Below are 54,091 nucleotides of genomic sequence, written 5' to 3' on the forward strand. Positions count from 1 at the left end.
CTTGTTGTCGCTGGCCAACAATCATGTGCTCGATCAGGGCGTCGCCGGTTTCGACGAGACGGTGGCAGCGTTTCAGCGGCTCGGCATCCGCACGATCGGCCTGGTGGCCAATGGTCCGGTGATGCCTGTCCGGGTCGGACCGCTTGATATCGGCTTTGCCGCCTTCACGCTGTGGCGCAACGCCGATGAAAACCTGTTCACCGGGCGCGTTTCGATGGACAGCGATCCGGCGGGCTGGCCGCGCGCTGGCTTGGATCTTCTCTGCGCCGTGCCGCATTGGGACTGGGAGTTCCGGCATTTTCCGCGCGCCGAGACGCGGGCGCTGGCCAGGCGGCTGGCCGGGCAGGGCGTCGGACTGATCGCCGGCCATCACGCCCATGTCGTGCAGCCGGTGGAAAGGATCGACAAGACGGTGGTCGCTTATGGACTCGGCGATTTCCTCGGCACCGCCTTCGCCCGCCAGCCATGGCCGGGTCGCATCGGTTCTATCCTCACTGTCGATGTCAGTGCCGATGCCGGTACGCGCGGCACGATTGCATCTTACCGGCTGCATCCCTTCATGCGCCTGCGCGCCGGCGACCATGAGCGGCTGGTGTTGGTGGAGGCTTTGGAGGGCCGAGTGCGTGACAAGGTCGAGGGGCGACTGAAAGCGATCTTCCCTTCTCCACCAACCGATCAAGGCGTACCCGCTTAAACGTCTGGCGGCCCCTGCAAAACCGACTATCATGCTCCCGCAGAGGCAGGATTGCGGGGGATAGCGGTGGAAACAGCGGATTTCATGCCGAGCGAAACGGTCATCGCCGGCATCCGGAAAGACATCGCGGCCTATGAAGCGGCGAGGGCGTCGGCGGTCAGGCAGGTGCGCTGGCGGGTGCCGGTGTTCGTCGGCCTGGTGCTGGTGGCCGTGGTGCTGGTCGCCTGGCTGTTCAACAAGGTCGCCGACCCCAACGAGCAATGGGTCTCGACGCCGCATGTGTTCCTGTATGTCATCGGCTTCGCGGCTTCGATCCTGCTCTATTTCCAGGCCAGGAAACCGGCGACGCGGCTGCAGCAATCGTTCCGCGAGACGCTGTTGCCGATCATCTTCGGCTTCATCGCCGACATGCGCTACCAGCTTGGCGTGACGCCGAATTCATTCGACCGGTTGCCGCGCACGGCGGTTGGTCCGTTCAACCGGCAGGCGTTCGACGACATCGTCGCGGGCCGCTACGAAGGGTTTCCGTTCGAGCTCTACGAGGCGCATCTGCGGGAAGGGTCGGGCAAGGGCTCGTCGACGGCCTTTCAGGGCGTCATCGTCGCCTTCGAGACCATCGCGCCGTTCCCCGGCATATTGGTGGCGACGCGCCGGACCAACGCGGTCATCAGTTTCTTTCGCGGCATATTCGCCAGCAAGCTGCAGGAGCTGTCCAGTGGCGACGTGGCGCTCGACGCCGCGTACGAGTTCCGCACCGACAATCTCGGGGCGGCACAGCCACTGGTGAGCGGCCGGCTGGCGCAGGCGCTGAAATGGCTTGGCGAAACCTGGCCGGACGATCCGGCCCGTGTCGCGCTCAACGGCAGCGATGGGTTCCTGCTGTTGCCGCAGACGAAGAATTTCTTCGAGCTGCCGGATATTTCGGTGCCGCTCGATTACACCACGCATGTCGCGCCGATGATATCGGACATGGGCGCGATGCTGGCGACGGCGGCACTTGTGCGCAAGATCGGCGCGAAGGACGAGATCGATTAGTTGGGCCTCGCTGTCAGCAGTCAAAGCCGTATTGGTCGCGCATGGTGTCCGCCTCCTCTTTCGACATTTTGTTGAACATAACGCAGACGGTGAAGCTGCCGACCTGATGGCCGGCGCGCATATAGCCCCAGTCGGAAATATCGTTTCGGGTGAATTCTATATTCTGCCCGAGGACCACATTACGCACTTGCTCCGGCTGGTTCGCCAATATGCCGACAAAGCCTATTTCAGTGCGGCGGAACGGGATGACCCAGAAGTGCTCGCTGACGTTGCCGTCGCGCACCTTGACCTTCAATTTGAACCTGTCGGTGTCGGAGGAAGGAGCCTCGGACAGTGCCAGGAATTCATCCAGGCTGGCGAGCGCCTGCGCTGTCGCTGCCGCCATCTCGGGATCGTCCTCGGTAAACATAATCGTCTTGTCATCGCCCGGATCCGCGCCTTGCGCACAGGCGGACCCCGGCGCAAGCGCCAGCATCAGGGACATCGCGGTCCGGACTGCAAGTTTCATGGAAGGCCCCCTTTCATCGTAACGGCGCACCATCCCGCATCCGTTCCCGATTTGCAACCGGAGCGCGAGTTTCATCCACTTCGGAGCGGCGAGTTGAGCTGATCCATGAAACAAAATGTGTATCGATGACCGGTCGGCAGTCTGTTTCGTGATGCCGCTTGAGACGGATTGCGGCGGCCGCGCCGTGATCGAAACCGCCCGCCACAATCCGGCTAAACGACTCTTTTCGCGGACAGAAGTCCGCTCATTGGGGGAGCCGAAGCGGCCTGAAATGATCTCGGTCGCAGACAATGTGTCGGAATTAAGCCTATGATATTGTTTGCAAAAATTCACCCAACGTGATTTGCGGAGCGAGCGCTTCCGTTCCAGTTTAAGGCCGTCCGGTGCTGTCGTTTCCCAAGGCGGCCCGGAAAAGTGAAACAGCACGGAGTGCACCCCATGAAGAAGACCCTCGCAACCACCGCCGCTCTGCTCGCCTTCCTCGGCACGGCCTATGCCGCGACCGTTCAGGGCACGATCCAGGCCGTCGACCCGACGACCAAGTCGATCACCCTCGACGACGGCAAGATCTACCAGCTGTCACCGGAAGCGACGATCGGGAAATTGAAGGTCGGCGCCAAGGTGGCGGTGACTGTCGATGACAAGACCGGCATCGTGACGTCGATCAAGAAGGCCTCGTAACGCGAGAGCATCGTGCGTCGGCAGACCTGCTGACCGGATTTTTCAAACCCTGTTCCACTCATGGCCGGTCCCTCCGGGGATCGGCCATTTTCATGCCTCGCCCCTCGATGCCGGGCGACCTGGATGAGGTCTTCCGGCTGGACCCCAGGGCCGGCCGGCGGAACGCTGTCCGGCGGCACCGCTATGGTTTTTGCCAAAAAGCCGCGCTATCCCTTGACCAACGGGGGATATTCATGGCCGACGAACAAAAAGGGTTTCGCCTGTCGCGGCGATTGCTGCTGGGTGCGGCTGTCCTAGGTGGCGCGGTGCTGTGGGGCGGCAACACCGTGGCGCGGCTGGCGCGCGCGCCTTCGGGGCCGAAGAACGCCGGACGGATAGCCGATATCGACGGCTTCGCGTTGCCTTTGAAGCCGCTGGACAATGCGCCGGCCTTCGATGCGTCGCTGCCCTGGTCGGCAAAAGGCGGCGAGATCAACGATGCCAGCGGCCTGTCGATGACGCCGGTCTACGGCGTGGTCGAGGTCAGCGAGGACGAGCACATCGCCAATGCGCTGGCCTTCGCGCGTGCCAATGGCCTGAAAGTCTCACTGGCCGCCATCCGCCATTCGATGGGCGGGCATGCCTTCGACGACAACGCGCTGGTACTCGACCTCAGAAAGTTCAACAAGGTGACCGTGGATGCGGCGGCGAAGACCATGACCTTGCAGCCGGGCGCGCGCTGGCACGACATCCAGAACCTTCTGCATCCGCGCTTTGCGGTGAAGGCGATGCAGTCGACCGACATCTTCTCGGTCGGCGGCTCGCTGTCGGTCAATGCGCACGGTATGGACCACCAGGCAGGGTCGGTGGCGGGCTCGATCCGCTCGATGCGAGTGATGCTGGCCGACGGCTCGGTGACGACCTGCTCGCCCACCGAGAACACCGATCTGTTCCGCCACGTCGTCGGCGGCTATGGCCTGTTCGGCGTGGTGCTGGAGGCGACGCTCGATATCGTCGAAAACGCCGTCTACCGGACCTCGCGCGAAATCATCAGATCGGACGATTTTCCGAAATTCTTCGCCGAGGTGCTGGAGCCGAACAAGAATATCGGCCTGTTCTACGGCCATCTGTCGACGGCGCCCGGCAATTTCCTCGAGGATATGATCGTCTACCGTTACGACAAGGTGGCGGAGCAGCCGCCGGCGGATCAGCCTGAGATCGGCGAGCCGGGTTCAGTCGGGCTGAAACGGGTGATCATCAACCTGGCGAAATGGGGCAGCCTGTTCCAGGAGTTGAAGTGGTTCACCGAAAAGACGCTGGAGCCGAAATTCGAAAGCTGCACGGTGGCGCGTACTTCGGCCATGGCCGAGGGCGAGGCCTGTCTCGTCACCCGCAACAACCCGATGCACGATTCGGTGCCCTATCTCTTCAATGATCAAATAGAAGAGACCGACATCCTGCACGAATATTTTATTCCACGTGCCGCCTATGTCGAATTCATCGCGGAAACGCGCGAGATCCTGCGCAACCAGACGCTGCCGGTGCTCAATGCTTCGGTGCGCATCGTCCACAAGGAGGATGTGGCGCTGACCTACGCGCCGGAGCCAGCCTATTCGCTGGTGCTCTACATCAACCAGCCGACCGATGCCGACGGCAATGCCAGGATGCGCGCGCTGACGCGGGCGCTGATCGACGTGACGATCAAGCATGGCGGGCGCTTCTTCCTGCCTTACCAGCTGCATTATACGGCCAGGGAATTGCTCGCCTCCTATCCCGAACTGCCGGCCTTCCTGGCGGCGAAGCGGCAGTATGACCCGACGGAACTGTTTTCCTCGACCTTCTACCGTGCCATCAAGGCGCTGAGCGGGGTGGCGTAGACGTTAGGAGACTTCATGCGCAAGGTATCAGCCGCGGCACTCATCCTCATCGCGCTGTGCGCTGGCCCCGCCGGAGCCGAGGATCTCAAGGCCTTCAAGCTGACCATCGACGGTGTGACGGTCGATATCGATCCCGGCGAGAGCACTGATGTGACGCTACCCGGCGGTAAGCACAGCAAGGTGACGCTCGAGCGCAACGACTTCGCGACCTTCTCCGGCAGCGATTTCTCCTTCGTCCATCCGAGCAATATTTCGGTGACCAAGACCGATCTCGGCGATGATATCACGCAGTATCTAATGGCGTCGGCGCTGGGCACGATCGTCGTCGTGCAGGAATATGGCACGATGAACCCGGTGTCGCTCAACCAGTTGATGCTGCAGGAGATGACCAAGGAATCGGTGCAGGCCGGCGCCAAGCTGACGCAGGAGCCGATGACGCGCAAGCTCGCCGACGGCAAGGAATTGACCGGTATCCGCGCCGAGGTGAAGACACGCACCGACACCGCCGATTTCGAGATCGTCGGCTTCGGCCTGGCCGATCGGGGGCTGCTGTTCATCACCCGCGTTGCCGGCGAGGATGCAGCGACCGAACAGCCGCTTATCGACAAGTTCTGGCAGAGCCTGAAGGTCAAGTTCAGGCCGGACTAGGGTCGTGTCTCAGTTGGGTTTCGGGGGGGAATCCATACTTTTGCATAACGGCGGCTCAAGTTATTCTGACGACCCTGAATTGGAGGTCCTGCAGCATGGCGAAGCTCATTTTCAGAATGAACCAGTCACTCGACGGCTATGTCGACCACCAGAAAATGCCGTCGGGCCCGACAATCTTTCGTCACTGGATAGAGCAAGTGCGCAATGTGAGCGGCAGTGTTTACGGTCGCGGCATGTACGAGGTCATGCGTTATTGGGACGAAGACAGTCCTGAATGGAGCGCGGAGGCGCACGAATTCGCGGCGGCGTGGCGGAGCCAACCGAAGTGGGTTGTGTCGCGCTCGCTGAAGTCGGTCGGCCCCAACGCCACACTTGTCGGGGACAACGTCGAGGCGGTGATAGGTGGGCTTAAGGCTGAGCTCGTCGGGGAGATTTCAGTTTCCGGACCAAACCTGGCACGAAGCCTGACCGATCTTGGTCTTATCGATGAATATCAACTTTACCTCCATCCGTTCGTGCTCGGTCAGGGCAAGCCATTTTTCGCCGGCCCCCGGCCGCCGCTTCGCTTTGTGGCCAGCGATTTGATCGGTGATGACGTAATCAGGTTGACCTATGTTCCTGCCTGATTAAGCGGTCGTCAAACCGAGACGCCAGCAGGACTACAGCCCCTTCGGCACCAAGCCGGCCAGCCAGTTCACGGAGCGTTTCGCGGCATCGGCGGTCGCCGAGGCGGCGCGGCCGAGATCGGTCTTGACCACTGCGTAGCCGTTTTTGGTGCGATAGAGCACGCCGGTTCCGCCATCGACCACCTGTTCATAGGCGACCGGCCGGGCGGCATCCGCTTCCATGGCGGTCGTCGGTGAACCGACCGAAACGCTCGGCCGGTGGCTCAATTCAGGCGGTAGCGGGCTTTCGGTCCTGACAACGCGGCTGGCGGGCTTCAGTTCCGGGCGCGATGCGGTCGCGGCCAGCTGCGAGGAGGACGACGAACCCTTCGTGCGGCAAATGCCGGAGACGAGCGGATAGTTGAAATTGCGCTCGTGCAGCATCTGGCTCTTCATCGCCGCTTCGCACTCGGCGACGGTCGACCACTTGGCCGGCGTCTCGCCGATATATTCGCAAAGCTTGGCGTCGCAGTCGCAGCCGACAATGGTCATGGCGACAAGGGCGGTCTTGATCACGGTCTTGTCCCTTCGAGATGCCCCCCGGCAACCCATCCATTTCTTCCCATTCCTTCGCGCGCGAACAAGGCGGGATTTGGCCGCGATTGTGGAATGGGCGTGGCGGAGCGCAGGAAATGCATAATCCTGGCCGGGCGTGGCCGAAAGGCCTCAGTAGTCGTAGACGTGTTCAAGCCTGGCGCCGGCCTTGATCAGCGCCGGCAGCACGAGATGCAGCTTGCGCACGGCGACGATCATGCCGGTGCGGCGCGTGGATTGATCGGCCGGGAGCGGATAGCTGAACAGGATGCGCATGCCTTCAGGGATGGCGATCGTATCGGTGGAGAGCACCGTGACCATGATCTCGTCATTGCCGCCGATCTCGACGAAGGAGACGCCCTTGTCGATCAGGCGCGGGATCATTTCGGTGAAGACCTGATAGCGCCTGGTGACGAAGATGGTGCCGTCAGCGCCCATGTCGCGTTCGAGCAAGGTGTCGGGCTCGTTGCGGGTGGCTTCGCCGACGGGTCCCTTGGCCCAGACATGGACGTCGAGCAAGGCAGGGTCCATCGTCGCGGCGAGCGCCTTGGTGATCAGGTCGGCATAGCCCTGCTTGATGGTGTCGGCGAGGCCGAACGCCAGCTTGCGTTCGCTGGTCCGGATCGAGCTGTCTCCCGGCGCCGGCTGCACGGCAAACAGGCCGGCGCGCTTCTCGGCATAGGGGAACTGATACCAGGGCACCTGGTCGAGAAACCCTGCATAGTCCGCCGCCAGCTTGGCCTGATAGATGTCGGCGGCGGTGCGCTTGGCCGTCGTCGCCTCGGTGATGCGGCCGACCGTGTTCTCATAGGCCCACTGCAATATATGCTCGATCGAGTGGCTGGTGCCGATGATGACCAGCATCTGGTGGTTGGCGTAGTTGAACTTGTAGGCAGAACTGGCGCGGATGACCATGGCGTAGTCCTGCCAGAAGCGGCCGACATAGGACCAGTAGGGAAAGCCGCTCGGCTGGTCCTTGTCGACGAAGCCGGCATATTCGCGCGCGGCGTAGACGATCGCCCATTCCGGATAGGTGAGGAAGGTCGATTCCTCCGGCCGCTGGTAGCCGAGGATCTCGGCGCGGACCTTGTCGGCCAGCGCCTTGGGCGGGGCGCCGTCGGCAATGCCGGGCAGCGGCGTCTTGTCGAGCGACGACGTCGTCAGGAAGCCGTAGCTCAGCCCGGCGATCGGGATGAGGATGACGATGACGATCACCCACAGGATCGTCTTGATGATGCGCTTCAGCCAGCGGAACAGGAACATGCCAGATCAGGCCGTGGCGAAGTGTTCGTGTATGCGCCTGGCCAGCCGGAAACCGACATAGACGGCGAAGCCACCGATGACCAGGTGCGGCAGGTTGGCGAAGAAGCGGGCCGGGAATTCGATATCGTTGAGGGAGCGGAAGCCGTTGATGAAGATGCCGGCATCGAGGCAGCCGGAACCGGTGACCAGACCGAGCACGCCGTCGAACAGGTAGACCGAACCGAACAACTTGAAATAGAACACCGCCTGGCGGTGCGAGATGAAGGCGGCGGCCAGCGCCCAGACGCCGGAGAAGGCGTGCAGCAGGTCGTCATACCATTGCAGCGAAAACAGACCGAACAGATTGCCGCCAGCGTCATTGAACGCGGGTATGTAGCCAATGGCGACGACGCCGAAAAACAGGAAAGCATAGGCGACGGCAAGCTTCTGGATCAGCGTCATGAAGTATCCCCCCTCTACGAGTCCGCTTTGCAAACAGACTCTGACGACGCAGCGATACTAACCGATTTTAGGGCGCGGTGAAGCGGCGCCCGCGAGATCGCCGGCGAAGGATATCGAGGGGCAAAAAGACAGTCGGCGCCGGGATTTCTCCCAGCGCCTCCCTGTCAGATCAGGACACGGTCGCGGCAGCAACTTCCGTAAAGTCGTCGCGCCTTGCCGGCCTTGATTTTGACGGTCCTGCCAGTCCGCCGCCCGAGAGCAGCGTCCGTTCGGGACCACGCTGGTTTCCACCCTTGCGGGCTTTGCCCTGCGCACCATCGAAGGTTTCTGCCGTCCTTCATGGCAGCATCGGTCCGCCGTCGGCGTTGGCACGCTTTCCGCGGCCCCGTAGGTCTCGGCTCCGTCCCTCGAAACAGGCAAGCCTGCTCTCGCTTCGGGCCGTACGGGCCTCAGGAAATCCGCCTTTCACTTCGCCTTTCGGCTTGATGATCGGTAGCCGCCTGAGATGGGTTTAACCTACGCCGGGTAAGGGTCCTGGGGAATGGCCGGAGGCCTGTGGATAACGGGATTATCGGGGATCAAGCTGGGGTAACGAAATTTTCCTGTCCGCCACGATGGGCGTCATCGGCGGACATTCGGCCTTGCTCTGCGGGCGGGTGCAGTCTTCAATGCCGGCAAAGGATTCGAGGCGCCGAGCGCCTCGATCCTTGCGGGAGGGTTGCTTGAAAGTCGGAGTGGTTCTCAACCCGATTGCCGGTGGGGGCCGGCTGAAACGGCATTGGCCTGATGTCGCCGTGTCGCTGAAAAAGCATTTTGGCGAATTCGAGCTGCGCGAAACGCAGGCGGAAGGTGACGCCGAAAGGCTGGCAATCGATCTCGCGATGATTGGCTTCGACCTGGTGATTGCGGCCGGCGGCGACGGCACTGCCAGCGAAGTGGCCGATGGACTGCTGCAGGCGTTCCAGGAAAGCGGCCGGACCACCGAGCTCGGCCTCTTGCCGTGCGGCACCGGCATCGATTTCGCGCGCGGGCTCGGCCTGCCGAAAGAGGTGGATGCCGTGCTGAAGCGGTTGGCCGAAGCCAAGGGTCGCAAGGTCGATGCCGGGCGCATCTGCTACATCGACGATCACGGCGCGCTGGCCAGCCGGCATTTCATCAACATCGCCAGCCTGGGGCTTTCCGGCGCCACTGACCGCGCCGTCAATGCCGACAAGCGCAAGGGCAGGATGTCGGCCAAGGCGCTTTTCCTGTGGCGCACCGTGGTCGAGTTCATCCGCTACCGCTTCCAGGACGTCAGGATCACGGTCGACGACGGCGCGCCCGTCGAAGCGCGCATGGCGCTGGTGGCGGTCGCCAACGGAAAATTCTTCGGCGGCGGCATGATGATCGCGCCGGATGCGGAACTGACCGACGGGCAGTTCGACATCGTCATCCTGCGCGCCGCCGGCAAGCTGAAGCTAATCTGGGACATCCGGCTGCTCTATGGCGGCCGGCACCGCAACCATCCAGCGATCACCATCTTGCGCGGCAGGAAAGTCGTGGTCGAACCGCTCGGCGATGTCGAGAAGAACGGCGCGCTGGTCGACATAGACGGCGAGTCGCCGGGACGCATACCCGCGACCTTCGAGATCCTGCCGGGTGCGTTGACGCTCAGATACTGAATCAAGCCGTTGACGGATTGATTCAGATGAATCCGCCGATCCAGCCAACTCGCTGAAATCGCTTAATATCCAGCCGGCGTTAGAGTTCGAGCTTGGCCGGGAAACCAGGTGCGCGCAGGTCGGTGCCGACGGCATCTTCCAACAGTTTGACGATCTGGGTCGACCAGGCGCCGCCGCCATAGGCGGCCTTGCCTTGCTGAAAAATCGCGTTGACGCGCGACGCCAGCTCAAGCGGCACGCCTGACTGTTCGCCCATGGCGAGCGCGAAGCTGAGGTCCTTCAGCGCCAGATCCATGGTGAAGCCGATATCGTAGGAGCCGTTGAGAATGAGCTGGCTTTCGGTATCGTGGACGAAGCTGTTGCCTGAGGAGGCTGATATGGCGTGGTAGGCTTGGGCGAGGTCGAGCCCGCCTCGCTTGGCCAGCATCAGCGCTTCGCCGGCGGCGACGAGATGGATGAAGGCGAGCATGTTGGTGATCACCTTGATCACCGCCGCCGAGCCGACCGGACCCATCAGGAACGATTTCGCGCACATGGCTTCAATCGCCGGTCGATGACGCTCATAGAGTGCGGCGTCGCCACCGACCAGCGCGGTGATTTTCCCGGCCGCCGCCAGATGCACGCCGCCGGTGACCGGGCATTCCAGCGTCTCGATGCCTTTGGCCGAGGCGAAGGCCGCGAGGCGGAGAATCTCGTCGCGGCCGTTGGTCGACATCTCGATCCAGGTGCCGCCTGTGGGCAGGCCCTCCAGCAGACCATCGGCGCCCGCCAGCACGGCTTCGCTGACCTTCGGAGAGGGCAGGCAGGAGATGGCGTTGCCGGCCCGTGCGGCGGCCTCGGCGGGGCTGCTTGCCGCTGTGGCCCCGAGCGCCACCAGGCGCTCGACGGCGGTGGGATCACGGTCGAAGACGGTGACGGCAAAGCCGTTGCGGATCAGGCTGGCGGCAAGGTTGCCGCCGAGATGGCCAAGACCGATGAAGGCGTAGCTTTCGCTCACGGCATCAACGGCGTCTGCATCATCTGCAGATGCAATTCCTTGCCCGTATAGGGATGTGCGTCGCAGACCGCTTCGTTGAGCTCGACGCCGAGGCCGGGCTCCTTCGACGGGATGATTTTGCCGTCCTGCCACTCGATCTTCTTCTTCAGCAGCGTGGCGTGGAAACCGTCCCACTGCTTCAGCGATTCGAGGATGAGGAAGTTGGGCAGCGTTACCGCCAGCTGGATGTTGGCGGCACCGACGATCGGTCCGCAATAGCAATGCGGCGCGATCTGGATGTGGTAGGCCTCGGCCATGGCGGCGATCTTCTTGGTTTCGAGAATGCCGCCGGAGCGGCCGAGGTCCGGCTGAAGGATGGTCGCGGCGCGGTTTTCGATGACACGGGCGAATTCGAACTTGGTCGTCAGCCGCTCGCCGGTGGCGATCGGGATCGAGGTCGCGCGGGCCACTTGGGCCATGACCTCAGGCATGTCCGGCGGCACCGGCTCCTCGAACCACAAGGGATCGTAGGGCTCGATGGCGCGCGCCATGCGCAGCGCGCCGGACGCCGTGAACTGGCCGTGCGTGCCGAACAGGATGTCGGCGCGGGTGCCGACCGCCTCGCGGATCGCCTTGATCATGCGGGTGGACAGGTCGATATCGACGAGGCGCGGCTGATGGCCGTCGAAGGCGGTGTAGGGGCCGGCCGGGTCGAGCTTGACGGCATTGAAACCCTGCTCGACATATTCGAGCGCACAGGCAGCGGCGAGATCTGGATCGTTGTAGACGTTCTTGCCGTGCGCGTCCTCGGAGTGGACGCTGCCGCTGTGCGGATAGAGATAGGTGTAGGAGCGCAGCGTCTCGTGCACCTGTCCGCCGAGCAGTTTGTAGACCGGCTTGTCGGCTTCCTTGCCGATGATGTCCCAGCAGGCCATTTCCAGCGCCGAGAAGCAGCCCATGCCCGACACGTCGGGGCGCTGGGTGAAGCCGGAGGAATAGGCGCGGCGGAAGAAGTTCTCGATGTCGTGCGGATCGCGGCCGATGAGATAGCGCTCGGCCATGTCCTCGACCATCCGGGCGGTCACATGGGCCGAGAAGGTGGCGTTGTAGGCCTCGCCATAGCCGACCACGCCACCATCGGTGGTCAGCTTGACGAAGATGAAATACTTGCCGCCGATGCCGGGCGGCGGATTGCCGACAACCCAGGTCTTGACGTCGGTGATCTTCATTCTTGGTCCTCCAGAACCAATTCGGCGCCTTTCCAACCGGTCATGATCGAGGCGGCGTTGGTGTTGCCAGTGATGTTGTCGGGAAAGATCGAGGCATCGATGACGCGCAAACCTTCCAGACCATGCACCTTGAGGCGGGGGTCGACGACGGCGCGCGCGGGATCCGGCCCCATGCGGCAGGTCGAGACCGGGTGATAGACGGTCCCCGAGCGCTTCCTGAAATCCTGGACCAGATCGGCGTCCGAGGTGATCGACGGGCCGGGCAACACCTCTTCCTCGATGATCTCGGCCATGGCGGGCATCGAGGCGATCTTGCGCACGAATTTCACCGCCGCCAGCATCTCCTCGACATCGGCATTGGTGGAGTAGGCATTGGCCGTTATCTTGGGGTAGTCGCGTGGGTTGGCCGAGCGGATCATGATCTCTCCACGGCTCGACGGCCGGCAGTTGGACAGGCCGATGGAAAAGCCCGGCCATGGGTCGGGCGTCAGGATGGGGCGCTCGCCGCTCTTGGGAATGACGGTCGAGAAGGCCTGGAAATAGAGCTGCATGTTGGGCCGCGTTGCCGCAGGGTCGGTGCGAAAGAAGCCGCCGGCATTGTTCATCGACAGCGACAGCGGGCCGGAGCGGGTGAGGATGTACTGCATGCCGACCAGCAGCTTGCCCCACCAGGGACGCAGCGTCTGGTTGAGCGTCGGCAGCCGGCCCTTGAAGGTGTAGTTGATGCCGACATGGTCCTGCAGATGCGCGCCGACATTTTCGTTGGCATGGACGACGGGAATGCCCAGGCCCTTCAGTAGCGCGGAAGGGCCGACGCCGGACAGTTGCAGCAATTGCGGCGAGTTGATCGAACCGCCCGACAGGATGATTTCGCGGCCGGCACGCGCCGTCTTCATCTCGCCGTTCTGCTGGTATTCGACGCCGACGGCACGCTTGCCCTCGAACAGGATTTTTGTCGCCAGCGCCTTCATCTCGACGCGGACATTCCCGCGCTTCATCGCCGGGCGCAGGAAAGCGCGCGCCGCCGACATGCGGCGGCCATTTCGGGTCGAGATCTGGTAGATGCCGACGCCTTCCTGGGCGGCGCCGTTGAAATCCGGGTTGAGCGGCAGGCCTGCCTGCTGGCCGGCGGCGAGATAGCGTTTGGTCAGCGGATGGACTGCGTCCGAACAGTCGGTGACATGCAGCGGGCCGCCCGTGCCGCGCCATCGGTCGGCACCGGCCTGGTTGTCCTCGAGCGCCTTGAAGGCGGGAAGCAGATCGTCATAGCCCCAGCCGGGATTGCCGGCGGCGGCCCAGGCATCGAAATCCTCGCGGGCGCCCCTGATCCAGACCATGGCGTTGATCGAGCTTGAACCGCCGAGCAGCATGCCGCGCGGCCAGTGGTCGGTATTGCCGGCGAGGCCCGGATCCGGCTCGGCCTTGTAGTTCCAGTTGACGGCAGGATCGAAGAAGGTCTTGCCGTAGCCGAGCGGCATCTGCACGTAGAAGCGGCGGTCGCTGCCGCCGGCCTCCAGCACCAGCACCGAGAAGCGTCCCGAGGCCGAGAGTTTTTCGGCCAGGACCGAGCCGGCCGAGCCGGAGCCGACGATGATGAAATCATAGGTCTGCATGATGATGCGGGCGGCTCCGGAAAATTGGCTGCAGCCTAGACGCGACGGCATTCCGAAGTCGCCGCGCCATCCGGCATCAGTTGTGAAAAAAGCGACCGCCGAACTGGCCTAGTTTACGGGGATTCCCGACAATCGCGCTTGATATGCACCGGGGCGACAGCTTATGCGATGGGATCGGCCACTCTGCGGAAGGCAGGAAATCATATGCGGACCCTTCCTGACGCGTTCATTCCCGAACTGCCGGGCCACTACAGCGGCAAGGTCCGCGAGAACTACGACCTTGCGGATGGCCGGCGCATCATCATCGCCACCGACCGGCTCAGTGCCTTCGACACCATCCTGACGTCGATCCCCTACAAGGGCGAGATCCTTACTCAGACGGCGCGTTACTGGTTCGAGGAAACCGCCGACATCTGCCCGAACCATGTTCTCGAATACCCCGACCCGAACGTCGTCGTCGGCACAAGGCTCGACATCCTGCCGATCGAGATCGTCGTGCGCGGTTATCTGGCGGGCACCACCAGCACCTCGATCCTGACGCGCTACAAGCGCGGTGACCGCGACATGTACGGCATCCGCCTGCCGGACGGCCTGCGCGACAATGAAAAGCTGGCGGAGCCGATCATCACGCCGACCAGCAAGGCCGCGCATGGCGGCCATGACGAACCGCTGTCCAAAGCGGAGATTCTCGAGCAGGGTCTTCTCACGCAGGCGCAGTGGGATACCGTATCGGACTACGCCTTGCGGCTGTTCGCCCGCGGCCAGCAGCGCGCCGCCGAACGCGGCCTGATCCTGGCCGATACAAAATACGAATTCGGCACCGACAAGAACGGGACCATCATTCTTGCCGATGAAATCCACACCCCGGACAGCAGCCGGTACTGGATCGCATCGAGCTACGGACAGGCGCTCGCCAGCGGCAGCCGGCCGGAGAGTTTTGACAAGGATTTCATCCGCTCCTGGGTCTCGGCCAGATGCGATCCTTACAAGGACCCGATTCCAGAGATACCCGACGAGATCGTCGAACAGGCTTCGCGGGTCTATGCGCAGGCCTATGAGGCGATCACCGGCAAGGAATTTTCTCCAGACCTTTCCGGGGACAGTGTGCTCGATCGTATTCGCACGAACCTCAGGCGCTATTTCTGATCGACCTTCGCCGGGTGATGCGAATTGCCGTCTTCCACCCATCGCCATGCCAGAGCCCACCAACTCGGGTTAACGGAGCCTTCGCCGGGCGTTGGCTGACGGTTGCATCAAACGAAAAACCCGCCTGTGCGGCGGGTCACTGGCGCAAATCAGCACCATAGGCAAAAATGTACCATAGCTGAGGTCACTGAGTCAAGAAAAAATTCCTATTGTGAAAAGCTACCGGCAAAAAAGCTGCCGACACCGCGACCCGGCTGTCGCAGGTCTTTTGTCAGTTCGGAGTCTCGTGGCCATGCCGTGGCGCGTTGACCTTCAGGCGCCGTGACGATACGGGATCGAGGGCAGCCGGTCTCGAAGGATTTCTCGCATGGTGCACTACGCTGAAGGACGGCCGCTTGGCGATCTGACGCTGCGCACCCTGGCCATGCCTTCGGATGCCAATGCGGCCGGCGACATTTTCGGCGGCTGGGTGATGGCGCAGATGGACCTCGCCTGCGGCATCCGTGCCGCCGAGCGCGCCAAGGGCCGCGTGGTGACGGCTGCGGTGAAAGAGATGTCCTTCGCCAAGCCGATGAAGATCGGCGACACGCTGTGCATCTACACCCATGTCGAACGCGTCGGCCGCACCTCGATGACGCTCAAGGTCGAGGCCTGGGCGCAGCGCTACCTCTCCGACCTGATGGAAAAGGTCACCCATGCCGATTTCGTCATGGTGGCGCTGGATGGCGAGGGCAAGCCGAAAGCGGTTCCTGCCGAAGGCTGACGCGAGCCGTTTTTCCCACGCTTGGTCATTTGTAACAGTGCCCCGCCTGGAGACCCGTTTCGCGACATCCGATGGTTGCCTCCAAGCCTGATCCTGCTGCAATCGGAGGAGAGACAATGCGTCAACATCTGCTGAACGGTTGGCTCGTGGCAGCCCTGGTCGCGACGACATGCCTGCTCGGCGTGACCGCTTACGCGGAGGTGAAGGAAGATATCTCGCGCAGTGCCTGCACGCATGGGGAACAGGCTCCCGGCGAGCAGGGCGCACGGTGTGATACCTGTGCCGCCGCGCGATGCGATGTCCGCACATCAGGAGCCTGAGCGGCAGCCGTCAGGGGACTGCATGAGCGGCAATCCACCAGCCAAAACGGCCCGTGCATTCGGGCAACGACCCGCGCAGCCCAGATAGAATCTCCGATCAGACAAGCCGAAGGTGGTGTGTGCCTAATCCCTTGCGGCGCAAGGGTTTCAGGCGTGCGTGACGTCGAATTTTTCGCGCGCCGCCTTGACGCGCATGGTGTTCGCGCGCGCCCATTCGCTCAGTGCGCTGACGGGGATCAGCAGCTCGTGGCCGAGCTCGGTCAGCTCATAATCGACGCGCGGCGGAATGGTTGGAAACACGGTGCGGGTGACGAAGCCGTCACGCTCCAGGCCGCGCAAGGTGGTGGTCAGCATTTTCTGCGAGATGCCGCCGACGGCGGCGCGCAATTCATTGAAACGCATCGGTCCGTCGCCCAGCTTGCCGACGACCAGAACAGTCCATTTGTCGCCGACGCGCTGCAGGATTTCCGAGATGGCGCGGCAGTCTTCGGAGCGGTGTGGGTGCCTCGGTAACAAAAAAGTGCCTTCTTGTGCATCGCGTTTGCAGTATCTCATATAGCGCAGGTATCCAAATGATACCAGTACTTCGTGCAAGGAGAGCCCTTATGTCCAAACCCAAAATTGCCATCGTCGTCGGATCGACGCGCGCCGCTCGTTTCGCCGATGTGCCAACCCAGTGGATCGCCAAAATCGCCAAGTCGCATGCCGACATCGATGTCGAGATCGTCGACCTGCGCGACTTCCCGCTGCCGTTCTTCGACGAGGTCGCATCCTCCGCCTGGGCGCCGTCGCAGAACGAAGTGGCACAGCGCTGGCAGAAGAAGGTCGCCGAATTCGACGGCTTCATCTTCACCGCCGCCGAATACAATCATGGCCCGACGGCCGTGCTGAAGAACGCCATCGACTACGCCGCCAATGAATGGAACAAGAAGCCGGCCGGCTTCGTCGGTTATGGCAGCGTCGGCGGCTCGCGTGCCGTCGAACAGCTTAGACTGTATGCCGTCGAATTGCAGATGGCGCCGGTCAAGTCGGCCGTCCATATCGCCTGGGGCGATTTCCTCGCCGTCCGCCAGGGCGAGAAGAAGCTGGAAGACCTGGAGCATCTGAACCAGGCCGCCACGGCGCTGGTCAACGATGTTGCGTGGTGGGCCAAGGTTCTCAAGGCAGCGCGTCAGGCCGACGCCGTTGCCGAGGAAGTCAAGGCGGCCTGACCGCCAATTCGAATTATCCTCCCAAGGATCCGGGGGCGGCGTCTTGCGCCGCCCTTTTTCAATTATAGCGGCTCGAATTGAAAGCTGGCGCCGGATCGGACGACGCGGCCGACACCGGGCGAATCCAGATGCGCGCCGGCGACGAAACAATGATCGTCGGCTGCAAGCGCCAGCAACCGCAACCGGCTTTCGCGCGCCTGGTCCTGATCGGCGTCGAATTCCCATGTCACCTCAGGTCGATCGAACTGAAGCGATGGGACGTGAACGGTGTCGCCCCAGATCAAAATGCGTTCGCCGCCGGCAGAAACACGAAAGCAGCTGTGTCCCGCTTCATGGCCATGAGCGCCGACAATGTCGACATGTGTCCCGATACGGTCTCCGGCTTCGAAGGGTTCCGCCGTGCCGTGAAATCGTTCGAGCCGCGCTTCGGCGCGAAAAAAGCCGAGTTCTTCCCCGGGAACGAGCAAGCGCGCCAGACGCGGGAAAGCGTCGCGGCCGTCGGCAAGCACAAGACCATGGATGTGGTCGAGATGCGTGTGGGTGAAGCAGACGGTACGGACTCGTCCTGCATCGATGCCAGCTTCGTCCAGCGCCTCGGGAAGTCGGCCCATGGTGGGATGCCAGGCGTTCGAGGCGCCGGTATCGATCAAGATGATCCCGTTTCCATCGTCAATCGCGAAGGCGTTGACGGAAAGCCTGAGTTGACCACCAACCAACGCGACTTGTTTCGGTAATTCATCGCCAAATGGCTTGTCGCCGCGTTGCCGAAGCCGTCCGATCGGCATGTCGACATAGCCATCGCGCAAGGAGGTGATGCGCAAGTCACCAAGATCGTAGGTCTGATAAAGGTCGCCCGAAGCTATGCGGTGCATTTTCCGATCCGTTCTGTGGACAAATCGACGGTCTGGCAGCCCGCGTCGGCAACTCACCCGTCAAATTCGATTTATGCCATGTGGGCGTGCGTCGCCTGCCGTGGCCGGATGATGCAGTCGGCGAGGCGGTCCGCCTCGTTTAACTCGTCGGCATGATGCTGGCCCCATTGGCAGAGCGCCAGCAGGATCGGCTCGAGGCTGAGGCCGAGGCGCGTCGCCGAATATTCGACGCGCGATGGCACTTCGGCGAAGATTTCACGGCTGACCAGGCCGTGCTCTTCCATTTCGCGCAGCTGCTGGATCAGCACTTTCTGGGTGATGCCCGGCATCAGCGTCTTGAGCGCCGACAGGCGCCGGGGACCATCGAAGAGATGGTAGAGGATAACCGCCTTCCAGCGACCGGCGATCACTTTCAGCGCCCGTTCCGCCGGCAGCATCGGCAGTCTTTTGATCGGCATTCTCTTGGAATCTGGCATGGTCACCTCCTGGTCAGCAGGGGACAAATGAGTGTGTAGTCGAGGCTCCGCAGATAGTGGCAAACCGCTGCCGATGCCAGTGCGATCGGAGTTTGCGATGAAAGCCATTCAACTTAACCGCTTCGGTGGTCCCGAGGTGCTGGAGGTGGTCGATCTGCCGGCGCCGGTGCCGCAGTCCGGCGAGGTGCTGATCCGTGTCCACGCCGCCGGGATCAACTTCTTCGAAGTGCTGATGCGCGCGAACCGCTACGCGGTGACGCCGCAACTGCCGATGATCCCGGGCGTCGAGGCGGCGGGTGTCGTCGAGGCCGTCGGGCAAGGTGTGGATGCGCAATTGCTGGGTCGCCGCGTGGCCGCGCCTTTGTTCATGTCGCAGCGTCCCCACAGCGGCTATGCGGAGCAGGTGACGATGTCAGCCGATCTCGTCGTGCCGCTGCCGGATGCGCTGCCGTTCGAGGCTGCCACGGCGCTGATGGTGCAGGGGCTGACGGCCCTTCATCTGCTTCGGCAAAGCCCGCCCGATGACAAGGCGGTGCTGGTGCCGGCCGCATCGGGCGGTGTGGGAACGCTGCTTGTCCAACTGGCCAGGCTGAAGGGCGCACGCCAGGTGATCGCAGCCGCCGGCGGCAAGGCAAAGCTGGATTTCGTCTTGTCGCTCGGCGCCGATGCCGCAGTCGACTATACCAAGCCGGACTGGCCCGCTCGCGTCCGCGACCTCACCGGCGGGGAGGGCGCCAACATCATCTACGACACAGTCGGCGGTGCGCAGACCGCTGCCTTGCTTGAGGCCTTGGCGCCTGGCGGCGAACTGGTGTTTGCTGCGCTCGGGCGCTTTGGCCTCGCTGCCTCCGATCTGGAGCAGTTGATCGGCCGCAACCAGTCACTCAGGGGTTTCGCGCTGCTGCCGCTGCTGTCTGCCGACGTGCTGAAAGCCAGCCTGTCCGAACTGTTCCAAATGGCGGCAGGCGGCCAACTGCAGGTCACGATCGGCGGCAGATTCCGGCTCGACCAGGCCGGGGAAGCGCACCGGTTGCTGGATGAGCGCCGGTCGACCGGGAAGGTGGTACTGACACCCTGATATGGCGATAGCCGCGAACACGACGCCAATCGGGGTTGGACTGCTACATCGACGGGACTGCCATCTGGTCGCGCCCTGTGGCCTGATATATCCGGCTGCAATCCGTCACATGAGTGAAGCCGTGAAGACATCCAGCCTGACCGGCGCCGTTTCCCCGATGATCCCGGTGCTCGTTTGCGCGCTTGCGATCTTCCTGCTGTCCGGGATGGATGCGGCGATGAAGATCCTGGTCATCGCGGTCGGCGTCTACAACACCTTGCTGTGGCGCAGCATGGTCGCGACCGTGGTCGCGGGCGTGGCCTGGTTGGCGGGACCGCGCCTAACGCCAACCGTTCCGGTGCTGAGGCTGCATGCGCTGCGTGCCGCGATTGTCGGCATCGTCCTGATATCCTTCTTCTGGGGCTTGGCCAGGCTGCCGCTCGCGGAGGCGATCGGGCTCAGTTTCGTGGCGCCCTTGTTTGCCCTGTTTCTCGCCGCGCTGCTGCTGGGCGAACGGATCCGGCGCCAGGCTGTGTGGGCATCTTTGGCCGGCATTGCCGGTGTCGCCATCATCATGGCCGGCCAGTTCGGGAAGGCAGACTATTCGCAAGATGCCATGCTCGGCACGGCAGCGGTGCTCGTGTCGACGGTGTTCTACGGCTACAATCTGATCCTCGCCCGGCAACAGGCGCAGTTGGCCAAGCCCATCGAGATCATGCTGTTCCAGAACCTTTGCGTTGCCATCCTCCTCGGTCTCGCAGCACCCTGGCTTGCCGTCGCCCTACCGAGCAATCTTTGGCTTCCTTTGGCCGGGGTGACGGTGCTGTCGCTTGCCGGGCAGTTCCTGATGAGCTGGTCCTACGCCCGCGCCGAAGCGCAATATCTGATCCCGACGGAATACTCGGCCTTTATCTGGGCGGTCGCGCTCGGCTGGTTCTTCTTCGGCGAGGAGGCGACCTGGACCACCTTGACCGGAGCGTGCCTGATCGTCGCCGGCTGCCTGATCGCCGCGCGGGCCAATCCCAGGCTTGCCGAGCCCATCGAAGTGGCGGTTTGAGCGCCGACGTTCAGCGCCCGGCAGGTTCGCGAAATACCCCAGTCTCCACCTCGTGGATGAAGTGAGCGATGAGAGCCGCGCATTGACGATGATGCGTTTCGAGAAGCATGTGTCCGCTCTCAAAGACATGGATTTCGACTGCGTCGAGGTCGCGGCTGTAGGCCATGATCTCGTCCAGCGCGAAGAAGGCGTCGTGCCGTCCCCACAGCACGAGGCATGCTGGCTGTTGGTCGCGGAGATAGGCCTGGATGGCCGGGAAGCGGGCGATGTGCGAGCCATAATCGGTGAAGAGTTCGAACTGAATGTCGGTGTTGCCGGGCCTCGCCAGACGCTCCGTATCGAGATACCAACCCTCGGGCGGAAACAACACCTTCAGACGCTCGGGGAGACCGCCGATATATTGGTTCCGGGTCCCCTCGAAATTCATCCAGTCCGGCAGTTTGGCGCGGTTTTCTTCAGTCGGTTCGGCGAAGAACGCCTTCGGCGCGTCCCATTCCGGTCCCAGCCCCTCGTCATGAGCGTTGCTGTCCTGCGCGATCAGGCCGAGGATGCGATCCGGCCGCCGTGTGGCGAGATGATAGCCGACGGGCGTGCCGAAGTCAGTGATGTAGAGGAAGAATCGCTGGAGGCCGAGGGCCTCGATGAAGGCTTCTATCGTGTTGGCCAGGTTCTCGAACGTGTAGTCATAAGCATCGATGGAAGGGGCGGACGAAAAGCCGAAACCGGGCAGATCCGGCGCCACCACATAGGCTGTCTCCGCCAGCGGTTCGATGACATTGCGATAGACGTGCGACGAAGTCGGATATCCGTGCAGCAGCAGGATTGCCGGTCTGCCGGGATCGCCGGCATGACGATAGAAGATGTCGAGGCCGTCGACATTGATGGTTTCGTGGCGGGTCTTGTAACGATTGCTGCACATCCTCTCTCTCCCAGGGGTTCCGCGCCGATCTGGCGGTGTTATGGCTTTGACACCACATATCCGTATGATAGTGGTTACATCATAACCGTATAATCCGGCTAATGAGGTTATGTTCCATGGGCGATGCACACACCGAATGGGTGCCGGATCACTTCATAGGCGGGCATCCCGCTTTGGACCTGTCGAACGCCGTGTTCGACCGGCGGGTGCCAGCAGCTGATAATGAACTGTTTAAGTCCGTCCGGGATGTTGCGAACTGGTTCAACGCCTCAGGGCTTGCCGACGATCGCCAGGCGCAGGCCGTCGCCGAGATAGCGGATGGGCGGTTCGTGGAACGGGTCCGCGAAGTGCGGGAGGCGTCATTTCAGGTCTTCGAGTCAATCGCCGCGGGCAAACCGTCCGCGGTCGAACCGCTAGATCCTTTCACCGTTTCACGGAAACGGCGAGCTGCTCTAACTCTTTGTTTTGACGCAATCCCGGACGGAAAACCGCTTCACACTTTTCCTGGAATTGCTCTAGGCGTGTTATTCTCGCGCACGGCAAGCTCGCTTGCCGCCGGGTCTATAGAGCTGGATCGCACCAGGCCGGAGCTTGGCCTTGCCCGGTGGCGGGACCCGGACGCCGTCACCGCCTTGCTGGCCATGCTGTCCATCGAAGCGTTCTTCACCTTGCCGCGCGACAGGCTGCATTCCTGCCCTCGCTGTGGCTGGCTTTTCCTCGATACGTCGCGAGGCGGCAAGCGGCGCTGGTGCAGCATGCGCACCTGCGGTAACCGCGAGAAGGTCTCGCGCCACCGAGATCATGCCCATGCCTAGATCCGGGTTAGCGCACCACTTCGCCTTTGCTGCGGGCAGGCCGGATGCCGGCGCGTCACTCCGGAAGACCGGCCTTGCGAAAACCATCGACGAAATGCTCGAGCGTAGCGGCGTCGCGGAATGGCTCGGTCGTCGCCCAGTGATGGGTTGTGAAATGCGGGTTGCCGACGAGAAACAGCTCGGCCTCCGCGCGCGCCTCGTCCAGCCGGCCGAGTTGCGCCAGGCTTGCCGCCAGGAAACGGCGTGAGCTTGTGCGATAGGTCTCGTCACGGCGCAACGTCTCGATAGCGGCTTGATAGTCGCGCGCCGCATATTGCGCCTGGCCGAGCGTCAGATAGTACCAGCTCGCCGGAAACGGGTTCAGCCGGAACGCCTTGCGGATGTGCTCGAGACCCTCTTCGACCCGGCCGGCCAGGACCGCGATGTCGGACAATGCCGCCCAGGTGTCGGCCTCGTTCGGGTCGAGCTCGATCGCCTTGGCGAATTCGGCATCCGCCTCGGCGAAGCTGCGCTCATAGGCAAGCAGGTAGGCCAGGATCCAGCGACAGCCAGCATCGTTGGGATCGATCGCCACAGCCTTGCGCGCCAGCTCCAAGGCAACGCTGCGGGCAGCTTCGGTTGGTCCGCCCCAATGCACCTGTCCCATCCAGTGGTTCATGGCAAGCCAGCGATAGGGCTCGGCGTATCCGGGATCGAGCGACACCGCGCGCGTCAGCATCAGATGCGCTTCCTGCGCCATCTGCGGCGAGTCGTCGATCAGCTTGCGCGCCCGCACGCAGAGATCGTAAGCCTCGAGATTGCTGGGCCGGTTGCGCGGCGGCAGCGTGCGCAGACGGCCAAGCAATGCCTCCACGATCTTGGCCGTCACCTCGTCCTGAACGGCAAAGATGTCGTCCAGGCCGCGATCGAAGCGTTCCGCCCACAGATGATCGCCGCTCACCGCGTCAACCAGCTGTGCGTTGATGCGCACGCGCCCCGCGGCGCGTCTTGCGCTGCCTTCCAGCAGGTAGCGCACGCCAAGGTCCCCGGCGATCTCGCGCACGTCCATCGCTTTTCCCTTGTAGGCAAAGGTTGAGTTGCGGGCGATGACGAACAGGCCGGAGATCCTGGACAGGTCGGTGATCAGGTCTTCGGTCAACCCGTCCACGAAGGAATCCTGCTCGGGATCGTTGCTGAAATTGACGAAGGGCAGCACGGCTATCGATGGTTTGTCGGGCAGCGGCAAGGGTTTTCGCTTGGCCTCGCCGAGCTGCTCGACGGCCCCCGTGAAACGGTAGCCGACGCGCGGAACGGTGGATATCCATTCGCCGTTCTCGCCGACAGGACCAAGCAGCTTGCGCAACTGCGCGATCTGGACGGTGAGGTTGCCTTCCTCCACGGCCGTGCCCGGCCATGCAGCGTCCATCAACTCGGCCTTTCCCAAGATTTCACCGGGCCGCCCGACGAGTGCTGCAAGCAGGCTCAGCCCGCGATAGCCAACGGCAACGGGGACGTCGTTCCGAAGCAGCGTTCCCGCACCCGGATCAAGCACGAACGGACCAAAGGCAAAACGCGATCCCATAGGCGCATCTATAGAGCAATTCCAGGAAAAGTGTGAAGCGGTTTTCTGTTCGGAATTGCGTCAAAACAAAGGGTTAGAGTAGGTTACCGGTTCCGTGAACCGGTGAACTGCTCTAGCTCGTTTGGAAGTTTTGAGAACTATTTGGGAGGGCTTAATTACGGCGCCGTCCGTATCGCGCAGAATTCAACCTCATCGAGAGCCCTTAGGCCCTCAAACCATATGGAGGTTGCCATGACCAATACACTTGCATCAGCCCAGCGTTGTGCAGCGCGACCGGGAACGCCCGTGCGGCCGGCATCGCGCCGGCTCCTGAAGACCCTGCGAAGCATCATAGCGAGCTGGCACGATCGGACCTGGCGCGAACGGATACGCTTTCGCTGGCAACTCAGGCAGATGTCGAAGGACAATCCGCATCTGATCGACGATATCGGCCTGACGATAGAGCAGGTCGAGGGAGAGATCGCCAAGTCCTTCTGGGAACGATAGAGCGAATGCCGCAATTGCTCGGGCGTCAGCGCACCGCCTCGCGATGGGCGCCTGCCAGGCGGGATGCGGCGGCCGTCGAGATCGCCACCTCGAAGCGCCAGCCCTGCGCGTCGACGCATTCACCAGTCGCCGGCATAATGCATGTGCGCCAGCACATAGCCGGCGACGGAGCCCGGTGATGGGAGAATGCCGGCCGTTGTGGCGGTGCGAAACGGTAGTACTCGTCATGGACCAGCACCATCGGAACGCCTTGAATCTCGACAGGACATCGAGCGCGTCGCACCCCTGAAGCGTGTCCCGTACGAACGGGTTCAGGCGTTTTAGGTCCTCGTTTTTATGCATGTCGTTCTCCCCAACCGAGGTCGCTTTGGGCGACATGCATCAGAGGGCATCCATATGTACGCCATTGGCAATCTGAGGGCAGCCGGGCAGGCCGAATTGCTCGGCCCACAGACATAGTGAACCTGCTGCTGCGTTGAGCGCCGCGCCGCGTTCTGTCAGCGAATAGACTACCTTCGCTGGAACCACGGAAAAGACTTTACGGTCGACAAGGCCGTCGGCCTCCAGTTCTCGCAATTGTTGCGCCAGCATCTTTTCACTGATGCCAGAAAGCGCCTGTTTCAATCGACCAAATCTGCGCGACGCCGTTCCGAGCTCGCAAAGGATATCTACTTTCCACTTTCCTTCGACCATCCTGACGGCCGCTGCAAAGCCATTGTCCGCGGAATTGTTCATCGCGCGTTCCTTACCTTCTGGTGACCACTTACGCCTGGGTGCGTATCGCGCGCCGCTCGTTTTGACATACCTCTCAAGACGATCACAGCAAAACGCGGTCTGACGCCGCCAATTGATATGGAGTGTGGAATGAAGCTTTCAATCACGGTCATTGGAACGGGCCGTATGGGCTCGGCGCTCGCCGGCAGCCTGCTTCAGTCGGGATATCCGACGACTGTCTGGAACAGAACCAGACAGAAGACCGATCCACTCGCCAGGCTGGGCGCAATCGCCGCGTCCTCCGTGGAGGAGGCCGTGAACGCAGGCGAGATCATCATTGTGAATGTCAGCGACTATGAGGCGACAAAAGCGCTTCTCCACAGTGACGCCATCGCCTCAGCCATTCGCGGCAAGCTGATCGTGGAGTTGACTTCGGGGACGCCGAGTGGCGCACGGGAAGCCGCTGAATGGTGTACGAAGCACGGCGCAAACTACCTTGATGGCGCGATCATGGCGACGTCGGATTATATCGGCACGGACGCTGGGACCATCCTGCTTGCCGGGCCAAGGGAGGCTTTCGACACGAACCGCGATGTGTTTCGCGCTTTGGGTGGCAATGTTCAGCATGTTGGCGAAGAACCAGGGCGTGCGAACGCGCTCGATAGCGCACTACTGGCTATCATGTGGGGCGTTCTGTTCGGGACGCTCCATGCGATCGCCGTGTCGCAGGCCGAAGAGATCGAACTGGGTGAACTGGCGCGGCAGTGGTCCGCGACGGCGCCGGTCATTGACGGCCTGGTGACCGACCTCATCAAGCGGACGAGCGCTGGCCGATTTGCCAGCGATAACGAAACGCTCTCGTCGATCTCGGCGCACCACGGCGCAATGCAGCATCTGTTGGAGTTGATGCAGTTCCGCGGAATCGACCGTTCAATAGTCGATGGTTATGATGCGATATTCAAACGGGCCATAGCGGCGGGCCACTTGCACGATGATTTCGCCGCGCTCTCGCATTTTCTGGCGACAGGGAAGCAGCATGCTTTTGACGCATCTCATTGATAAGTATTGTGCATCGTGGTCCACCGAAAACGCCGAGAAGCGGCGGGCGTCGCTGCTATCGGTCTTGAGCGATGGCGCGACGTATACAGATCCAACCGTTCACGCTGTTGGTGCCGAAGAACTGCTAGCCCACATTGCAGGAATTCAGAGCAAGCATCCTGGTGCCTGCATTCTGCGGACCAGCAACGTGGATGTTCATCACGGCGTCGCGCGCTTCGCGTGGAAGTTTGTGATGCCTGACGGTTCGTCTTTACCCGAGGGCCTGGACATCGCTTTTCTAGATGAGGAGCAGAAACGGATAACGCGCATCATTGGCTTCTTCGGTTTGTTGAAACCAGTTCGACCTCTGGCAGAGGGCGGCGTCAGCTAACCGGTCAAAAGCTGACATTCGAACATGTCAGCGCACCGCCTCGCGGTGGGCGCCGGGCAGGCGGGTGGCGATCAGCTTGTCGATGCGGCGGCCGTCGAGATCGACCACCTCGAAGCGCCAGCCCTGCGCGTCGACGCATTCGCCAGTCGCCGGCAGATGGTGCATGTGCGACAGCACATAGCCGGCGACGGTTTCGTAATCGCGGTTTTCCGGCAGGTCGATGCCGAGAATGTCGGCCATCTCGTCGGCCTGCATGTAGCCGGCGAGCAGCCACGAGCCGTCCTCGCGCTTGACCGCGTTCTCCTCGTCGCCGGCGTCTGTGTCCGCGCGGAACACGCCGGTGATGGCTTCCAGAATGTCGGCCGGGGTGACGATGCCTTCGAAATGGCCGTATTCGTCATGCACCAGCGCCATCGGCACGTCGGATTCCTTCAGCTTCTGCAGCACATCCAGCGCGTCGGCCTGGTCGTAGACGATGGGGGCTGCGCGAACATGCCTGCGCGGGTCGAGCACGCGGCCGGCAAGCAACGCCGCCAGCACGTCACGCGTCTGGACGACGCCGATCATGACATCGACGCCGCCGTCACCTGCCGGCAGGCGCGAATGCTGGGTTTCCATGAGCAGCTTGCGGATGGCCGCCTCGTCGGATTGCAGATTGATCCAGTCGACCTCGGTGCGCGGCGTCATCACCGCGCGCACGGCGCGGTCGCCAAGCCGCATGACGCCGGCGATCATGCGCCGCTCGTCGGATTCGATGGTGCCGTGATGCTCGGCCTCGGCGACCAGCATCTTGATCTCCTCATCGGTGACCTTCTCCTCGCTTTCGCCGCGCTGGCCGAGCAGCCACAATATGGTGCGGCCGGAGAAGTCCAGCAGGAAGACCAGCGGCGCCGAGATGGTGGCGAGGATGGTCATTGCCGGAGCGACCCTGGCGGCGACCCGCTCTGGGTCGCGCAAGGCAATCTGCTTGGGCACCAGCTCGCCGACGATCAGCGAGAAATAGGTGATGATGGCTACGACGATGCCGACGCCGAGCGGATCGGCGACGGTCTCGCGGATGCCGGTCGAGGCCAGGAACTGCGCCAGCCGTTCGCCGAGCGTGGCGCCGGAAAAGGCGCCGGAGAGGACGCCGACCAGGGTGATGCCGATCTGCACCGAGGAGAGGAACTTGCCGGGATTCGAGCCAAGCTCGAGCGCGCGGCCGGCGCCATTGATGCCGCGGTCGATCATCGCTTTCAGCCGGGCCGGTCGCGACGAGACGATGGCAAGTTCGGACATCGACAGAAGGCCGTTCACACAGATGAGGACGACCACGATAGCGATTTCTACGTATAACATGAGCGGTCAATAGCATTGCGGCGCGGTCTTCGAAAATAGTCTGACGTGATTTTTGAGAAATGACCGGCATTTCGGTCACGCGGCATCCCAGGGCGGTGAGGAACCGTCAGGGATCCGGCATTGCTCTGAAGGGTCCGAAAAAGCCGACGACCAGCGACAGCTTTCCCTCCTTGGAAACGCGGCACATATCCATGCTTTCGGTGCCTCGAAATCCGTTTTCGCCTCTCTGCACCCAGCCAAAACGCAGGAAGTCGTGATGAACGTCGACCAAGGTCGTCCGTTCGAGCCAGAAGCCCGGACGAGCTTTCAGCACCTGATCAATGTGTTGGAGCAGTGCCTTGGCTCCGGAGATATGCACCGTCGGATCAATGTATGTGCCTTCCGGTTCGAATGAGGCCAACAACAGGCGGCGACGTTCCTCAGGCTCCGGGTCGAACCATGCCCTGCAGTAGTTATCCACTACGCTTTCCGAGTCGAACATCAGAAGCTCCTTTTGAAACCGCCGGACTGTTTCAGCCTGCAAGGCCCGCGCGACCTACTGTTTGAGTACGCCGACAATTGCCTCGCCGTCCGTGAAATAGGGATCGCCGCCGCCATTGCGCCCGGTACTGGTGGCGCCGACGCCCGATATGTCGCTGGTCGAGATCAGCGTGCCGGCGGTGGCCAGGTCGCGCATCAGGAAATCGCGCTCGGCGTCGATGTCGGGGTCGATATGGTGGGTGACAGCGCCGGTGTCGTGGCTGAGGCCGACGCCGCGATCGAAGCTGGCCGAGCCCAGCCACAGCGGCCGGCCATCGTCGCCGCTTGCATCGGTCCGCCAGAAGCGGACATGATGCCGGCGGTCGGCGCTGAGGCCCTCCGGCTTTTCGAAGGCGAGATCCTGGGCGCGGCCATCGAACAGCAGCCTGCTGACCGGCGCATCGGGGTAGGGGTGGTCGAACAGCACGCTTTCACCGATCTCGATCGCGGTCTTCAGGGTCACGGCGTCGGCGGTGTCCCAGCCGGCGACGGCGAAGGCGTGGACTACTTCCTTTCGCGTACCGACAAGACCGACATTGATGGGATCGCCCGGAATGCCTTGCGGCGTGTGCGTCACCATCTCGAAGCTGTGCTTGCGAAAGCCGCGATCGTGAAACGTCCAGAATTCCGGTGCGGCGAAATAGGCGAGCGCCAGATAGGCGGCCAGCAAGGTCGCCACCCAGATTGCAACGCGTCGCCGAAAACTTCGCTGGCTCATGAACGCCGCCCGATCCGTGCGGTATCTTTTGCCCGAGGGACCCTGGAAATCAATGGCCAGCAGCGCGCCGCCGCTTTATCGTGGGCCATCGTTTCTTCGTGGGGGCAGCAATGGAGCGGAAGCTGGCAGGCCGCAAGCCAATGGCGTTGACCGCCGAGCTTGTCGCGCAAGTTGAGCGTGTCGAGCCTGATCCCGGGCCAGAGCCCGGAACCAGCGAGCACACCGATGCGGAGTTCGATGGCCTGGTCGAAAAGCTGCTTTCGCAGCATCGTCCCGACACGCTTTGGGTCTTTGCCTACGGGTCGTTGATCTGGAACCCCGAATTCGCCCATGTCGAGCAGCGCCCGGCCACGGCGCCGGGATGGCACCGCTCGTTTTGCCTGAAGCTGACCCGCTGGCGCGGAACCCGTGATTTGCCGGCCCTGATGCTGGCGCTCGATCGAGGCGGCAGTTGCAACGGCATCGTCTATCGGCTGCCCGCGGAAGACCATTTCGGGCAACTCGGCCAGTTGATGCGCCGCGAGATCGATGCCAACCCGCCAACCAACGTGCCATGCTGGATCAAGGTCAAGACCAAGGACGGGCCGCTGCATGCCTTGGCCTTCGTCGCGGCGCCGGATGGCAGGGCCTATGCCGGCCGGTTGCCATTGGAGCAGGTTGCCGACACTCTGGCACGGGCTGCCGGTCATTGGGGCTCTTCGGCGCAGTATTTGTTCAGGACCGTGAGCAAGCTTGAAGAGAGCGGCATCCGCGACCGGAATCTCTGGCGCATCCAGGACTTGGTCGCACGGCAAATCGCCGCTTCAACCGGTGGCGCCGACTAGGCTGATCTCTTTCTAACGGCAGGCGCGATAACCGTTCTTGCGGTTCTTGATGTCGAAATGGAAATGGTTGCGGTGGTCGTAATTGTAGCCGGGGCCGAGCACGGTGGTGAAATACTGGCAGCCGTCGGCGCGTACATTGTTGAGGAAGCCCCGGGTGCGGAAGGCGAACAGGCCGGGCTTGCGCACGTCGATGTCGTCGCCATTGTTGAGTTCGATGCTCATGACGTCGAGCGCATTGCCCTTGCCGTGCTCGGACAGCACACCTTCGCCGGCAATCCTGCGGCAGGAATAGCTGGAGCCCTGGTGGATGGTCTTGACACCGGAGAAATAACGCCAGCGGGCGGAGGGGACGAGCTCGTTCTTCGTCCAGCCGGCAAAGGTGGCGGCCATGTCGCAGGTGAGGGTCGCGGCGGGTTTCATCTGGATGTTGCCGATGGCCGAAACCTTGACCGGATAATCGATGCCGCACTGGCCTTCATGGATCGGCGCCAGGTCGGTGTAGGCGACATCGAGGCGCTTCAATTGCTGCCGGCAGTCGGTTTCGCTGGCCGGCATCTGCTCGACGGGCGACATCGGCTCGTCCATGCGCGGATAAGCGGCCTGCGTCATGTACGGATTGGAAGGGACAAGCTTCTGCATGCCGGCATATTGCGGCACGGCAGCCGTCTGCGCGCCGACGTCGACGGCCGGCTCCAGCGACAGCACACTGCCGGTGTTGCAGGCGGAAAGCGCCGCCAGCGCCAGGCCGGCGGTCAGCATTGCTGGATATTTTGACTGGCGCGCGGTGGCGAAAAACACGGCCCGAAATTTGCCGGCCATTGGCGGAATCCCGTTGATGGATATCCGGCATTTTAACGATCAAGGGTAAAGGAAAACTCAGCGCCCGCGTTCATGCCTGCGGCCGAATTGCGGCACGCGGCTGGATCAGCCATGTTCACTGGCAGAACGTCCCGCCGTGCCGGCGCGGTTCGAGATCGAGATGGAAATGCAGGGAATGATCAGGATCGGCGCCCGGACCGAGCACCGTCTTGAAAGGTCCGCAGGCCGCCTTGCGCACGGCATTGAGGAATTTAGCGTCTTTCTCCGGCGGCGCTGGGCCGACCTCGATCTTCTTGCCGTCCGACAGCGTGAAGCTGGCGATGTCGAGTGCGTTGCCGAACGCGTGTTCCGACAGTTTTCGTGTGCCGTTGCGTGGCCGGCAGACGAAGGCCGACGCCTGGCCGATCGATTTCAGGTCGGCGCCGAATTCGGCTTTCGCCGCCGGCTGGATCACATCGGCCGCAAAACGTGCCGCCGCCTCGGCCATCTTGCAGTTGAGCTCGGCGCCGGGGCCGATGGCTACGGACTTTCCAAGGGTCTTCAGCACGATGGGGTAGGGGATCGAACAGCCGATTTCAGGCTGGCTTTCCGCCTTGTGTTCTTCGAACTCGACGCCGAGCGTCTTCAGCCGTTCGCGGCATGCGACTTCCTCGGCTGGCATTTTTTCATCGGGCAAGTCGGCCGAGCGCGGGTCTGGCAGCATCTTCTCGTCGTCTGCATCGGCCGGCTTTTGCGACGGCTGCGGGCCAATGTTGGGCGGCTGAGCCTCGGGCTCCGCGATGTCGGGTTTTGGTGTCGGCGTTGGCGCGACCGCGGGCGGCTCCGGTTCGCTTTCCGTATCGGCTGAGGGTTCGGGAGCCGACGGCTCGGGGAGTGCCTGCTTTTCCTGACGGGATTTTTCTTCATTGGAACGGTCGGGCGCGCCGGCGGTTTTCGCAGCGTCCGCCGGGCGTGGTTCCGGCACCGGAATGGCGGGTCCGGATCCCGAAATGCCGGGTCTGGGCATCGGAACATCGGCAGGCAAGGGCAGCGGCGGCAGCGTTTTCTGCTGTGCCTGCTTCGGCGTCACCGACCGGTGTCTTCGTGGTTTCAGGCGCTTTCCGCCTCGCGGTTTAAGGGGCTGTTCGGCTCTTGGTGTCAACGGCTGCTCTATCCTCGGTGTCAACGGCTCGTGATGCCGATGGCGATGTCTCGCCTCGGCCGGCATCACCAGCAAGACCGTGATGGTCATGACGAACGCGATCCTGCATATTCGGGAAAAGACAATCGACCCCATCGCCGTCAACGGCGCCGACGCGAGGAAAGTTGCCTTGGCCCCATCACGAACGGTAACCGCGTCGTTACGCACCGATCGCTTCCAGCCCTTCCTCCAGCCAGTCGGCGAGCAGCGGCATGCCGAGCAGGTATTTCGCGGTGCGCTTGTTGGCGCGTTCGCGCGCTGCCGCCAGCGCGTCCGCCCATTCTGTGGCGTCGTAGTCGCCGCGACCGACCCAGGCCAGCGCGATCAGCTCGGCTGCTTCATCGACATTGAGGTCGTTTATCAGCTCGCGCAGCTCTTCCTCGGTCAGATTCTCCGAGCTTTCCTCGGCAAGGCCGTCATGGTGATGGTTGACATGGGACTCGCCGTCGAGTTCGACCTCGTGCTCGGCGCCATCGGCATAGTCTTCATTGACGGCCGCACTCAGCGCCTTGGCCTTGAGGATGAACAGGCGCACCGTGTCGGGGCCGATCGAAAGCTCCCAGTCCTTTTCAAGCCGCCGCTGCAAGGGCCGTCTCCCTCAGGTCGTTTGCCGGATGATAGCGGATTCGCAGCATCCGTCACCTGATGTTCTCCCGCACGTAATTTTCCGGGATGAAACGCAAGCCGACCGGCGTTAGTGTTGCATTCTCACCCCTCCAGGAGGTTTCGATGCATAAAAGAGTGCTGATCCAGGCGGCGACTGCCCTTGTCGCGCTGCAGTTCCTTGCCGTTCCGGTGTTCGCCGCCGGCGGTGACAGTGGCGGCAGCGATCAGACCGTCACCCAATGCAAGAAGGGCGAAGTCTGGGACAAGAAGAAGAAAAAGTGCGTCGCACCCCAGGAGGGCATGCTCGACGACGACAGCATCTATGATGCTGGCCATGCGTTGGCGATGGCCGGGCGCTATGACGAGGCGATCGCCGTGCTCAGCCTTGCCGCCAACAAGCAGGATCCGCGCATCCTCAACTATCTCGGCTATTCGCACCGCCATTCCGGCCGCGTCACCGTTGGCCTCGGCTATTACGAGGAAGCGCTGCGCATCGATCCGAACTACACGCTGGTGCGTGAATATCTCGGCGAAGCGCATCTGCAGATCGGCGATCTGGCCGGCGCCCAGCAACAGCTGATGGAAATCGAGAAGCGGACCGGCAAGGGTTCGCGCGAATACGGCATGCTGGCCGAGCAGATCGACCATTTTATGCGAAGCTGAAAAGATTCCAGGGCTCTTTAAAGCGGCCGCGAGCGATCGCGGCCGCTTTTTTGTTGCCCCAGTCTCATTCACCGCCCCCGGCTGATGAATGCGGGGATGATTTTTACAAAACCGATTTTTGGGCGTGAAAAACCCGCGAAGATTGCTATATTCAGGGAAATTGCGGTGAAACGGTTCCGTTAGCCCGAGGCTGCCGGACCCGTTTTCTTTTTGTACCATCGACAAGGCTTTCCCCGAAACGCGGGGGCGGCAGCAGGAAAGGCAGGCATCATGAACAAGGTCCCGATGACAGGCGAGGGGTTCGCGTCATTGAAGGAAGAACTGCGGTGGCGCCAGCAGGAAGAGCGGCCGCGCATCATCGAGGCGATCTCCGAAGCGCGCTCGCATGGCGACCTGTCCGAAAATGCCGAATATCATGCCGCCAAAGAGGCGCAGAGCCTCAACGAGGGCCGCGTCAACGAGCTTGAAGATTATATCGCGCGGGCCGAGGTGATCGACGTCAGCAAGCTCAGCGGGGACAAGATCAAGTTCGGCGCCACCGTGGTGCTGGTCGACGAGGACACCGAGGAAAAGAAGACCTACCGGATCGTCGGCGACCAGGAGGCGGACGTGAAGTCCGGCCGCATCTCGATCTCCTCGCCGATCGCGCGTGCGCTCATCGGCAAGGAAGTCGGCGACGCCATCGAAGTCAATGCGCCTGGCGGTGCCAGGGGGTATGAGATCGTCCAGGTGCAGTTCATCTAGGGAATTCGAGGGGGGCGCGGCTGCGACTTTTAAGCTGAGGTTTGCGCCGCCCCTCATTGCCCTGCCGGGCATTTCTCCCCGTATAGTGACGGGGAGAAAGATGCTCTCATCGACGATTTCGCCAATTTTCAACGTAGCAGAATAGACGCTGGCCTTGCGTTCAGATCCTTTCTCCCCGTCGATATACGGGGAGAAGGTGCCGGCAGGCGGATGAGGGGCAGCGCCAGCCTTTCCGATTGACTTCAGTTCTTGCCAGCGTTGGCCTTGCCAAGGACCTGGAGTCCCGCCAGCCTTTCTGCCTCCGCCACCACCTCCGCCGGCATCACACGCTTCCCGGGCGGGGCCAAAAGCGTCGACGCATATTGCCCGCGAGGCCCCGTCAACCCTGGCTCGGTTGCCAGGAACACCGCAACCGTCGGCAGCCCGAAGGCGCTGGCAAGATGGGTCAGCCCGGTGTCGGCGCCGATGACCAGCTCCGAGCGGCCGATAAATGCAGCGATCTCGGCCAGCGGTGACTTTGGCACCACAACTGTTAACGGCACTGCCTTGGCAATGGCTTCGGCCACGGCCTTCTCGCGCTCGTTCGACCATGTGGTGACCGGCGTCATCCCACGTTCAGCCAGCAGGCGGGCGGTTTCAATCCAGTCTTCGGCCGGCCATTTCTTGTCTTCGCGGCTGGTGCCGTGCAGCAGGAAGGCGGTTTTTCCAGAAGGGCCCGCCAGAGTGCCGGCGGGCGGGACGATGCCGGAGTCCAGGGTCGAAAGATCGGGCTGATAGCCGAGCGCCAGCCCGAACAGCCGCCGTGTCCGTTCGATGGCGTGCAGGTCGCGCGGCACGGGATAAGTGGCATCGTAGAACAGCGTCGCAGAAGGTTCGCGCGCGCTCGAACCGTCGAAGCCGGCAATGTGGGAGCCCACCTGTCTTGCCACCAGAGCCGATTTCAGGAGGCCTTGCGCATCGATGACGAGGTCGTACCGGCAATCGCGCAAGGTCCGGCGCAGGGCGGCCGCCTCGCGCCAGGTGGCGCCGTCGAGCAGCGCCTTGCGCCAGCGCCGGATCGCCACCGTATGAATCCGGTCGATCGCCGGGTGAAGCGCGACGATACCGGCAAATGCCTCTTCGACGCACCAGTCGAAGGTCAGGTCCGGGCGGTTGCGACGGGCATCCTCGACGGCCGGAAAGGTGTGAATGACATCGCCCATCGATGACGTCTTGACGATCAGCACCTTCATGCCGCTGCCGGGATATCCAGCAGCCGCTCCGCCGCTGCCGCGACTTGGCCGACTTCCAGCGTCTTCAGGCAGTTGAGATGGCCGAGCGGGCAGACCTTCTGGTGGCAGGGCGAGCACGACAGCCTAAGCCAGACCAGTTCCCGGTGCTCGGCCAGCGGTGGCGTGTTCTCGGGCGAGGTCGAGCCGTAGACGGCGACGATCGGCGTACCGACGGCGGCCGCGACATGCATCAGCCCGCTGTCGTTGGACACGGCCAGCCTTGCGGCGGATATCAGGTCGATGGCGTCCTCCAGCCGCGTCTGTCCGGCGAGATCGACGACGCCGGGGGCCAGGGCCGCGATCTCCGCCGTCACGTCGCGGTCGTTCTTCGAGCCGAACAGAGCGACCTTCAAGCCTTTGCCCATGAAATCGCGGGCAAGCCCGGCATAGCTTTCGCTGGGCCAGCGCTTGGCCGGGCCGAATTCGGCGCCGGGCATCAGGGCCACGAATTTCTGCGGCGCTAGGCCGAACCGGCCGAGCAGGTCGACCTGGTTTTTCGTGTCCACGCTAAGCCGTGGCGCCCGGAAACCACCGCCCTGGGCAAGGCCGAAATAGGCCTGCGCGGTGCGTCGTTTGATGCTGTCGGGCAATGGCACGATGTCGGTCAACAGGCCATAGCGCATCTCGCGCAGGTTGCCGACCCGGCGCGGAATGCGGGCAAAGAACGGGATCAGCGCCGACTTCCAGCTGCCCGGCAGGACATAGGCGATGTCGTAGCGGCCGCGCAGCAGGCGGCCGAAGCGGCGCCGATGGGTGAATTCGAGCGCACCGGGTTTGAGCGGAAAGTCGATCTGCTGGCGGATTTCGGGCATGCGCTTGACCAGGGGTGCTGCCCAGGCTGGCGCCAGCACATCGATGGCGGCGTTGGGATGCAACTCCTTCAGCGCCGAAAACAGGCACTGCGCCATCACCATGTCGCCCACCCAGCGTGGGCCGATCACGAGGATCGTTGGGCTTTCAGCCATTCGACATAGTCTCTGACACCGGTTTCCACTGTCCGGAATTGGCCATTGTAACCGGCCGCGCGTAAACGGGACATATCAGCTTGCGTAAAGCTCTGGTAGCTGCCCTTGAGATGGTCGGGGAAGGTGATGAACTCGATCTGCCCTTGGCCCAGCGTGTCGATCACCGTTTCGGCGATGGCGCGGAAGGGCTGGGCGCGGCCGGTGCCGCAATTGAAGATGCCGCTTGAGCCCCGCTTCCACAGCCACAGATTGACGTGGGCGACATCGCCGACATGGATGAAGTCGCGGCTTTGTTCGCCGGGTCCGAACCCGTCATAGGCGCCGAACAGTTTCGGGTTCTCGCCTCGCTCGACCTGGTTGAACAGATGGAAAGCGACTGAGGCCATGGCGCCCTTGTGCGCTTCGCGCGGGCCATAGACGTTGAAGTAACGCAAACCCACGACCTGCGAATGGTCGGTATCGAAACCAGTGCGCCCGGCGAACACCGTTCGCCTGACGTAGTCGTCGAACAGCTTCTTGGAATAGGCGTATACGTTGAGCGGCCGCTCGAGCGCGGGATCCTCGCGGAACTCCGAGCCGCCGCCATAGACGGAAGCCGAGGAAGCGTAGAGGAAGGGCACGCGCAGCGCCTGGCTTGCATGCAGCAGCCGTTTCGAGAAGGCGTAATTCACCTCCATCATGAATTTGCCGTTCCACTCGGTGGTGGTCGAGCATGCGCCCTGGTGGAACACGGCCTCGATGCGGCCGAGCGAGCCGGCCTCCATGCGGTCCAGGAAATCGTCCTTGTCGAGATAGTCGGCGATCTTGAGATCGGCGAGATTGGCGATCTTGTGACCGTCGGTAAGGTCGTCGACGACGAGGATATTGTCATGCCCTTCGGCATTCAGCGCGGCGACGATGTTGGAGCCGATCATGCCGGCGCCGCCCGTGACGATGATCATATTGTTGGCCCTGATACGCGTTCCACTTGTCGATTCCGGCCCTTATAAGGGAGGCAGGGTGGGCTGTCGATAAAGCAGGCAGCAGGCTGGATGTCACAGTGGCGCCGCAAAGCTGCCGCTTCAGTCGGTTCGTGCCGCTCAGCATGATCGTGAGGGACCAAAAATGCCATCGACCGAACTGCTCATCGCGTTTTTCGCCACCACGGCGATCTTCGCCTACATTCCAGGCCCGGCCATGCTCTATGCCGCCGCGCAGACGATGGCGCGCGGCCGCTGGTCCGGCCTGACGGCGGCGCTCGGCATCCATCTTGGCGGTTATGTGCATGTCTTCGCCGCTGCGGCGGGCCTGTCTGTGCTGTTTCACGCCGTGCCGACGCTCTACCTGGCGGTCAAGCTGGTCGGCGCGCTCTATCTGATCTGGCTTGGCGTCGCGCTGTTTCGCAAGCGCGCGGACGGCGATGCGGCGCTGCCTGCGATCGAGCGCAAATCAGCGCGGCGCGCCTTTTTCGAGAGCATCACCGTCGAGGTGCTCAATCCAAAGACAGCGATCTTCTTCATGGCGTTCCTGCCGCAATTCATCGACGCCTCGGCGGCGTTTCCGGTCTGGCTGCAGTTCGTCGTGCTCGGCACGATCGTTAATCTGATGTTCTCCTCGGCCGATATCGTCTGTGTGTTCCTGGCGGGCGCCGTGATCGGCCGTTTGCGGCGTTCGAGCCGCGCACAGCGGCTGATGCAACGGGCGGGAGGAGCTGTGCTGGTCGGGCTGGGCGTCCATGTCGCCCTGCAAAAGAGCTGACCGCCCGAGCCTGCCGGGATCATGCCTGCCGTTGCGCTGCGTGAATTTGCGGTATATCGGCTTTCGCCATGAGCGATCCGACCAGTCGATTGATGAGCACTTATGAGATTGAAATCGGCCTTTTCCCTGTGTTGCCAGTGACATGATCAAGCACAATCCGCCTTCTCCCGAACCGTTGCACCGCGCCATTGCGCGGTTCGGCCAGGCCACTGTGCTGGTGGTCGGCGACTTCATCCTCGATCGTTTCGTCAACGGCGTCATCGAGCGGATCTCGCCGGAGGCGCCGATCCCGGTGCTGCACGGGCGCGGTGAGACCTCGACCATGGGCGGTGCCGGCAATGTCGTGGCCAACATCGTTTCGCTTGGTGCTGCCGCTGTTCCCGTCTCGGTCATCGGCACCGATGTGGCAGGCGATAGCCTGGTGCGGATGCTCGGCGAGCTTGGCGCCGATACGGCGGGCCTCGCACAGGAGCGTGGTCGCATGACCTCGTCCAAAAGCCGCTTCAGCGCGCTCAACCAGCAGGTGCTGCGCTTCGACGAGGAGGAAATCAAGCCGTTGGGCGCTGCGGAGCGAGCCGGCCTGATCCGGCATTTCCGCGCCGCACTGACGCGCGCCGACATCGTCATCCTGTCCGACTACGGCAAGGGCATCCTGCTCGACGGCGTCGCCGGCGACTTGATCGCCATCTGCCGCGAGGCTGGAAAGCCGGTGCTGGTCGACCCGAAGGGCCGCGATTACGCCCGCTATGCCGGGGCGACCGCCATCACCCCCAACCGCAAGGAACTCGGCGAGGCCGTCGGCCATGCGGTGTTCGCCGATGACGAGATCGTGGCTGCCGCACGCGAGCTGATTTCGGCACATGGTTTCGATTTCGTCGTTGCGACGCGCAGCGAAAAGGGCATGAGCGTGGTCGGTCCCGACGAGGCGCGCCACATCGCCACCCAGGCGCGCGAAGTGTTCGACGTTTCGGGCGCCGGCGACACGGTGATCGCGAGCTTCGCGCTGGCGCTGGCCGTGGGCGCCGATACGGTCATGGCCGCTTCGATCGCCAATGCCGCTGGTGGCGTCGTGGTGGGCAAGCGTGGCACCGCGCGGCTGACGGTCGAGGAACTCACCGGCGCGCTGTTCCGTTCACATGGGCCGACCGCCCACAAGGACGCCATCCTCGATGCCACATCGGCCGCCCGCATGGTGGCGGCGTGGAAGGAAGAGGGCCTGAGCGTCGGCTTCACCAATGGCTGCTTCGACATCCTGCATGCCGGCCATGTCAGCTTGCTGCACGCGGCGCGCAGCCAGTGCGACCGGCTGGTGCTCGGCCTTAACAGCGATGCCTCGGTGCGGCGACTGAAGGGCGCCGGGCGCCCGGTCAACGACCAGCACGACCGCGCCTGCGTGCTGGCAGCACTTGCCTCCGTCGATGCGGTCGTGGTGTTCGAGGAAGATACGCCGCTGGCGCTGATCGAAGCGCTGCTGCCCGACATACTGGTCAAGGGGGCCGATTACACGGTCGACACCGTGGTCGGCGCCGATGTGGTGCAGAAGGCCGGCGGACGCGTCGTGCTGGTCGATCTGGTCGCCGGAAAAAGCACCACCAACACCATTGGCAAATTGCGCGCCGGCGGCACCACAAACTGAGGGTTTCATGTCCGAGTTGAACGATTATCTTGTCCGCTCCGCGGCTGCCATATCAGCCATGGTCGAACGGGACCTGACCGGTGAGATGGGGCGGGCAGCGAGCGCGGTGGTGACGGCGCTTTCGTCGGGGAAAGCCTTGCTCATCGCCGGCAATGGCGGCTCGGCCAGCGACGCCATCCACATTGCCGGCGAACTGGTCGGCCGCTTTCTCAAGGAGCGCAAGGCCTACAATGTCATCGCGCTGCCGGCCAATGCAGCGGTGCTGACCGCCTGGGGCAACGACTATGGATTCGACACGGTTTTTTCGCGCCAGGTCGAGGCGCATGGCTCCGCCGGCGGGGTGCTCCTGGCGATCTCGACCAGCGGCAATTCGCCGAGCATCCTTGCCGCCGCCGAACAGGCGCGGAGGATGGACATGACGGTGATCGGCATGACCGGCGACACCGGCGGCAAGCTGAAGCCTCTGTCCGATATCCTGCTCAACGTGCCGTCGACCTCGACGCCGATCATCCAGCAGGGGCATCTGTGCCTTTACCATCATTTGTGCGAGGTGGTCGAAGCGCGCCTCAGCAATGGCTGATCCCCCGACCTCTTGCCGCTATCCGCTGGCGGAGCCTGGCCTATGGGTCGAGCAGGTCGGCTCAAGGGTGTTCGCCGCCGGCTCGCCGGCGCTGTTCCTCGATCGCGACGGCACCATCAATGTCGATACGGGCTATCCGGATGATCCTGCCGAAATGGTGCTGCGCGCGGACATAGCCGCGGTGATAGCCGCCGCCAACCGGGCCGGCATTCCGGTCATCATCGTCACCAACCAGTCGGGCATCGCGCGTGGCTATTTCGGCTGGGGCGATTTCGCTGCCGTCAACGGCCGCGTGCTCGAGCTGCTGCGCGCCGAAAATGCGTTCGTCGATATGGTCGTCGCCTGCGCCTATCACGAAGCTGGCACCGGTGTGCTTGCGGTCGCCGATCATCCGATGCGCAAGCCCAATCCGGGCATGCTGCTGGAGGCGGCCGGGCGCCTCGGGCTCGATCTGCGGCGTTCGCTGATCGTCGGCGACAAGGAGGCCGACATGGAGGCGGGACAACGCGCCGGCCTCGCGCAGGGCTGGCTGGTAGACGGGCAAGCAGCTGTCCGATCGGGCTTCACAATTCAGCCTTGGTGCGCCCGCGCGGATTTCGACGGCCTGCTCGCCGCAATAGCTGCGCTTGGCACCGCCTCGGGCGCGCCGTGACGGCTTACATCCGATCTTTGTCTCGCCAGGCTTCATAAAGCTTGGCCTCTGTCGCGAACGAATACAGCATCACCAGCATCGAATAGACGAACCCGTGCCGGCCGCACAGGAAGTAGCGTTTGGCCAGGTAGAACTTCAGGAAGTTGCCGAGAGGCGACAGCACCAGTCTTATCAGGCCGGGCTTCTTGGCTCGTTCGACAAGCGTGGCAACCTTGAGGCTGGAGTAGGTGTTGGCTCTTGCCAGATCCTCGGCAATGGTCATTTCGCGGCGATGCAGCAGCACGCCATTTTCTATCGTGCCGGTTTCGCCTGGCACCTCGAACGACTCATGGACCCGCAGATTAAGGTCCATCGTGGCCTTGTCGCGGCGGAAAAGACGCAGCAGCCTGTTGTGAAGCACCCAGCGGTGCGCATAGCCATAGCCCTTCAGCTTGTCGCGGCGTCTGATGTACCATCCGTCGAAGGCGTCATTCCCAAGCTGGGTCACATTCATGATTGACTGCCTGAGCACGTCGTCGATGGCCTCGTCGGCTTCAATCGAAAGGCACCATGGTTGCGTGGCCTGATCGAGCGCGAATTGCCGCTGACGAGGAAAGCCCGGCCAATCGTTGTGAAACAGCCTTATCGGGTAGCCTTTGGCGATGTACCCATTGACGACGTCCAGAGTGCTGTCCGTCGAGCCCGAATCGACGACGATGATCTCGGCGCAGAAATCGACGCTTTCCAGGCACTCGCCGATCATTTCGGCCTCGTTCATGCAGATGACCAGCGCCGAAACCGGGCTAGAAAATCGAGTCATCGTCCCACCCCACGGCACACTGTTCTCGGAATTGGGCTGCCCTGCGCCACCTGTTTACGCAATCCCGAAAGCGCTATGCGCTTTTCCCGGGAAAACCGTTACATACTTTTTCTGGAATTGCTCTAGGAAACCAACAAGACGGCTACGGCAGAAATTCCGGCTTCACAGGAGAGCTATCGAACGCCAAAGCGGCGCTGATATGGCGAGGCGTTCAAGCCGCATCGGCGAAAGCCCGCTGCGGTTCAACCGGCTCAAGGCTGTGCGAACGAGACCAGCCCTTCGTCCTTGACCCGGCGGATGGTGAGCGCTGTTCGCACCGTGTCGACATTCGGGGTCGAGGTCAGTTCCTCGATGACGAAGGTCTGGAAGGCGCCAAGGTCGCTCGCCACGCAATGCAGCAGGAAATCGGATTCGCCCGACACCATCCAGGCGTCGCGTACGATCGGCCAGCCGCGGGTGCGCTCGGCAAAGATGCGCAGCTCGGCATCGGCCTGATGATGCAGGCCGACCAGGCAGAAGGCAACGACATCGAGGCCGAGCGCTGGCGCATTGAGCAAGGCACGGTAGCCACGGATGATGCCGGCTTCCTCCAGGCGCTTGACGCGGCGCAGGCATGGCGGCGCCGAAATGCCGACGCGGTTCGACAGTTCGACATTGGTCATGCGGCCGTCGCCCTGCAATTCGCGCAGGATCTTCCAGTCGATGGCGTCGAGGTCGGCCTTGAGCGGCATGGGGGTTCTCGATCATCAGGGGCAATACGCAAGAATCTTGCGTGATTTTGTAATTAAACGACTTCGCTGTCCATTCCTCCTTCGCCCGGAATATTTCACGGGATCAGCGGGCGACAGGTGTGACAAAGCTTTCCGGGGACGAACTCCAACTTGCCTTGCTGGCGTCGTGGGCAACACTTACATTACGCGCGACAATGATCGAGTTTTCCATGCCGCAATTGCCGGCAGCCCTCCGCAGAGGCTTTAGATGACCACCAAGCACGCCCCCGTTCTCATCATCGGTTCCGGTCCGGCCGGCTATACGGCGGCGGTCTATGCCGCCCGCGCCATGCTGAAGCCGATGCTGGTCGCCGGCCTGCAGCAGGGCGGGCAGTTGATGATCACCACCGATGTCGAGAACTATCCCGGCTTCGCCGACCCGATCCAGGGTCCGTGGCTGATGGAGCAGATGCTGAAACAGGCCGAGCATGTCGGCACCGACATCATCAACGACATCATCACCGAGGTCGACCTCAACGTGCGACCGTTCCGTGCCAAGGGCGATTCCGGCACCACCTATACCGCCGACGCGCTGATCATCGCCACCGGTGCGCAAGCGAAATGGCTGGGCATCCCGACCGAGCAGGACTTCATGGGTTTTGGAGTCTCGGCCTGCGCCACCTGCGATGGTTTCTTCTACAGGGGCAAGGATGTCGCGGTGATCGGTGGCGGCAATTCCGCGGTGGAAGAGGCGCTCTATCTGTCCAATCTCGCCAAGAGCGTGACGGTCATCCACAGGCGAAGCGATTTTCGCGCTGAACGTATCCTGCGCGAGCGGCTTCTGAAGAAGGACAATGTCCGCATCATCTGGGACACGATCGTCGATGAGATCACCGGTCGACCCGGCAAGACGCCGCTGCCGCCCTCGGTCGAGGGGCTGAAGCTCAAGCATGCGGTGACCGGCGAGGTGTCGCACCTCAAGGTCGACGGCGTGTTCGTGGCCATCGGCCATGCGCCGGCGGTTGAACTGTTCGCCGGCAAGCTCAAGCAGAAGCCGAACGGCTATCTGTGGACGGCGCCGGATTCGACCCGCACCGATGTGCCGGGCGTGTTCGCGGCCGGCGATGTGACCGACGATATCTACCGCCAGGCGGTGACGGCAGCGGGGCTCGGCTGCATGGCCGCGCTCGAGGCGGAGAAGTATCTGGCCGGCATCGAAGTGCATCGCGAAGCGGCCGAGTAGAGAGTTCAGAGAGCGGCTTAGAAACGCCGTGTAAAAGCCTGATTTTTCATTCAGACGCCAAAACAGAACGAGGGGAATCATGGCGTTGGACTGGGACAAGCTACGCGTGTTTCACGCTGCGGCGGAGGCGGGGTCGTTTACCCATGCGGCCGAGACATTGCATCTGTCGCAATCGGCGATCTCGCGGCAGGTCAGCGCGCTCGAGCATGATGTCGGCGTGCCGCTGTTCAACCGCCACGCCCGCGGGCTGGTGCTGACCGAGCAGGGTGAGATGCTGTTTCGCACGGCGCATGACGTGCTGATGAAGCTGGAGACCATCAAGTCCCGGCTGACCGAGACCAAGGATCGCCCGTCGGGCGTGCTGCGGGTGACGACGACGGTGGGGCTGGGCGCCGGCTGGCTGACCGAGCGGGTACAGGAATTCATCGAACTCTATCCCGAAATCAGCCTGCAGCTGATCCTCGCCAACGAGGAACTCGATCTCACCATGCGCCAGGCCGATTGCGCCATCCGGCTGCGCCAGCCGCAGCAGCCGGACCTGATCCAGCGCCGCCTGTTCACCGTGCATTTCCACCTCTACGCGGCCCCATCCTATGTCGCCAAGCATGGCAAGCCGTCTTCCGTCGCCGAGCTGAAGGCCCATCGCATCGTCACCTTCGGCGTGCCGGTGCCGTCGCATCTGTCGGAGCTGAACTGGCTGGAAACGGTCGGTGATTTCGAAGGCGGACAAAGGGTGCCGACGCTGCAGATCAACGACATATTGTCGATCAAGCGTGCGGTGCAGGGCGGTGCCGGCATCGCCATGCTGCCCGACTATGTGATCAGCAAGGACTCCGATCTGGTGCAGCTGCTGCCGGAGACCGAGGTGCCGTCTTTCGACACCTATTTCGCCTATCCCGACGCGATGAAGAACCAGGCCAAGCTGCATGTGTTCCGGGACTTCATCATCGCCAAGGCCCGAAGCTGGTCCTTCTGAGGGCATGCCGATATTCAAGTGAGGCCGGCCCGCGAATGGCCGCTTCCTGCGCTTCCCCGTCTACCGCATCGCGGTAGAACTGTGCTCACGTACTTAAGTACGCTCCGCTCCGGTTCTCGGCAGCCACCATTCTCGACTCGGCCTGACCTGAATCTCAACGCGCCCTGCGATGGTGGCTCAACCACGCCAGGGCGACAGTCGAGGCAGCCAGCCCGGGACGTTGCGGCGGTAGGTGTCGTATTCGGCGCCGTAGCGGTGAGCCAAGGTCGGCTCCTCGTAGAACCGCACGAAAGAGCCCATGACGATCGCGCCGATGACTGCATAGGCGACAAGCGCCCAGCTCGAGAACAGCAGCGCCTGGCCGAGGATGATCGACAGCACGGCGACATACATCGGGTTGCGGACATGGCGGTAGATGCCACCGATCACCAGCCTCTCGGTCGGGGCGACCGGTGCGGGTGTGCCCAGGCCCTCAAGCGCAAAACGGCCGAAGGCATGCAGGAGTGCCGCGACCGCGGCGACGATCAGAAGCCCGCCGACAGGGACAAAGCCCGGCAGACCAGACCACGGCAAGCCCCAGCGATCGGTCAACAGCCAAGGCACCAGCCCGGCAACCACGCAGGGCGCCGCGATGAAGAAGGCCGCACTGCCCGCGATCGCCGAAAACGTCCGCATTGGCTGCTTCCTCCCCGATTGCCTTAGAAATGCACGCCTGCTGCCCGCTTCCACATCATTGCCCAGTTTTGGCATTTCGAGCCGACAGCCAGCCGAGATTGGCGATTCTGTAGTTGCAATTGCCCGATTCAGCGCTCCATTTCGACGATTTTGCTGGTCCTATTGGCTTCTGGAATGGGTTAGACCACAGCCTGCGTCTTTTTGCATGTGTGTGTTGCAAAATAGATGCTTGTTTCTTGGGCATGATGAGCACATATATAGATCATCTCCTGGGCGCGTTCTCCTCCCATTAGCGCCCTCGAGTGTTCCCCTCTGGAGGTTAGCCTTAACAGGCACTCCAATCAAACTCAGCCGGATCTTCATTGATCCGGCTTTTTTGTTGCCTGTGCCCTGCTGGGCCGGCCAAAAATTCCATCACAATTGCCACGTAACGGTGACATGTAACCTCTGGTAACATATCCCGGACGCTCGCGACCTGCTATGTAGATCATAGGACGCGGTGTGGTTCGACGGGAGATGGGGGCATCACTCGTACGGCCCGGGCTCAGGCGGCTACCGCGTCCGAACCGTTTTTCCGCCGAACACGGCGGTACCAAATGCGGCGGACCTGACGTTTTACCTCCCAAGGAAACGGTCCGCGAACAAAACGACGTCCGGCCCCGCCGGACGTCGTTTTCTCTTGTTCCCCTGAATCAGGTTCGAGAGGAACGCCACGCCATCAGGCAGCCTTGCCGTTGGTGTTCATCGCCTCGTCGGCCAGACGGCCGGTGAGTTCGGCCATGTGGTCGAAGACGGCACGATAGCTGGCAACGCCCGCGGTCGCGGAGCGCAACTCGATGATCAGGTCGCCGATCTCGGCTTGCGGCATGGTTGCCTCGACGACATCCCATCCCGGCCAGTCGGGCCGCGCGTCGTAGCCGAGGATCTGACCGCGCCGCTGCGGGATGAGAGCGATGATCTTCGAGGTGGCGTCGGAGGGGGTGACGATCTCGACCTTCATCACGGGCTCCAGGAGCACCGGCAAGCACGCGGCCATGCCTTCCTTCATCGCCAGCCTGGCCGCCATCTGGAAGGCCATGTCGGAGGAATCGACCGCATGATAGGAGCCGTCCGACAGGTTGACTGCGACATCCACGACCGGAAAGCCCAGCGGCCCGAATTTCAGATAATCGCGCACCCCGGTCTCGACCGACTGGATGTAGGTCTTGGGCACGACGCCGCCGGTAATTGTATCGGTGAACTGGAAGCCGGAACCGCGCGGCAGCGGCTTGATCTCGATCACCACGTCGCCGAACTGGCCATGGCCGCCGGACTGTTTCTTGTGACGGCCGCGCTGCTGCGCCGATTTGCGGATCGTCTCGCGATAGGGCACCGCCGGCGGATGGCCTTCGACCGGTATCTGGTTCTTGCCTTCCAGCCGCTCGCGCACCACGCGCAGATGCATCTCGCCATGGCCCGACAGCACGGTTTCGGCCGAGTCCTGATTGTGGCGCAGGCTGAGCGAGGGGTCCTCCTCGGCCAGCCGCTGGATGGCAGCCGACATCTTCACTTCGTCCTTGCGCTCCTTGGGGCGGAGCGCGAAGGCGAAGACCGGCTGCGGCGGCTCGAACTGGACGAGCGGCTTGGTGCCGCCCTTGGCCGAGCTCAGCGTCTGGCCGGTCTTGACCTCGTCCAGCTTGCCCAGTGCCACCGTGTCGCCGGCCTTGGCGATGGAGAGCTTGGACTGGTCCTTGCCGAGCATCCGGTAGATGCCGGAAACCTTGGCGGTGTCGCCGCCGGGCAGCCAGAGTTCGGAACCGTCGACGACCTGACCGGAGAGGATGCGCGACACCGACAGCTTGCCGCCATGCGAGGTGTGGATGGTCTTCATCACCTGGACCAAGGTGGCCGCGCCGTCGGGTGCGCCGAGCCGCTTGCGGGTCGCCTCGATGTCGGGCGCGTCGTGGCGGATCGCCTTCAAGAGGCGCAGCACGCCGTTGCCTTTCTCGGCGGTGCCGATCAGCACCGGCGTCACCGCGCCGTCGCGCAGATCGGCGGCAAGGTCGTCGAAGACGGCGTCCTTGGGCGGCTCGATCTCTTCGAGCAGCTGTTCCATCAACTGGTCGTCATGGTCGGCCAGCGTCTCCAGCATGGAGAAGCGTGCCTCCAATTCGCGTGCCTTGTCGTCGCCGGGAATCTGCGCCACCTCGCTTTCGGCATATTCGCGATAGATGTAGGCGCGCTCCAGCGCCAGGTCGATCGAACCAATGACGACGCCGTCCTTGCGCAGCGGAATCTGGCGCAGCAGCAACGGCACGGCACTGGCCGGCTGCAGCATCTTCAGCGTGTCGCGCACACCGATGATTGCCTTGTCGACCTTGTTGAGGAACAGAATGCGCGGCACGCCGAGATCGTCGAGCTTGCGCATGATCAGTTGCAGGGCAGGGATCTTCTTTTCGTCGGCCTCGGCTACGACCACCGCGAGGTCGCAGGCGGCCAGCACCGGCTCGGCCTCGAAGGAGAATTCGATGGAACCGGGACAGTCGACGAAGGTGATCTGCTCGCCCATGAACTCGGTCGTGGCGACCGTCGCCTCGACGCTCATGGCGTGGGCACGCGCCTCGGGCGAATGATCTGAAACGGTGTTACCTGATGAAACGGGATTTTGTCGGGGAATTGAGCCCGTACGGGCCAATATGGCTTCGAGAAGTGTCGTCTTACCGCTTGCGAAGGGACCGACTATGGCAATGCATTTCGGTCCCGTGCGTCGTCCTCCGGCGCGAGTACCCATGACTGACCTCCACTCAGGCGTTTCCCGTAGGACCGACTGGCATGTATGGTTCTGAGCGGCGGCCGGCCTGTTCGACCGTCGCGGGCGGGTTCTTTTCAAGTGCCACCTGCCCAAAGCCATCGTCCCACTTGTTTGCCGGCAGGGCAAGAAAAATAGAAACCCTTTGCTCGGCCGTGGACCGTGCGGATCATATGCTGGGCTGGCAGCCGGAAGCTGTTGCACGTCGACCGATATCGGCCGAAACTGAAAACAGGCGATCCGTCGCCCGCTGTTTGAAGGACCATCGACCCATGAAGATCATTGCCTGCGGCAGCGTGCCGACCGTCATCGCACCGGAAAAATACTTTACCGGCCGGGTGCTGCAGACGCCGATCATCGAGAAAGAGGCGCCGGCGCGGCTGCGGGCCACGCTGGTCAGCTTCGAACCGGGCGCGCGCACCCACTGGCATACGCATCCGCTTGGCCAGACGCTTTACGTGACGGTGGGCGCCGGGCTTGCCCAGACGTGGGGCGGCCCGGTCCAGGAGATCAGGGCCGGCGACGTCATCTCGTTCGCGCCTGGCGAAAAACACTGGCATGGCGCGGCGCCGAAATCGGCGATGACGCATATCGCGATGCAGGAGGCGCTCGACGATGTCCATGTCGATTGGCTGGAGGGGGTGACATCGGAACAATATGGCGGCTGAATGCTCAGTCCGCAGGAAGCCGGCTTCTCTTCCAGCCGTACATTTTTAGAAGAGGGCGACTCGCGGCGAGTCCCGTATCGTGGCGCAGGCCATGCTCAATCGCCGGATCGACAGCGCCATGCCGCCCGTTCAACTGACCGTCGGTCAGTGATGATTGCGAAACTCACGTCCGGACGTAGCCATGTCAAAGCACCGTTTGCCCCTGGTCGCCGCTGTCTATCTTGGTTCGTTCGTGGCTCTGCTCGACGTCAGCATCGTCAATGTCGCGCTGCCGACCATCCAGCAGGCGCTGCGGACCGATTTCGGCGGCCTGCAATGGGTGGTCGACGCCTACACGCTGTGCCTGTCCGCCTTCATGCTGTCGTCGGGCCTGATCGGCGACCGCTACGGCCGCAAGCGCTCGTGGCTGGCCGGCGTCGGCATCTTCGTGGCCGGCTCGCTGATCTGCGCCGTCGCGCCCAATCTGCCGGTGCTGCTGGCCGGCCGGGTCGTACAGGGCATCGCCGGCTCGCTGCTCATTCCGGGCGCGCTGTCGATCCTGACGCAGGCCTTTCCCGATGCGCGCCAGCGCGCCGGCGTCATTGGCGGCTGGGCGTCGTTCGCCGCCATCTCCCTGCTCGTTGGTCCCGTCCTCGGTGGCATCCTGGTCGAGACCGTCGGCTGGCAAAGCATCTTCCTGATCAACCTGCCGCTTGGCTTGATCACGATCGCGCTCGGTGCTGCTTCGATCAACGAGACGGCGCATCCCGAACATGCCCATCTCGATCTCGTCGGCCTGGCTCTCAGCATCCTGTGGCTGGGGGCGCTGACCTTTGGCCTGATCTCGGCCGGCGAGAATGGCTGGGGCGAGCCAAGGACGGTCGCGGCGCTCATCGCCGGCGTCGTCGGCCTGGCTGCTTTCCTCGGCTTCGAGGCGCGCACGGCACGGCCGATGCTGCCGCTTGGCCTGTTCCGTGACGTTCGCTTCGCCGTCGCCAATGTCGCTTCGTTCGCGCTCGGCTTCACCTCCTATTCCAGCGTCTTCTTCTTCTCGATGTTCCTGCAGCAGGTGCAGGGCTGGTCGCCGACGCAGACCGGCCTGCGCATGGCGCCGGCCTTCATCGTTCAGATCGTGGTGTCGCCATGGATCGGCAGGCTGAGCGCGCGCTATGGTCACTCCGCGCTGATGACCATCGGCTATGTTGCTATCGGCCTGTCCATGCTCGGCATGTGCTGGGCCGGTCCTTCGACGCCCTATGCGATGCTGTGCCTTCTGTTCGCCATTGGCGGCCTCGGCAATGCGCTTGCAATCCCGACCGGCAGCGCTGCCGCCATGTCCTATGCGCCGCGCGAACGCTCGGGCATGGTGTCGGCGGTCATCAATGCCACCCGCCAGAGCGGTCTTGCCATCGGCATCGCCTTGCTCGGCGCCTTGATGAGCATGCGGGCGACCAACCTTTTGACCGGGTATCTCGGCGACGCCGGTGTCGCCGACGCGGAAGCGGTGGCTCGTGCTGCAATTTCGCGGCATGATTTCGCAACCGATGCGGCGATGGGCGAAAGCGGCGTGCATGAACTCTATGCTGCCGCCTATGCCGGCGGCTTCCACGCCGCGATGCTGACGGCAGCGATCGGCGCGTTCCTCACCGCCGCACTGCTGGTTGCCGTGTTGGCGCCGGCCGAGGCGCGCTCTGCCAAAGAGACCAAGCACGAGGCGTGAGGCTGACGACCCATTAAAAACGGCGGTGATGAACTGACCCCCGAAAGTTGGATACAACCTTCGGGGTTTTTCGCGTTCATAGTGCGTCGGTCAGGTCAGCGAAGCCGTAAAACGCTGGATGCGTGTGCAGGCTTCTTCCAGAAGCCTCTCCGAGGTCGCGTAGGAGATGCGGAAGTTGGGCCCAAGGCCGAAGGCCGAGCCGAACACCACCGCGACGCCCTCGGCTTCGAGCAGTTCCGAGCAGAAGGTCTCGTCGGTGTCGATCAGCCTGCCAGCTTTGGTCTTCTTGCCGATCAGCTGGGCGCAGGAGGGATAGACATAGAAGGCGCCTTCCGGCGACGGACAGGTGATGCCGCGTGCCTGGTTGAGCATCGACACGACAAGGTCGCGCCTGCCTTGAAAGATCGCCTTGTTTTTGGCGATGAAATCCTGCGGGCCATTCAGCGCCTCGACGGATGCCCATTGCGCAATGGTGCAGGCGCCCGATGTCTGCTGACCCTGGATCATGTCCATCGCCTTGATCAGTTGAACCGGACCCGCCGCATAACCGATGCGCCAGCCGGTCATTGCATAGGCTTTCGACACGCCGTTCATGGTCAGCGTGCGCTCGTAGAGCTTAGGCTCGACCTCGGCGATGGTTTTGAAGACGAAATCGCCATAGGTCAGGTGCTCGTACATGTCGTCGGTCAGCGTCCAGACATGCGGATGCCTCAACAGCACGTCGGCCAGTGCGCGCAGTTCGGCCTCGGTATAGGCAGCGCCGGACGGGTTCGACGGCGAGTTCATCAGCAGCCATTTGGTCTTCGGCGTGATCGCCTTTTCCAGCACGGAAGCGGTCAGCTTGAAGCCATCGTCGATCGAGGTGTCGGCAAACACGGAGGTGCCGCCGCAGATCGCCACCATCTCGGGGTAGCTGACCCAGTAGGGGCGAGGAATGATGACCTCGTCGCCGGGGTTCAGCGTCGCCATGAAGGCGTTGAACAGGATCTGCTTGCCGCCGGTGCCGACTATGGTCTGCTCGGGCTTGTAGTCGAGATTGTTCTCGCGCTTGAACTTTTTTGCGATCGCCTCGCGCAGCGGCACGATGCCCGAAACCGGCGGATACTTGGTTTCGCCACGGTGGATTGCCTCAATCGCCGCATTCTTGATGTTGTCTGGCGTGTCGAAATCCGGTTCGCCGGCGCCAAGCCCGATAATGTCACGGCCGGCATTTTTCAGCTCGCGCGCTTTCTGCGTCACCGCGATGGTGGCGGAAGGCTTCACGCGGGAAAGGGTGTCGGCAAGAAAGGCCATGAGCTTGACGTCTCCATGGAAGATCGGCGCGGCCAGGAGCGACCGCGGCGCTTCTCATGTCGCATGATTTCGCGCAACGCAAGCATTGTCGGCTGATCCAGGTCTCAAGGAGCCGTGATCGGGACCCGGTCGGCAACAATAAATTCATTAACGAGCGGTAGAGGCTTGAGTGGCAGGATCGCAGACCAATTGCGGAGCGAGGAACCGTGTCGCGCAGCGTCGGGCTTGCCCACATCATCCCTCAGGACGACGGCACCTCCACCGGTGTCTGGGGCATCTACACGCTGCAAAGCGCCTTCCAGCCGATCTTCGCCTTCAAGGAAGGCAAGCTGTCGGTGGTCGCGTTCGAAGGGCTGATCCGACCGTTCCGCGACGGCGAGCCACAATCGCCGATGAATTTCTTCTCGACCTGTCCGGCCGCCGACCGGCTGCATATCGAGGCGCTGACCAGGACGCTGCATCTTCTCAACGCCGGTGCCTGCCTGCCGCGGGAAGCGTCGATCTTCGTCAATTTCGACCCGTCGGTGTTCACCGAACGCACTGTTGCCGACGCTGCCTTGCGCGACATGCGGCTCGTGCTGCACGAGGCCGGCATCGACCCGCGTCGCGTCGTCTGCGAGGTGACCGAGCAGCGGTCGGCGTCGCAGGAAGCCTTGCACGGCTTCGTCGCGGCACTGAGGGCCAACGGTTTTCGCATCGCCGTCGACGATTATGGCGCCGACGATTCCGACATCAATCGGGTCAAGGAGTTGAAGCCGGATATCGTCAAGTTCGATGCCTACTGGATCACGCAGCTGATGGAGTCCGGTGCCGGCTTTGCGTTGCTGACCGCCATGGTGAAGAACTTCGAGGAGCAAGGCATCCATACGGTGTTCGAAGGCATCGAGGAGGGCTGGCAACTGGAGCTCGCCGAGAAATCGGGTGCGTCGATGGTGCAGGGTTTCGTGCTGGCGCGGCCCGAATTGGCGCCGACCAGCTTTGGCGTCTTCGACAAGGCCAGGCAGGCGCCTGTCGCTGCTGCCGTCGACACGGTTCCTGCCGTGGCAACGCCTTCGGCGCGGCCGGTCAAGGCCTTCGGGCGCCGTGTGGCGACATGAGAGATGATCGGCGGCGCAATGTCGGCGATGCGATCCAGGTCGACGAAGTCGGCATCGAATACGGCATATATGGCGAGTTCCGGCTGCGCAGCGCCTACCAGCCGATTTTCGCGCCGCGCGGCCGGTTCCTTCACGCGGTCGCGGCCGAAGCCCTGATCGAGCCGCACCGTGCCGGCCGCCCCGGCGCGCCGAAGGTATTCTTTGAAAGCGTTGCCGTCTCGGACCGGCTGTTTGTGGAAACCATGTGCCGGGCGCTGCATCTCAGGAATTTCCGCAACATCGGCGTCGACGGCCTCGACCTGTTCTTCAACTACAACCCGTTGATCAACGACCATGCCGGGCGGGCACTGGCCGAAATTCGCCTGATGACCAGGCATCTCGGCGAGTTCGGCCTGGCGTCGGCCATGCTGGTCTGCGAAATCACCGAACAGGCGGCCGACGATGCGCTTCTCACGCGGCTGGTGCGCGAAATGCGGCGCGACGGCATGCGCATCGCCATCGACGATTTCGGCACCGGGCACTCGACCGAGGAGCGGGTGAGCCTGCTCAAGCCCGACATCGTCAAGATCGACGGCACCTGGTTCGCGGAGTTCTGCCGCCACGCTGCCGCCGAACGGTTCTTCCGCCCGCTGGTTTCCAGCCTGCATGACCGCGGCGCCAAGGTGCTGGTCGAAGGCATCGAGCAGCCCACCCATCTGCGCGTCGCGCTCGAAGGCGGCGTCGACCTGCTGCAGGGTTTTCTCCTCGCCCGTCCCGCGCTTGCCGGCACGGTATTCGAGGAAAAGCCGCTGGTCATCGATGCGCTGCTGGGCCGGGACAGCAAGGTCGTGCCCCTCTTTGGCTAGGGCATGCCGACAATTGGTGCCGTGAGCGTCCTTGGACGCTTTGCATCAGCGGCGCTGATCGTCGTACCAAAACAAATCATTGGTTGAGGCCGCCGCCGCTGCGATAATCGCGCGGAGACAGTGCTCCGGAGAACAGCCATGATACTCTACGGCATGATCGACAGCGGCAATTGCTACAAGCCGCGCCTGCTGATGGCCAAGCTTGGCCTTGCCTTTACCAATGTCGGAGTGAGTTCGCACACAGGCGACACACGCAAAGCCGATTTTGTCGCCAAGAACCCGAACGCCATGGTGCCGCTGCTCGAGTTCGACGATGGCCGGCGGCTGGCCGAATCCAACGCCATCCTGCTCTATCTCGCCGAAGGCACACGCTTCCTGCCGGCGGACAGGTATGAGCGTGGGCTCGCCTATCAATG

58 protein-coding genes (2 of these 58 cut by a window edge) are annotated in these 54,091 nt (G+C 62.8%); 31 read left to right on the forward strand and 27 right to left on the reverse strand.

What is annotated here, in order from left to right; genetic code table 11:
- Window positions 1–694, forward strand: partial view of a CapA family protein gene (locus tag EOA19_RS12625; RefSeq protein ID WP_128303780.1) — the 3' portion only. It extends 365 nt beyond the left edge of the window; the window shows 694 of its 1,059 coding nt (coding positions 366–1,059); its start codon lies off the left edge, out of view; it ends in the stop codon at window positions 692–694.
- Between the two features lie 84 nt (window positions 695–778).
- Window positions 779–1,729 carry a hypothetical protein gene (locus EOA19_RS12630; protein WP_245486145.1) on the forward strand — a complete coding sequence of 317 codons (951 nt, stop codon included), beginning with the start codon at window positions 779–781 and terminating at the stop codon, window positions 1,727–1,729.
- 13 nt (window positions 1,730–1,742) lie between these two features.
- On the opposite strand, the gene EOA19_RS35860 is transcribed toward EOA19_RS12630, so the two are convergent.
- The gene (locus tag EOA19_RS35860) at window positions 1,743–2,663 is read right to left on the reverse strand and encodes a DUF2314 domain-containing protein (protein ID WP_245486147.1); all 921 of its coding nucleotides are present in this window, start codon (window positions 2,661–2,663) and stop codon (window positions 1,743–1,745) included.
- Between the two features lie 12 nt (window positions 2,664–2,675).
- Here EOA19_RS35860 and EOA19_RS12640 point away from each other — a divergent pair, with 12 nt between their 5' ends.
- From EOA19_RS12640 to EOA19_RS12655, 4 genes are all read left to right on the forward strand, one after another.
- On the forward strand, window positions 2,676–2,918 hold the full coding sequence (locus EOA19_RS12640; protein ID WP_013530037.1) for a DUF1344 domain-containing protein: 243 nt from the start codon (window positions 2,676–2,678) through the stop codon (window positions 2,916–2,918).
- A gap of 233 nt (window positions 2,919–3,151) precedes the next feature.
- Window positions 3,152–4,774, forward strand: a complete 1,623-nt coding sequence (locus EOA19_RS12645) for an FAD-binding oxidoreductase (protein ID WP_128303782.1) — start codon at window positions 3,152–3,154, stop codon at window positions 4,772–4,774.
- A 15-nt stretch (window positions 4,775–4,789) separates the two neighbouring features.
- Window positions 4,790–5,422 carry a hypothetical protein gene (locus EOA19_RS12650; RefSeq protein ID WP_128303783.1) on the forward strand — a complete coding sequence of 211 codons (633 nt, stop codon included), beginning with the start codon at window positions 4,790–4,792 and terminating at the stop codon, window positions 5,420–5,422.
- Window positions 5,423–5,517: 95 nt separating this feature from the next.
- Window positions 5,518–6,048: a dihydrofolate reductase family protein gene (locus EOA19_RS12655; protein WP_128303784.1), complete on the forward strand. Its 531-nt coding sequence runs from the start codon at window positions 5,518–5,520 to the stop codon at window positions 6,046–6,048.
- 33 nt (window positions 6,049–6,081) lie between these two features.
- Here the strand turns inward: EOA19_RS12655 and EOA19_RS12660 are convergent, their stop codons facing one another.
- From EOA19_RS12660 to EOA19_RS12670, 3 genes are all read right to left on the reverse strand, one after another.
- On the reverse strand, window positions 6,082–6,603 hold the full coding sequence (locus EOA19_RS12660) for a hypothetical protein (protein WP_023809774.1): 522 nt from the start codon (window positions 6,601–6,603) through the stop codon (window positions 6,082–6,084).
- Between the two features lie 150 nt (window positions 6,604–6,753).
- Window positions 6,754–7,884 carry a hypothetical protein gene (locus tag EOA19_RS12665; RefSeq protein WP_128303785.1) on the reverse strand — a complete coding sequence of 377 codons (1,131 nt, stop codon included), beginning with the start codon at window positions 7,882–7,884 and terminating at the stop codon, window positions 6,754–6,756.
- Window positions 7,885–7,890: 6 nt separating this feature from the next.
- Window positions 7,891–8,325: a hypothetical protein gene (locus EOA19_RS12670; RefSeq protein ID WP_127294990.1), complete on the reverse strand. Its 435-nt coding sequence runs from the start codon at window positions 8,323–8,325 to the stop codon at window positions 7,891–7,893.
- A 722-nt stretch (window positions 8,326–9,047) separates the two neighbouring features.
- Between EOA19_RS12670 and EOA19_RS12675 the strand changes: the two genes are divergently transcribed.
- A complete protein-coding gene (locus tag EOA19_RS12675; protein WP_023809771.1) occupies window positions 9,048–9,986 on the forward strand; it encodes a diacylglycerol kinase family protein in 939 nt (312 codons plus the stop codon).
- 79 nt (window positions 9,987–10,065) lie between these two features.
- Here EOA19_RS12675 and EOA19_RS12680 read toward each other — a convergent pair whose 3' ends face one another.
- The 3 genes from EOA19_RS12680 to EOA19_RS12690 are packed head-to-tail and all read right to left on the reverse strand — an operon-like array spanning window position 10,066 to window position 13,804.
- Window positions 10,066–10,983, reverse strand: coding sequence for an NAD(P)-dependent oxidoreductase (locus EOA19_RS12680; RefSeq protein WP_128303786.1), 918 nt, complete (start codon window positions 10,981–10,983; stop codon window positions 10,066–10,068).
- A complete protein-coding gene (locus EOA19_RS12685) occupies window positions 10,980–12,191 on the reverse strand; it encodes a mandelate racemase/muconate lactonizing enzyme family protein (RefSeq protein ID WP_128303787.1) in 1,212 nt (403 codons plus the stop codon). The genes EOA19_RS12680 and EOA19_RS12685 overlap by 4 nt, the downstream gene beginning before the upstream one ends.
- Window positions 12,188–13,804, reverse strand: a complete 1,617-nt coding sequence (locus EOA19_RS12690; RefSeq protein WP_128303840.1) for a GMC family oxidoreductase N-terminal domain-containing protein — start codon at window positions 13,802–13,804, stop codon at window positions 12,188–12,190. The genes EOA19_RS12685 and EOA19_RS12690 overlap by 4 nt, the downstream gene beginning before the upstream one ends.
- A 204-nt stretch (window positions 13,805–14,008) precedes the next feature.
- Between EOA19_RS12690 and EOA19_RS12695 the strand changes: the two genes are divergently transcribed.
- The 3 genes from EOA19_RS12695 to EOA19_RS12705 all read left to right on the forward strand — a co-directional run bounded on the left by EOA19_RS12695 (window position 14,009) and on the right by EOA19_RS12705 (window position 16,033).
- Window positions 14,009–14,950, forward strand: a complete 942-nt coding sequence (locus tag EOA19_RS12695; RefSeq protein ID WP_128303788.1) for a phosphoribosylaminoimidazolesuccinocarboxamide synthase — start codon at window positions 14,009–14,011, stop codon at window positions 14,948–14,950.
- 367 nt (window positions 14,951–15,317) lie between these two features.
- Window positions 15,318–15,713, forward strand: coding sequence for a hotdog domain-containing protein (locus EOA19_RS12700; protein ID WP_013530049.1), 396 nt, complete (start codon window positions 15,318–15,320; stop codon window positions 15,711–15,713).
- A gap of 116 nt (window positions 15,714–15,829) precedes the next feature.
- Window positions 15,830–16,033, forward strand: coding sequence for a hypothetical protein (locus tag EOA19_RS12705; RefSeq protein ID WP_081734779.1), 204 nt, complete (start codon window positions 15,830–15,832; stop codon window positions 16,031–16,033).
- Between the two features lie 147 nt (window positions 16,034–16,180).
- Here the strand turns inward: EOA19_RS12705 and EOA19_RS12710 are convergent, their stop codons facing one another.
- A complete protein-coding gene (locus EOA19_RS12710) occupies window positions 16,181–16,549 on the reverse strand; it encodes a helix-turn-helix domain-containing protein (protein WP_164892913.1) in 369 nt (122 codons plus the stop codon).
- Between the two features lie 89 nt (window positions 16,550–16,638).
- On the opposite strand from EOA19_RS12710, the gene EOA19_RS12715 reads away from it, so the two are divergent.
- Window positions 16,639–17,244: an NADPH-dependent FMN reductase gene (locus EOA19_RS12715; RefSeq protein ID WP_023809763.1), complete on the forward strand. Its 606-nt coding sequence runs from the start codon at window positions 16,639–16,641 to the stop codon at window positions 17,242–17,244.
- 62 nt (window positions 17,245–17,306) lie between these two features.
- Here the strand turns inward: EOA19_RS12715 and EOA19_RS12720 are convergent, their stop codons facing one another.
- A complete protein-coding gene (locus tag EOA19_RS12720; protein ID WP_128303790.1) occupies window positions 17,307–18,116 on the reverse strand; it encodes an MBL fold metallo-hydrolase in 810 nt (269 codons plus the stop codon).
- 71 nt (window positions 18,117–18,187) lie between these two features.
- Complete coding sequence (locus EOA19_RS12725; protein ID WP_128303791.1) at window positions 18,188–18,592, reverse strand: helix-turn-helix domain-containing protein; 405 nt, start codon at window positions 18,590–18,592, stop codon at window positions 18,188–18,190.
- Window positions 18,593–18,689: 97 nt separating this feature from the next.
- On the opposite strand from EOA19_RS12725, the gene EOA19_RS12730 reads away from it, so the two are divergent.
- Window positions 18,690–19,670 carry a zinc-binding dehydrogenase gene (locus EOA19_RS12730; protein WP_128303792.1) on the forward strand — a complete coding sequence of 327 codons (981 nt, stop codon included), beginning with the start codon at window positions 18,690–18,692 and terminating at the stop codon, window positions 19,668–19,670.
- A gap of 109 nt (window positions 19,671–19,779) precedes the next feature.
- Entirely contained in the window at window positions 19,780–20,706 is a 927-nt protein-coding gene (locus EOA19_RS12735) for a DMT family transporter (RefSeq protein ID WP_128303793.1), read from the forward strand.
- Between the two features lie 10 nt (window positions 20,707–20,716).
- On the opposite strand, the gene EOA19_RS12740 is transcribed toward EOA19_RS12735, so the two are convergent.
- Entirely contained in the window at window positions 20,717–21,625 is a 909-nt protein-coding gene (locus EOA19_RS12740) for an alpha/beta hydrolase (protein WP_128303794.1), read from the reverse strand.
- Between the two features lie 116 nt (window positions 21,626–21,741).
- Between EOA19_RS12740 and EOA19_RS12745 the strand changes: the two genes are divergently transcribed.
- Complete coding sequence (locus EOA19_RS12745) at window positions 21,742–22,440, forward strand: CGNR zinc finger domain-containing protein (RefSeq protein WP_128303795.1); 699 nt, start codon at window positions 21,742–21,744, stop codon at window positions 22,438–22,440.
- Window positions 22,441–22,495: 55 nt separating this feature from the next.
- Here the strand turns inward: EOA19_RS12745 and EOA19_RS12750 are convergent, their stop codons facing one another.
- The gene (locus EOA19_RS12750; protein ID WP_128303796.1) at window positions 22,496–24,001 is read right to left on the reverse strand and encodes a winged helix-turn-helix domain-containing tetratricopeptide repeat protein; all 1,506 of its coding nucleotides are present in this window, start codon (window positions 23,999–24,001) and stop codon (window positions 22,496–22,498) included.
- Between the two features lie 231 nt (window positions 24,002–24,232).
- Here EOA19_RS12750 and EOA19_RS12755 point away from each other — a divergent pair, with 231 nt between their 5' ends.
- Window positions 24,233–24,487: a hypothetical protein gene (locus EOA19_RS12755; RefSeq protein ID WP_023809755.1), complete on the forward strand. Its 255-nt coding sequence runs from the start codon at window positions 24,233–24,235 to the stop codon at window positions 24,485–24,487.
- A 381-nt stretch (window positions 24,488–24,868) separates the two neighbouring features.
- Here EOA19_RS12755 and EOA19_RS12760 read toward each other — a convergent pair whose 3' ends face one another.
- On the reverse strand, window positions 24,869–25,222 hold the full coding sequence (locus EOA19_RS12760) for a winged helix-turn-helix transcriptional regulator (protein ID WP_128303797.1): 354 nt from the start codon (window positions 25,220–25,222) through the stop codon (window positions 24,869–24,871).
- 129 nt (window positions 25,223–25,351) lie between these two features.
- Between EOA19_RS12760 and EOA19_RS12765 the strand changes: the two genes are divergently transcribed.
- Window positions 25,352–26,260 carry an NAD(P)-binding domain-containing protein gene (locus EOA19_RS12765; protein WP_128303798.1) on the forward strand — a complete coding sequence of 303 codons (909 nt, stop codon included), beginning with the start codon at window positions 25,352–25,354 and terminating at the stop codon, window positions 26,258–26,260.
- Window positions 26,238–26,630: a nuclear transport factor 2 family protein gene (locus tag EOA19_RS12770; RefSeq protein ID WP_128303799.1), complete on the forward strand. Its 393-nt coding sequence runs from the start codon at window positions 26,238–26,240 to the stop codon at window positions 26,628–26,630. Before EOA19_RS12765 ends, EOA19_RS12770 begins: the two co-directional genes overlap by 23 nt.
- 27 nt (window positions 26,631–26,657) lie before the next feature.
- On the opposite strand, the gene EOA19_RS12775 is transcribed toward EOA19_RS12770, so the two are convergent.
- The 3 genes from EOA19_RS12775 to EOA19_RS12785 all read right to left on the reverse strand — a co-directional run bounded on the left by EOA19_RS12775 (window position 26,658) and on the right by EOA19_RS12785 (window position 29,205).
- Window positions 26,658–27,968, reverse strand: coding sequence for a hemolysin family protein (locus tag EOA19_RS12775; RefSeq protein WP_023809751.1), 1,311 nt, complete (start codon window positions 27,966–27,968; stop codon window positions 26,658–26,660).
- Window positions 27,969–28,074: 106 nt separating this feature from the next.
- Complete coding sequence (locus EOA19_RS12780; RefSeq protein WP_128303800.1) at window positions 28,075–28,449, reverse strand: nuclear transport factor 2 family protein; 375 nt, start codon at window positions 28,447–28,449, stop codon at window positions 28,075–28,077.
- 54 nt (window positions 28,450–28,503) lie between these two features.
- Window positions 28,504–29,205, reverse strand: coding sequence for an LssY C-terminal domain-containing protein (locus EOA19_RS12785; RefSeq protein ID WP_128303801.1), 702 nt, complete (start codon window positions 29,203–29,205; stop codon window positions 28,504–28,506).
- A gap of 110 nt (window positions 29,206–29,315) precedes the next feature.
- Here EOA19_RS12785 and EOA19_RS12790 point away from each other — a divergent pair, with 110 nt between their 5' ends.
- The gene (locus tag EOA19_RS12790; RefSeq protein WP_023809747.1) at window positions 29,316–30,029 is read left to right on the forward strand and encodes a gamma-glutamylcyclotransferase; all 714 of its coding nucleotides are present in this window, start codon (window positions 29,316–29,318) and stop codon (window positions 30,027–30,029) included.
- A gap of 12 nt (window positions 30,030–30,041) precedes the next feature.
- On the opposite strand, the gene EOA19_RS12795 is transcribed toward EOA19_RS12790, so the two are convergent.
- The 3 genes from EOA19_RS12795 to EOA19_RS12805 all read right to left on the reverse strand — a co-directional run bounded on the left by EOA19_RS12795 (window position 30,042) and on the right by EOA19_RS12805 (window position 32,614).
- Entirely contained in the window at window positions 30,042–30,848 is an 807-nt protein-coding gene (locus EOA19_RS12795; protein WP_128303802.1) for an extensin family protein, read from the reverse strand.
- 115 nt (window positions 30,849–30,963) lie between these two features.
- Complete coding sequence (locus EOA19_RS12800) at window positions 30,964–32,001, reverse strand: extensin family protein (RefSeq protein WP_164892920.1); 1,038 nt, start codon at window positions 31,999–32,001, stop codon at window positions 30,964–30,966.
- Window positions 32,002–32,188: 187 nt separating this feature from the next.
- On the reverse strand, window positions 32,189–32,614 hold the full coding sequence (locus EOA19_RS12805) for a DUF3775 domain-containing protein (protein WP_013530064.1): 426 nt from the start codon (window positions 32,612–32,614) through the stop codon (window positions 32,189–32,191).
- 143 nt (window positions 32,615–32,757) lie between these two features.
- Between EOA19_RS12805 and EOA19_RS12810 the strand changes: the two genes are divergently transcribed.
- Window positions 32,758–33,297 carry a tetratricopeptide repeat protein gene (locus EOA19_RS12810; RefSeq protein ID WP_128303804.1) on the forward strand — a complete coding sequence of 180 codons (540 nt, stop codon included), beginning with the start codon at window positions 32,758–32,760 and terminating at the stop codon, window positions 33,295–33,297.
- A gap of 270 nt (window positions 33,298–33,567) precedes the next feature.
- Window positions 33,568–34,041: a transcription elongation factor GreA gene (greA, locus tag EOA19_RS12815; RefSeq protein ID WP_013530066.1), complete on the forward strand. Its 474-nt coding sequence runs from the start codon at window positions 33,568–33,570 to the stop codon at window positions 34,039–34,041.
- A gap of 242 nt (window positions 34,042–34,283) precedes the next feature.
- Here greA and waaC read toward each other — a convergent pair whose 3' ends face one another.
- From waaC to rfaD, 3 genes are read right to left on the reverse strand one after another with little or no spacing between them, the layout of a single operon-like run.
- Window positions 34,284–35,273 carry a lipopolysaccharide heptosyltransferase I gene (gene waaC, locus EOA19_RS12825; RefSeq protein ID WP_128303805.1) on the reverse strand — a complete coding sequence of 330 codons (990 nt, stop codon included), beginning with the start codon at window positions 35,271–35,273 and terminating at the stop codon, window positions 34,284–34,286.
- Entirely contained in the window at window positions 35,270–36,277 is a 1,008-nt protein-coding gene (waaF, locus tag EOA19_RS12830) for a lipopolysaccharide heptosyltransferase II (protein WP_128303806.1), read from the reverse strand. Before waaF ends, waaC begins: the two co-directional genes overlap by 4 nt.
- Window positions 36,250–37,218 (reverse strand): ADP-glyceromanno-heptose 6-epimerase, encoded by a 969-nt coding sequence (rfaD, locus tag EOA19_RS12835; protein ID WP_128303807.1) that lies wholly within the window; start codon window positions 37,216–37,218, stop codon window positions 36,250–36,252. Before rfaD ends, waaF begins: the two co-directional genes overlap by 28 nt.
- Window positions 37,219–37,381: 163 nt before the next feature.
- On the opposite strand from rfaD, the gene EOA19_RS12840 reads away from it, so the two are divergent.
- The 4 genes from EOA19_RS12840 (at window position 37,382) to EOA19_RS12855 (ending at window position 40,882) form a co-directional block, all read left to right on the forward strand.
- Window positions 37,382–38,014, forward strand: a complete 633-nt coding sequence (locus EOA19_RS12840) for a LysE family translocator (protein ID WP_127809573.1) — start codon at window positions 37,382–37,384, stop codon at window positions 38,012–38,014.
- Between the two features lie 142 nt (window positions 38,015–38,156).
- Window positions 38,157–39,650 carry a D-glycero-beta-D-manno-heptose-7-phosphate kinase gene (rfaE1, locus tag EOA19_RS12845; RefSeq protein WP_023809739.1) on the forward strand — a complete coding sequence of 498 codons (1,494 nt, stop codon included), beginning with the start codon at window positions 38,157–38,159 and terminating at the stop codon, window positions 39,648–39,650.
- A gap of 7 nt (window positions 39,651–39,657) precedes the next feature.
- Window positions 39,658–40,230, forward strand: coding sequence for an SIS domain-containing protein (locus EOA19_RS12850; RefSeq protein WP_128303808.1), 573 nt, complete (start codon window positions 39,658–39,660; stop codon window positions 40,228–40,230).
- Entirely contained in the window at window positions 40,223–40,882 is a 660-nt protein-coding gene (locus EOA19_RS12855) for an HAD family hydrolase (RefSeq protein ID WP_128303809.1), read from the forward strand. Before EOA19_RS12850 ends, EOA19_RS12855 begins: the two co-directional genes overlap by 8 nt.
- Window positions 40,883–40,886: 4 nt before the next feature.
- Here EOA19_RS12855 and EOA19_RS12860 read toward each other — a convergent pair whose 3' ends face one another.
- Window positions 40,887–41,681 carry a glycosyltransferase family 2 protein gene (locus tag EOA19_RS12860; RefSeq protein WP_128303810.1) on the reverse strand — a complete coding sequence of 265 codons (795 nt, stop codon included), beginning with the start codon at window positions 41,679–41,681 and terminating at the stop codon, window positions 40,887–40,889.
- 251 nt (window positions 41,682–41,932) lie between these two features.
- The gene (locus EOA19_RS12865; RefSeq protein WP_023809735.1) at window positions 41,933–42,412 is read right to left on the reverse strand and encodes an Lrp/AsnC family transcriptional regulator; all 480 of its coding nucleotides are present in this window, start codon (window positions 42,410–42,412) and stop codon (window positions 41,933–41,935) included.
- A gap of 247 nt (window positions 42,413–42,659) precedes the next feature.
- Between EOA19_RS12865 and trxB the strand changes: the two genes are divergently transcribed.
- Both trxB and EOA19_RS12875 read left to right on the forward strand, forming a co-directional pair.
- Window positions 42,660–43,634, forward strand: a complete 975-nt coding sequence (gene trxB, locus EOA19_RS12870; RefSeq protein ID WP_128303811.1) for a thioredoxin-disulfide reductase — start codon at window positions 42,660–42,662, stop codon at window positions 43,632–43,634.
- Between the two features lie 79 nt (window positions 43,635–43,713).
- Complete coding sequence (locus tag EOA19_RS12875) at window positions 43,714–44,610, forward strand: LysR family transcriptional regulator (RefSeq protein ID WP_023809733.1); 897 nt, start codon at window positions 43,714–43,716, stop codon at window positions 44,608–44,610.
- 177 nt (window positions 44,611–44,787) lie between these two features.
- Here EOA19_RS12875 and EOA19_RS12880 read toward each other — a convergent pair whose 3' ends face one another.
- Together EOA19_RS12880 and EOA19_RS12885 are read right to left on the reverse strand one after the other, a co-directional pair.
- Window positions 44,788–45,285: an isoprenylcysteine carboxylmethyltransferase family protein gene (locus EOA19_RS12880; protein ID WP_023809732.1), complete on the reverse strand. Its 498-nt coding sequence runs from the start codon at window positions 45,283–45,285 to the stop codon at window positions 44,788–44,790.
- Window positions 45,286–46,003: 718 nt separating this feature from the next.
- Window positions 46,004–48,055 carry an elongation factor G gene (locus tag EOA19_RS12885; RefSeq protein WP_128303812.1) on the reverse strand — a complete coding sequence of 684 codons (2,052 nt, stop codon included), beginning with the start codon at window positions 48,053–48,055 and terminating at the stop codon, window positions 46,004–46,006.
- A gap of 290 nt (window positions 48,056–48,345) precedes the next feature.
- Here EOA19_RS12885 and EOA19_RS12890 point away from each other — a divergent pair, with 290 nt between their 5' ends.
- Together EOA19_RS12890 and EOA19_RS12895 are read left to right on the forward strand one after the other, a co-directional pair.
- Window positions 48,346–48,741, forward strand: a complete 396-nt coding sequence (locus tag EOA19_RS12890) for a cupin domain-containing protein (protein ID WP_128303813.1) — start codon at window positions 48,346–48,348, stop codon at window positions 48,739–48,741.
- A 181-nt stretch (window positions 48,742–48,922) separates the two neighbouring features.
- On the forward strand, window positions 48,923–50,440 hold the full coding sequence (locus EOA19_RS12895; protein WP_128303814.1) for an MFS transporter: 1,518 nt from the start codon (window positions 48,923–48,925) through the stop codon (window positions 50,438–50,440).
- A gap of 90 nt (window positions 50,441–50,530) precedes the next feature.
- On the opposite strand, the gene EOA19_RS12900 is transcribed toward EOA19_RS12895, so the two are convergent.
- The gene (locus EOA19_RS12900) at window positions 50,531–51,733 is read right to left on the reverse strand and encodes a pyridoxal phosphate-dependent aminotransferase (RefSeq protein WP_128303815.1); all 1,203 of its coding nucleotides are present in this window, start codon (window positions 51,731–51,733) and stop codon (window positions 50,531–50,533) included.
- Window positions 51,734–51,939: 206 nt separating this feature from the next.
- Between EOA19_RS12900 and EOA19_RS12905 the strand changes: the two genes are divergently transcribed.
- From EOA19_RS12905 to EOA19_RS12915, 3 genes are all read left to right on the forward strand, one after another.
- The gene (locus EOA19_RS12905) at window positions 51,940–52,830 is read left to right on the forward strand and encodes an EAL domain-containing protein (RefSeq protein WP_128303816.1); all 891 of its coding nucleotides are present in this window, start codon (window positions 51,940–51,942) and stop codon (window positions 52,828–52,830) included.
- Window positions 52,827–53,675: an EAL domain-containing protein gene (locus tag EOA19_RS12910; RefSeq protein ID WP_128303817.1), complete on the forward strand. Its 849-nt coding sequence runs from the start codon at window positions 52,827–52,829 to the stop codon at window positions 53,673–53,675. The genes EOA19_RS12905 and EOA19_RS12910 overlap by 4 nt, the downstream gene beginning before the upstream one ends.
- A gap of 138 nt (window positions 53,676–53,813) precedes the next feature.
- A protein-coding gene (locus tag EOA19_RS12915; protein WP_128303818.1) for a glutathione S-transferase family protein crosses the window boundary here: on the forward strand, window positions 53,814–54,091 show its start. The gene runs 331 nt beyond the window's last position; only the first 278 of its 609 coding nucleotides appear in the window; the start codon lies at window positions 53,814–53,816; its stop codon lies beyond the right edge, outside the window.

This window comes from Mesorhizobium sp. M7A.F.Ca.US.010.02.1.1, assembly GCF_004023085.1.
Lineage (GTDB): Bacteria > Pseudomonadota > Alphaproteobacteria > Rhizobiales > Rhizobiaceae > Mesorhizobium.

What these genes read in the sequence shown, in the direction of transcription:
- EOA19_RS12630 (WP_245486145.1), top strand. Translation starts at nt 779, where the DNA reads ATGCCGAGCGAAACGGTCATCGCCGGCATCCGGAAAGACATCGCGGCC.
- EOA19_RS12640 (WP_013530037.1), top strand. Translation starts at nt 2,676, where the DNA reads ATGAAGAAGACCCTCGCAACCACCGCCGCTCTGCTCGCCTTCCTCGGC.
- EOA19_RS12645 (WP_128303782.1), top strand. Translation starts at nt 3,152, where the DNA reads ATGGCCGACGAACAAAAAGGGTTTCGCCTGTCGCGGCGATTGCTGCTG.
- EOA19_RS12650 (WP_128303783.1), top strand. Translation starts at nt 4,790, where the DNA reads ATGCGCAAGGTATCAGCCGCGGCACTCATCCTCATCGCGCTGTGCGCT.
- EOA19_RS12655 (WP_128303784.1), top strand. Translation starts at nt 5,518, where the DNA reads ATGGCGAAGCTCATTTTCAGAATGAACCAGTCACTCGACGGCTATGTC.
- EOA19_RS12665 (WP_128303785.1), bottom strand. Translation starts at nt 7,884, where the DNA reads ATGTTCCTGTTCCGCTGGCTGAAGCGCATCATCAAGACGATCCTGTGG.
- EOA19_RS12670 (WP_127294990.1), bottom strand. Translation starts at nt 8,325, where the DNA reads ATGACGCTGATCCAGAAGCTTGCCGTCGCCTATGCTTTCCTGTTTTTC.
- EOA19_RS12685 (WP_128303787.1), bottom strand. Translation starts at nt 12,191, where the DNA reads ATGAAGATCACCGACGTCAAGACCTGGGTTGTCGGCAATCCGCCGCCC.
- EOA19_RS12690 (WP_128303840.1), bottom strand. Translation starts at nt 13,804, where the DNA reads ATGCAGACCTATGATTTCATCATCGTCGGCTCCGGCTCGGCCGGCTCG.
- EOA19_RS12695 (WP_128303788.1), top strand. Translation starts at nt 14,009, where the DNA reads ATGCGGACCCTTCCTGACGCGTTCATTCCCGAACTGCCGGGCCACTAC.
- EOA19_RS12700 (WP_013530049.1), top strand. Translation starts at nt 15,318, where the DNA reads ATGGTGCACTACGCTGAAGGACGGCCGCTTGGCGATCTGACGCTGCGC.
- EOA19_RS12705 (WP_081734779.1), top strand. Translation starts at nt 15,830, where the DNA reads ATGCGTCAACATCTGCTGAACGGTTGGCTCGTGGCAGCCCTGGTCGCG.
- EOA19_RS12715 (WP_023809763.1), top strand. Translation starts at nt 16,639, where the DNA reads ATGTCCAAACCCAAAATTGCCATCGTCGTCGGATCGACGCGCGCCGCT.
- EOA19_RS12720 (WP_128303790.1), bottom strand. Translation starts at nt 18,116, where the DNA reads ATGCACCGCATAGCTTCGGGCGACCTTTATCAGACCTACGATCTTGGT.
- EOA19_RS12725 (WP_128303791.1), bottom strand. Translation starts at nt 18,592, where the DNA reads ATGCCAGATTCCAAGAGAATGCCGATCAAAAGACTGCCGATGCTGCCG.
- EOA19_RS12730 (WP_128303792.1), top strand. Translation starts at nt 18,690, where the DNA reads ATGAAAGCCATTCAACTTAACCGCTTCGGTGGTCCCGAGGTGCTGGAG.
- EOA19_RS12735 (WP_128303793.1), top strand. Translation starts at nt 19,780, where the DNA reads ATGAGTGAAGCCGTGAAGACATCCAGCCTGACCGGCGCCGTTTCCCCG.
- EOA19_RS12740 (WP_128303794.1), bottom strand. Translation starts at nt 21,625, where the DNA reads ATGTGCAGCAATCGTTACAAGACCCGCCACGAAACCATCAATGTCGAC.
- EOA19_RS12745 (WP_128303795.1), top strand. Translation starts at nt 21,742, where the DNA reads ATGGGCGATGCACACACCGAATGGGTGCCGGATCACTTCATAGGCGGG.
- EOA19_RS12750 (WP_128303796.1), bottom strand. Translation starts at nt 24,001, where the DNA reads ATGGGATCGCGTTTTGCCTTTGGTCCGTTCGTGCTTGATCCGGGTGCG.
- EOA19_RS12755 (WP_023809755.1), top strand. Translation starts at nt 24,233, where the DNA reads ATGACCAATACACTTGCATCAGCCCAGCGTTGTGCAGCGCGACCGGGA.
- EOA19_RS12760 (WP_128303797.1), bottom strand. Translation starts at nt 25,222, where the DNA reads ATGAACAATTCCGCGGACAATGGCTTTGCAGCGGCCGTCAGGATGGTC.
- EOA19_RS12765 (WP_128303798.1), top strand. Translation starts at nt 25,352, where the DNA reads ATGAAGCTTTCAATCACGGTCATTGGAACGGGCCGTATGGGCTCGGCG.
- EOA19_RS12770 (WP_128303799.1), top strand. Translation starts at nt 26,238, where the DNA reads ATGCTTTTGACGCATCTCATTGATAAGTATTGTGCATCGTGGTCCACC.
- EOA19_RS12775 (WP_023809751.1), bottom strand. Translation starts at nt 27,968, where the DNA reads ATGTTATACGTAGAAATCGCTATCGTGGTCGTCCTCATCTGTGTGAAC.
- EOA19_RS12780 (WP_128303800.1), bottom strand. Translation starts at nt 28,449, where the DNA reads ATGTTCGACTCGGAAAGCGTAGTGGATAACTACTGCAGGGCATGGTTC.
- EOA19_RS12785 (WP_128303801.1), bottom strand. Translation starts at nt 29,205, where the DNA reads ATGAGCCAGCGAAGTTTTCGGCGACGCGTTGCAATCTGGGTGGCGACC.
- EOA19_RS12790 (WP_023809747.1), top strand. Translation starts at nt 29,316, where the DNA reads ATGGAGCGGAAGCTGGCAGGCCGCAAGCCAATGGCGTTGACCGCCGAG.
- EOA19_RS12795 (WP_128303802.1), bottom strand. Translation starts at nt 30,848, where the DNA reads ATGGCCGGCAAATTTCGGGCCGTGTTTTTCGCCACCGCGCGCCAGTCA.
- EOA19_RS12810 (WP_128303804.1), top strand. Translation starts at nt 32,758, where the DNA reads ATGCATAAAAGAGTGCTGATCCAGGCGGCGACTGCCCTTGTCGCGCTG.
- greA (WP_013530066.1), top strand. Translation starts at nt 33,568, where the DNA reads ATGAACAAGGTCCCGATGACAGGCGAGGGGTTCGCGTCATTGAAGGAA.
- waaC (WP_128303805.1), bottom strand. Translation starts at nt 35,273, where the DNA reads ATGAAGGTGCTGATCGTCAAGACGTCATCGATGGGCGATGTCATTCAC.
- waaF (WP_128303806.1), bottom strand. Translation starts at nt 36,277, where the DNA reads ATGGCTGAAAGCCCAACGATCCTCGTGATCGGCCCACGCTGGGTGGGC.
- rfaD (WP_128303807.1), bottom strand. Translation starts at nt 37,218, where the DNA reads ATGATCATCGTCACGGGCGGCGCCGGCATGATCGGCTCCAACATCGTC.
- EOA19_RS12840 (WP_127809573.1), top strand. Translation starts at nt 37,382, where the DNA reads ATGCCATCGACCGAACTGCTCATCGCGTTTTTCGCCACCACGGCGATC.
- rfaE1 (WP_023809739.1), top strand. Translation starts at nt 38,157, where the DNA reads ATGATCAAGCACAATCCGCCTTCTCCCGAACCGTTGCACCGCGCCATT.
- EOA19_RS12850 (WP_128303808.1), top strand. Translation starts at nt 39,658, where the DNA reads ATGTCCGAGTTGAACGATTATCTTGTCCGCTCCGCGGCTGCCATATCA.
- EOA19_RS12855 (WP_128303809.1), top strand. Translation starts at nt 40,223, where the DNA reads ATGGCTGATCCCCCGACCTCTTGCCGCTATCCGCTGGCGGAGCCTGGC.
- EOA19_RS12860 (WP_128303810.1), bottom strand. Translation starts at nt 41,681, where the DNA reads ATGACTCGATTTTCTAGCCCGGTTTCGGCGCTGGTCATCTGCATGAAC.
- EOA19_RS12865 (WP_023809735.1), bottom strand. Translation starts at nt 42,412, where the DNA reads ATGCCGCTCAAGGCCGACCTCGACGCCATCGACTGGAAGATCCTGCGC.
- trxB (WP_128303811.1), top strand. Translation starts at nt 42,660, where the DNA reads ATGACCACCAAGCACGCCCCCGTTCTCATCATCGGTTCCGGTCCGGCC.
- EOA19_RS12875 (WP_023809733.1), top strand. Translation starts at nt 43,714, where the DNA reads ATGGCGTTGGACTGGGACAAGCTACGCGTGTTTCACGCTGCGGCGGAG.
- EOA19_RS12880 (WP_023809732.1), bottom strand. Translation starts at nt 45,285, where the DNA reads ATGCGGACGTTTTCGGCGATCGCGGGCAGTGCGGCCTTCTTCATCGCG.
- EOA19_RS12885 (WP_128303812.1), bottom strand. Translation starts at nt 48,055, where the DNA reads ATGGGTACTCGCGCCGGAGGACGACGCACGGGACCGAAATGCATTGCC.
- EOA19_RS12890 (WP_128303813.1), top strand. Translation starts at nt 48,346, where the DNA reads ATGAAGATCATTGCCTGCGGCAGCGTGCCGACCGTCATCGCACCGGAA.
- EOA19_RS12895 (WP_128303814.1), top strand. Translation starts at nt 48,923, where the DNA reads ATGTCAAAGCACCGTTTGCCCCTGGTCGCCGCTGTCTATCTTGGTTCG.
- EOA19_RS12900 (WP_128303815.1), bottom strand. Translation starts at nt 51,733, where the DNA reads ATGGCCTTTCTTGCCGACACCCTTTCCCGCGTGAAGCCTTCCGCCACC.
- EOA19_RS12910 (WP_128303817.1), top strand. Translation starts at nt 52,827, where the DNA reads ATGAGAGATGATCGGCGGCGCAATGTCGGCGATGCGATCCAGGTCGAC.